Origin of the sequence: Pantoea sp. BR_17 (assembly GCF_041955125.1) — a bacterium.
Taxonomy (GTDB): Bacteria; Pseudomonadota; Gammaproteobacteria; order Enterobacterales; family Enterobacteriaceae; genus Pantoea; species Pantoea stewartii.
Genome location: NZ_JAVAXT010000012.1, coordinates 1 through 56,638, shown reverse-complemented (window position 1 = coordinate 56,638; position 56,638 = coordinate 1). Strand labels below are relative to the sequence as shown.

59 protein-coding genes (1 of these 59 cut by a window edge) are annotated in these 56,638 nt (G+C 54.1%); 22 read left to right on the top strand and 37 right to left on the bottom strand.

The features are described 5' to 3' along the window. From fabF to yceD, 8 genes are all read right to left on the bottom strand, one after another. Window positions 1-632 carry the 5' portion of a beta-ketoacyl-ACP synthase II gene (fabF, locus tag RAC60_RS17520; protein WP_033737555.1) on the bottom strand. The gene continues 610 nt to the left of window position 1, outside the view, so the window shows 632 of its 1,242 coding nt (coding positions 1-632); it begins with the start codon at window positions 630-632; its stop codon lies off the left edge, out of view. Between the two features lie 85 nt (window positions 633-717). Further along, entirely contained in the window at window positions 718-954 is a 237-nt protein-coding gene (gene acpP, locus RAC60_RS17515) for an acyl carrier protein (RefSeq protein WP_003849865.1), read from the bottom strand. Window positions 955-1,106: 152 nt separating this feature from the next. Beyond that, window positions 1,107-1,841, bottom strand: coding sequence for a 3-oxoacyl-ACP reductase FabG (gene fabG / locus RAC60_RS17510; protein ID WP_006118833.1), 735 nt, complete (start codon window positions 1,839-1,841; stop codon window positions 1,107-1,109). A gap of 10 nt (window positions 1,842-1,851) precedes the next feature. Beyond that, complete coding sequence (gene fabD / locus RAC60_RS17505) at window positions 1,852-2,784, bottom strand: ACP S-malonyltransferase (RefSeq protein WP_006118832.1); 933 nt, start codon at window positions 2,782-2,784, stop codon at window positions 1,852-1,854. Window positions 2,785-2,800: 16 nt separating this feature from the next. Beyond that, window positions 2,801-3,754, bottom strand: coding sequence for a beta-ketoacyl-ACP synthase III (locus tag RAC60_RS17500; RefSeq protein ID WP_006118831.1), 954 nt, complete (start codon window positions 3,752-3,754; stop codon window positions 2,801-2,803). Further along, window positions 3,755-4,795, bottom strand: a complete 1,041-nt coding sequence (plsX, locus tag RAC60_RS17495) for a phosphate acyltransferase PlsX (protein ID WP_033737556.1) — start codon at window positions 4,793-4,795, stop codon at window positions 3,755-3,757. Between the two features lie 25 nt (window positions 4,796-4,820). Next, the gene (gene rpmF, locus RAC60_RS17490; protein ID WP_003849870.1) at window positions 4,821-4,991 is read right to left on the bottom strand and encodes a 50S ribosomal protein L32; all 171 of its coding nucleotides are present in this window, start codon (window positions 4,989-4,991) and stop codon (window positions 4,821-4,823) included. Between the two features lie 14 nt (window positions 4,992-5,005). Beyond that, window positions 5,006-5,527 (bottom strand): 23S rRNA accumulation protein YceD, encoded by a 522-nt coding sequence (gene yceD, locus RAC60_RS17485; protein WP_058701389.1) that lies wholly within the window; start codon window positions 5,525-5,527, stop codon window positions 5,006-5,008. A 140-nt stretch (window positions 5,528-5,667) separates the two neighbouring features. Between yceD and RAC60_RS17480 the strand changes: the two genes are divergently transcribed. Next, entirely contained in the window at window positions 5,668-6,255 is a 588-nt protein-coding gene (locus RAC60_RS17480; RefSeq protein ID WP_058701390.1) for a nucleoside triphosphate pyrophosphatase, read from the top strand. 12 nt (window positions 6,256-6,267) lie between these two features. Here the strand turns inward: RAC60_RS17480 and rluC are convergent, their stop codons facing one another. Next, window positions 6,268-7,224, bottom strand: a complete 957-nt coding sequence (gene rluC, locus RAC60_RS17475; protein WP_039341117.1) for a 23S rRNA pseudouridine(955/2504/2580) synthase RluC — start codon at window positions 7,222-7,224, stop codon at window positions 6,268-6,270. 571 nt (window positions 7,225-7,795) lie between these two features. Here rluC and rne point away from each other — a divergent pair. After that, the gene (rne, locus tag RAC60_RS17470) at window positions 7,796-11,071 is read left to right on the top strand and encodes a ribonuclease E (RefSeq protein ID WP_375094084.1); all 3,276 of its coding nucleotides are present in this window, start codon (window positions 7,796-7,798) and stop codon (window positions 11,069-11,071) included. 300 nt (window positions 11,072-11,371) lie between these two features. On the opposite strand, the gene flgL is transcribed toward rne, so the two are convergent. From flgL to flgB, 11 genes are all read right to left on the bottom strand, one after another. Beyond that, on the bottom strand, window positions 11,372-12,334 hold the full coding sequence (gene flgL / locus RAC60_RS17465) for a flagellar hook-associated protein FlgL (RefSeq protein WP_054634181.1): 963 nt from the start codon (window positions 12,332-12,334) through the stop codon (window positions 11,372-11,374). 14 nt (window positions 12,335-12,348) lie between these two features. Further along, complete coding sequence (gene flgK, locus RAC60_RS17460; protein WP_054634182.1) at window positions 12,349-13,989, bottom strand: flagellar hook-associated protein FlgK; 1,641 nt, start codon at window positions 13,987-13,989, stop codon at window positions 12,349-12,351. 123 nt (window positions 13,990-14,112) lie between these two features. Then, window positions 14,113-15,057, bottom strand: coding sequence for a flagellar assembly peptidoglycan hydrolase FlgJ (gene flgJ, locus RAC60_RS17455; RefSeq protein WP_054634183.1), 945 nt, complete (start codon window positions 15,055-15,057; stop codon window positions 14,113-14,115). Then, window positions 15,057-16,166 (bottom strand): flagellar basal body P-ring protein FlgI, encoded by a 1,110-nt coding sequence (locus tag RAC60_RS17450; RefSeq protein WP_006118822.1) that lies wholly within the window; start codon window positions 16,164-16,166, stop codon window positions 15,057-15,059. Before RAC60_RS17450 ends, flgJ begins: the two co-directional genes overlap by 1 nt. A gap of 9 nt (window positions 16,167-16,175) precedes the next feature. Beyond that, a complete protein-coding gene (locus RAC60_RS17445; RefSeq protein WP_170317968.1) occupies window positions 16,176-16,880 on the bottom strand; it encodes a flagellar basal body L-ring protein FlgH in 705 nt (234 codons plus the stop codon). Between the two features lie 65 nt (window positions 16,881-16,945). After that, the gene (gene flgG, locus RAC60_RS17440) at window positions 16,946-17,728 is read right to left on the bottom strand and encodes a flagellar basal-body rod protein FlgG (RefSeq protein ID WP_006118820.1); all 783 of its coding nucleotides are present in this window, start codon (window positions 17,726-17,728) and stop codon (window positions 16,946-16,948) included. Window positions 17,729-17,745: 17 nt separating this feature from the next. After that, window positions 17,746-18,504, bottom strand: a complete 759-nt coding sequence (locus RAC60_RS17435; protein WP_033737560.1) for a flagellar basal body rod protein FlgF — start codon at window positions 18,502-18,504, stop codon at window positions 17,746-17,748. Window positions 18,505-18,524: 20 nt separating this feature from the next. Then, on the bottom strand, window positions 18,525-19,772 hold the full coding sequence (gene flgE / locus RAC60_RS17430; RefSeq protein WP_039341129.1) for a flagellar hook protein FlgE: 1,248 nt from the start codon (window positions 19,770-19,772) through the stop codon (window positions 18,525-18,527). A 26-nt stretch (window positions 19,773-19,798) separates the two neighbouring features. Continuing rightward, complete coding sequence (gene flgD / locus RAC60_RS17425) at window positions 19,799-20,470, bottom strand: flagellar hook assembly protein FlgD (RefSeq protein WP_006118817.1); 672 nt, start codon at window positions 20,468-20,470, stop codon at window positions 19,799-19,801. A 12-nt stretch (window positions 20,471-20,482) separates the two neighbouring features. Further along, complete coding sequence (gene flgC, locus RAC60_RS17420) at window positions 20,483-20,887, bottom strand: flagellar basal body rod protein FlgC (RefSeq protein ID WP_006118816.1); 405 nt, start codon at window positions 20,885-20,887, stop codon at window positions 20,483-20,485. A 2-nt stretch (window positions 20,888-20,889) separates the two neighbouring features. After that, window positions 20,890-21,303, bottom strand: coding sequence for a flagellar basal body rod protein FlgB (gene flgB, locus RAC60_RS17415; RefSeq protein WP_006118815.1), 414 nt, complete (start codon window positions 21,301-21,303; stop codon window positions 20,890-20,892). Window positions 21,304-21,456: 153 nt separating this feature from the next. On the opposite strand from flgB, the gene flgA reads away from it, so the two are divergent. The 3 genes from flgA (at window position 21,457) to RAC60_RS17400 (ending at window position 22,958) form a co-directional block, all read left to right on the top strand. Further along, on the top strand, window positions 21,457-22,116 hold the full coding sequence (gene flgA, locus RAC60_RS17410; protein ID WP_033737561.1) for a flagellar basal body P-ring formation chaperone FlgA: 660 nt from the start codon (window positions 21,457-21,459) through the stop codon (window positions 22,114-22,116). Window positions 22,117-22,218: 102 nt separating this feature from the next. Then, a complete protein-coding gene (gene flgM / locus RAC60_RS17405; RefSeq protein ID WP_006118814.1) occupies window positions 22,219-22,521 on the top strand; it encodes a flagellar biosynthesis anti-sigma factor FlgM in 303 nt (100 codons plus the stop codon). Between the two features lie 5 nt (window positions 22,522-22,526). Further along, the gene (locus tag RAC60_RS17400) at window positions 22,527-22,958 is read left to right on the top strand and encodes a flagella synthesis protein FlgN (RefSeq protein WP_006118813.1); all 432 of its coding nucleotides are present in this window, start codon (window positions 22,527-22,529) and stop codon (window positions 22,956-22,958) included. Between the two features lie 275 nt (window positions 22,959-23,233). Here the strand turns inward: RAC60_RS17400 and RAC60_RS17395 are convergent, their stop codons facing one another. The 5 genes from RAC60_RS17395 to rimJ all read right to left on the bottom strand — a co-directional run bounded on the left by RAC60_RS17395 (window position 23,234) and on the right by rimJ (window position 29,265). After that, entirely contained in the window at window positions 23,234-24,928 is a 1,695-nt protein-coding gene (locus RAC60_RS17395) for a methyl-accepting chemotaxis protein (RefSeq protein WP_058701392.1), read from the bottom strand. A gap of 505 nt (window positions 24,929-25,433) precedes the next feature. After that, the gene (gene murJ, locus RAC60_RS17390; RefSeq protein ID WP_058701393.1) at window positions 25,434-26,972 is read right to left on the bottom strand and encodes a murein biosynthesis integral membrane protein MurJ; all 1,539 of its coding nucleotides are present in this window, start codon (window positions 26,970-26,972) and stop codon (window positions 25,434-25,436) included. A 121-nt stretch (window positions 26,973-27,093) separates the two neighbouring features. Beyond that, window positions 27,094-28,014 (bottom strand): Gfo/Idh/MocA family protein, encoded by a 921-nt coding sequence (locus RAC60_RS17385; protein WP_058701394.1) that lies wholly within the window; start codon window positions 28,012-28,014, stop codon window positions 27,094-27,096. Beyond that, entirely contained in the window at window positions 28,015-28,659 is a 645-nt protein-coding gene (locus RAC60_RS17380) for a YceH family protein (protein ID WP_375094083.1), read from the bottom strand. It abuts the gene before it with no gap. 15 nt (window positions 28,660-28,674) lie between these two features. Next, window positions 28,675-29,265, bottom strand: coding sequence for a ribosomal protein S5-alanine N-acetyltransferase (gene rimJ / locus RAC60_RS17375; RefSeq protein ID WP_033737566.1), 591 nt, complete (start codon window positions 29,263-29,265; stop codon window positions 28,675-28,677). A 408-nt stretch (window positions 29,266-29,673) separates the two neighbouring features. Here rimJ and RAC60_RS17370 point away from each other — a divergent pair, with 408 nt between their 5' ends. The 8 genes from RAC60_RS17370 (at window position 29,674) to RAC60_RS17335 (ending at window position 35,320) form a co-directional block, all read left to right on the top strand. Continuing rightward, window positions 29,674-30,237, top strand: coding sequence for a lipoprotein (locus RAC60_RS17370; RefSeq protein ID WP_375094082.1), 564 nt, complete (start codon window positions 29,674-29,676; stop codon window positions 30,235-30,237). 157 nt (window positions 30,238-30,394) lie between these two features. Continuing rightward, the gene (pyrC, locus tag RAC60_RS17365) at window positions 30,395-31,438 is read left to right on the top strand and encodes a dihydroorotase (protein ID WP_006118806.1); all 1,044 of its coding nucleotides are present in this window, start codon (window positions 30,395-30,397) and stop codon (window positions 31,436-31,438) included. A 62-nt stretch (window positions 31,439-31,500) separates the two neighbouring features. After that, complete coding sequence (gene dinI / locus RAC60_RS17360) at window positions 31,501-31,746, top strand: DNA damage-inducible protein I (RefSeq protein WP_006118805.1); 246 nt, start codon at window positions 31,501-31,503, stop codon at window positions 31,744-31,746. Between the two features lie 142 nt (window positions 31,747-31,888). Continuing rightward, the gene (locus tag RAC60_RS17355; protein ID WP_006118803.1) at window positions 31,889-32,161 is read left to right on the top strand and encodes a hypothetical protein; all 273 of its coding nucleotides are present in this window, start codon (window positions 31,889-31,891) and stop codon (window positions 32,159-32,161) included. A gap of 245 nt (window positions 32,162-32,406) precedes the next feature. Beyond that, window positions 32,407-32,661, top strand: a complete 255-nt coding sequence (bssS, locus tag RAC60_RS17350; RefSeq protein WP_006118802.1) for a biofilm formation regulator BssS — start codon at window positions 32,407-32,409, stop codon at window positions 32,659-32,661. A gap of 96 nt (window positions 32,662-32,757) precedes the next feature. Continuing rightward, window positions 32,758-33,876 (top strand): N-methyl-L-tryptophan oxidase, encoded by a 1,119-nt coding sequence (gene solA / locus RAC60_RS17345; protein WP_375094081.1) that lies wholly within the window; start codon window positions 32,758-32,760, stop codon window positions 33,874-33,876. Window positions 33,877-34,167: 291 nt separating this feature from the next. Next, window positions 34,168-34,743: a cytochrome b gene (locus RAC60_RS17340; protein WP_058701397.1), complete on the top strand. Its 576-nt coding sequence runs from the start codon at window positions 34,168-34,170 to the stop codon at window positions 34,741-34,743. Between the two features lies 1 nt (window position 34,744). Continuing rightward, window positions 34,745-35,320, top strand: a complete 576-nt coding sequence (locus RAC60_RS17335) for a YceI family protein (RefSeq protein ID WP_006118799.1) — start codon at window positions 34,745-34,747, stop codon at window positions 35,318-35,320. A gap of 39 nt (window positions 35,321-35,359) precedes the next feature. Here the strand turns inward: RAC60_RS17335 and RAC60_RS17330 are convergent, their stop codons facing one another. After that, entirely contained in the window at window positions 35,360-36,409 is a 1,050-nt protein-coding gene (locus RAC60_RS17330; protein WP_375094080.1) for a rhodanese-related sulfurtransferase, read from the bottom strand. 260 nt (window positions 36,410-36,669) lie between these two features. On the opposite strand from RAC60_RS17330, the gene RAC60_RS17325 reads away from it, so the two are divergent. The 3 genes from RAC60_RS17325 to RAC60_RS17315 all read left to right on the top strand — a co-directional run bounded on the left by RAC60_RS17325 (window position 36,670) and on the right by RAC60_RS17315 (window position 38,682). Further along, entirely contained in the window at window positions 36,670-37,593 is a 924-nt protein-coding gene (locus RAC60_RS17325; protein WP_006118797.1) for a Kdo(2)-lipid IV(A) acyltransferase, read from the top strand. Window positions 37,594-37,763: 170 nt separating this feature from the next. Beyond that, window positions 37,764-38,114, top strand: a complete 351-nt coding sequence (locus RAC60_RS17320; protein ID WP_033737573.1) for a DUF3147 family protein — start codon at window positions 37,764-37,766, stop codon at window positions 38,112-38,114. A 166-nt stretch (window positions 38,115-38,280) separates the two neighbouring features. Further along, the gene (locus RAC60_RS17315) at window positions 38,281-38,682 is read left to right on the top strand and encodes a MysB family protein (RefSeq protein WP_033737574.1); all 402 of its coding nucleotides are present in this window, start codon (window positions 38,281-38,283) and stop codon (window positions 38,680-38,682) included. Here the strand turns inward: RAC60_RS17315 and RAC60_RS17310 are convergent. The 3 genes from RAC60_RS17310 to RAC60_RS17300 form a co-directional block, all read right to left on the bottom strand. Next, a complete protein-coding gene (locus RAC60_RS17310) occupies window positions 38,673-38,897 on the bottom strand; it encodes a YceK/YidQ family lipoprotein (protein ID WP_044241856.1) in 225 nt (74 codons plus the stop codon). The genes RAC60_RS17315 and RAC60_RS17310 overlap by 10 nt on opposite strands. 158 nt (window positions 38,898-39,055) lie before the next feature. Beyond that, window positions 39,056-41,608 carry a glucans biosynthesis glucosyltransferase MdoH gene (gene mdoH, locus RAC60_RS17305; RefSeq protein ID WP_033737576.1) on the bottom strand — a complete coding sequence of 851 codons (2,553 nt, stop codon included), beginning with the start codon at window positions 41,606-41,608 and terminating at the stop codon, window positions 39,056-39,058. Next, on the bottom strand, window positions 41,601-43,139 hold the full coding sequence (locus RAC60_RS17300; RefSeq protein WP_172677658.1) for a glucan biosynthesis protein G: 1,539 nt from the start codon (window positions 43,137-43,139) through the stop codon (window positions 41,601-41,603). The genes mdoH and RAC60_RS17300 overlap by 8 nt, the downstream gene beginning before the upstream one ends. Before the next feature lie 280 nt (window positions 43,140-43,419). Here RAC60_RS17300 and mdoC point away from each other — a divergent pair, with 280 nt between their 5' ends. Then, complete coding sequence (gene mdoC, locus RAC60_RS17295; RefSeq protein WP_058701400.1) at window positions 43,420-44,544, top strand: glucans biosynthesis protein MdoC; 1,125 nt, start codon at window positions 43,420-43,422, stop codon at window positions 44,542-44,544. Between the two features lie 32 nt (window positions 44,545-44,576). Here the strand turns inward: mdoC and RAC60_RS17290 are convergent, their stop codons facing one another. Further along, on the bottom strand, window positions 44,577-46,037 hold the full coding sequence (locus RAC60_RS17290) for a phospholipase D family protein (RefSeq protein WP_058701401.1): 1,461 nt from the start codon (window positions 46,035-46,037) through the stop codon (window positions 44,577-44,579). A gap of 156 nt (window positions 46,038-46,193) precedes the next feature. Here RAC60_RS17290 and RAC60_RS17285 point away from each other — a divergent pair, with 156 nt between their 5' ends. Beyond that, on the top strand, window positions 46,194-47,354 hold the full coding sequence (locus RAC60_RS17285; protein ID WP_033737580.1) for a beta-glucosidase: 1,161 nt from the start codon (window positions 46,194-46,196) through the stop codon (window positions 47,352-47,354). Here the strand turns inward: RAC60_RS17285 and RAC60_RS17280 are convergent. From RAC60_RS17280 to RAC60_RS17255, 6 genes are all read right to left on the bottom strand, one after another. Further along, entirely contained in the window at window positions 47,345-47,518 is a 174-nt protein-coding gene (locus tag RAC60_RS17280; RefSeq protein WP_006118789.1) for a hypothetical protein, read from the bottom strand. The two genes, RAC60_RS17285 and RAC60_RS17280, sit on opposite strands and share 10 nt — an antisense overlap. Window positions 47,519-47,550: 32 nt before the next feature. Next, entirely contained in the window at window positions 47,551-47,694 is a 144-nt protein-coding gene (locus tag RAC60_RS17275) for a hypothetical protein (protein WP_006118788.1), read from the bottom strand. 115 nt (window positions 47,695-47,809) lie between these two features. Beyond that, window positions 47,810-49,228: an efflux transporter outer membrane subunit gene (locus tag RAC60_RS17270; RefSeq protein ID WP_375094079.1), complete on the bottom strand. Its 1,419-nt coding sequence runs from the start codon at window positions 49,226-49,228 to the stop codon at window positions 47,810-47,812. Continuing rightward, window positions 49,225-50,319: an HlyD family secretion protein gene (locus RAC60_RS17265; RefSeq protein ID WP_039341174.1), complete on the bottom strand. Its 1,095-nt coding sequence runs from the start codon at window positions 50,317-50,319 to the stop codon at window positions 49,225-49,227. The genes RAC60_RS17270 and RAC60_RS17265 overlap by 4 nt, the downstream gene beginning before the upstream one ends. Window positions 50,320-50,321: 2 nt before the next feature. Continuing rightward, the gene (locus RAC60_RS17260; RefSeq protein WP_375094078.1) at window positions 50,322-52,001 is read right to left on the bottom strand and encodes an MFS transporter; all 1,680 of its coding nucleotides are present in this window, start codon (window positions 51,999-52,001) and stop codon (window positions 50,322-50,324) included. Window positions 52,002-52,003: 2 nt separating this feature from the next. Further along, on the bottom strand, window positions 52,004-52,432 hold the full coding sequence (locus tag RAC60_RS17255) for a MarR family winged helix-turn-helix transcriptional regulator (RefSeq protein ID WP_033737583.1): 429 nt from the start codon (window positions 52,430-52,432) through the stop codon (window positions 52,004-52,006). A gap of 162 nt (window positions 52,433-52,594) precedes the next feature. Between RAC60_RS17255 and RAC60_RS17250 the strand changes: the two genes are divergently transcribed. The 4 genes from RAC60_RS17250 (at window position 52,595) to RAC60_RS17235 (ending at window position 56,156) form a co-directional block, all read left to right on the top strand. Further along, window positions 52,595-53,440, top strand: coding sequence for an AraC family transcriptional regulator (locus RAC60_RS17250; protein ID WP_033737584.1), 846 nt, complete (start codon window positions 52,595-52,597; stop codon window positions 53,438-53,440). 36 nt (window positions 53,441-53,476) lie between these two features. Then, entirely contained in the window at window positions 53,477-53,884 is a 408-nt protein-coding gene (locus tag RAC60_RS17245; RefSeq protein ID WP_058701404.1) for a DUF2000 domain-containing protein, read from the top strand. A 372-nt stretch (window positions 53,885-54,256) separates the two neighbouring features. Next, window positions 54,257-54,517, top strand: coding sequence for a biofilm/acid-resistance regulator YmgB/AriR (locus tag RAC60_RS17240; protein WP_033737586.1), 261 nt, complete (start codon window positions 54,257-54,259; stop codon window positions 54,515-54,517). A gap of 133 nt (window positions 54,518-54,650) precedes the next feature. Continuing rightward, the gene (locus RAC60_RS17235) at window positions 54,651-56,156 is read left to right on the top strand and encodes a SulP family inorganic anion transporter (protein WP_058701405.1); all 1,506 of its coding nucleotides are present in this window, start codon (window positions 54,651-54,653) and stop codon (window positions 56,154-56,156) included. A gap of 35 nt (window positions 56,157-56,191) precedes the next feature. Here RAC60_RS17235 and RAC60_RS17230 read toward each other — a convergent pair whose 3' ends face one another. Further along, window positions 56,192-56,389: a DUF6404 family protein gene (locus RAC60_RS17230; RefSeq protein WP_006118780.1), complete on the bottom strand. Its 198-nt coding sequence runs from the start codon at window positions 56,387-56,389 to the stop codon at window positions 56,192-56,194. Window positions 56,390-56,638 lie beyond the last annotated feature (249 nt).

Sequence of the window (56,638 nt, the reverse complement as noted above, 5' to 3'; positions counted from 1 at the left end):
GTAGACAGTGCACGCGCCGCGCCAAACCCACCTACACCCAATGGTGTACTGGCTTTTTCCGCGCCACCTGCCAGCATCACGTCAGCATCGTTATAGGCGATGATACGTGCCGCATGACCAATGTTGTGAACGCCAGAAGTACAGGCGGTCGCAATGGAAATGCTGGGGCCTTTCAGGCCATACATGATGGTGAGATGTCCCGCCACCATATTGACGATTGTGGAAGGCACGAAGAAAGGGCTGATTTTACGCGGACCGCCGTTCACCAGCGAGGTATGGTTTTCTTCAATCAGACCCAAACCACCAATGCCCGAACCAATTGCCGCGCCAATCCGGCCTGCATTTTCCTCGGTCACTTCAAGACCGCTGTCCTGCATGGCCTGAATGCCTGCCACGATGCCGTACTGAATGAAGTCATCCATCTTGCGTTGATCTTTACGGGAAATAAAGTCATCGCAATTGAAATCTCTTACCAGACCTGCAAAGCGTGTTGCATAGGCGCTGGTATCAAAATGGTCGATCAGGTTAATGCCGCTCTGACCGGCAAGGAGAGCACTCCAGGTAGACTCTACGGTATTGCCGACAGGAGACAACATGCCAAGACCAGTCACAACTACACGACGCTTAGACACGTTCGTCCTCCAGGGAGGGAAAAAAATGACTATTGTGGGGCAAACATAAAACTCAGGCGGTCAATTGACCGCCTGAAGATATTCATTAGCCTTTGTGGCTATTGATATAGTCGATCGCTGCCTGAACGGTAGTGATTTTCTCAGCTTCTTCGTCTGGAATTTCAGTATCAAACTCTTCTTCCAGAGCCATTACCAGCTCAACGGTATCAAGAGAATCGGCACCCAGGTCTTCTACGAAAGATGCAGAGTTGGTCACTTCTTCCTCTTTCACACCCAGCTGCTCACTGATGATTTTCTTAACGCGTTGTTCGATATCGCTCATACTATTTAATTTCCTATCAAAACTCGCTTTCGCGATGGTTTTCGTAGTGTATAAAATGTTGAAAAAGATGCAACAAAATCCCGGCTGGTCTAACCACGATTTACGCTATTGTGCGGTTTTATACGCAAATAATGCAAATGATTTCGTGATTATCAGACCATATACATGCCGCCATTGACGTGCAGCGTCTCACCCGTGATGTAGGCTGCTTCGTCAGAGGCTAAGAATGCAACAGCATTAGCAATTTCCTGCGCTTCGCCTAAGCGACCCGCAGGCACTTCTGCCAGAATACCGGAACGTTGATCTTCGTTCAGTGCCCGCGTCATGTCGGTCTCTATGAAGCCCGGAGCCACGACGTTGACGGTAATGCCACGTGACGCGATTTCCCGCGCCAGTGATTTGCTAAAGCCAATCAAACCCGCTTTTGCTGCAGCATAGTTTGCCTGACCCGCATTACCCATGGTTCCGACAACGGAACCAATGGTGATGATACGTCCCATGCGCTTTTTCATCATGGCACGCATCACCGCCTTAGAAAGACGGAAAACTGATGTGAGGTTGGTATCAAGGATATCCTGCCACTCATCGTCTTTCATACGCATCAGTAAATTATCACGCGTAATGCCTGCATTATTGACCAAAATGTCCACTTCGCCAAATTCAGCGCGAATTTTCTCTAAAACGCTGTCGATGGAAGCGGCATCTGTCACATTTAACAGCAGGCCCAGTCCCTTATCGCCAAGGTAAGCACTGATCGCATCGGCACCACTTTGGCTGGTTGCAGTTCCCACCACTTTTGCACCACGTGCCGCCAGGGTTTCTGCAATCGCACGGCCAATGCCGCGGCTCGCGCCCGTTACCAGCGCTACTTTACCTTCAAAGCTCATGATTTTCCTCTTATTCCTGTGCAAGTGCCGCAGTCAATGACGCAGTATCGTTCACCGCTGCCGCAGACAGGCCATCTACGATACGTTTGGTCAGGCCAGTGAGCACTTTACCCGGACCCATTTCAATCAGTTGCGTCACGCCCTGCGCAGCCATCGCCTCTACGCTTTCTGTCCAGCGTACCGGGCTGTAAAGCTGGCGAATCAGCGCCTGACGAATCGCGTCGGCATCCGTTTCGGCTTTCACGTCGACGTTGTTAATCACCGGCACCTGGGGTGCTTTAAAGGTGAGCGTTTCCAGCGTCAGTGCCAGTTTTTCCGCCGCAGGCTTCATCAGTGCACAATGCGAAGGTACGCTGACCGGCAGCGGCAACGCGCGCTTGGCACCCGCCGCTTTGCAGGCCGCGCCTGCACGTTCTACCGCATCTTTGTTACCCGCGATAACGACCTGGCCTGGCGAATTGAAGTTCACCGGCGAAACGACTTCACCCTGCGCACTTTCTTCACAGGCTTTCGCAATGGCCGCATCATCAAGACCGATGATCGCCTGCATGGCACCGGTGCCTTCTGGCACGGCTTCCTGCATCAGTTTACCACGCAGTTCAACCAGTTTGATTGCGTCCGCGAAATCCAGTACGCCCGCACAGACCAGCGCAGAATATTCGCCCAGGCTGTGGCCCGCCATCAGCACAGGCTGTTTGCCCCCCTGCTGCTGCCAGACACGGTAAATCGCCACAGAAGCGGCCAGCAGCGCAGGCTGCGTCTGCCAGGTTTTGTTCAACTCTTCCGCGGGCCCCTGGCTCACTAACTGCCACAGATCATAACCGAGGGCCTCAGAGGCTTCACGGAACGTCTCTTCAACCACCGGATAAGCGGCAGCGAGTTCTGTCAACATGCCCACAGACTGTGAGCCCTGACCTGGGAAAACAAAAGCAAGTTGCGTCATTTTCAGTTCCTGTCAATCAAAAGCGAACCAGCGCAGAACCCCAGGTGAATCCACCACCAAAGGCTTCCAGCAAAATAAGTTGTCCGGGTTTGATGCGGCCATCGCGCACGGCTTCATCCAGTGCGCTGGGCACCGATGCGGCTGAGGTATTTCCATGACGATCCAGCGTGACTACCACTTTTTCCATGGTCATGCCCAGTTTTTTCGCCGTGGCGCTGATAATGCGAAGGTTTGCCTGATGCGGCACCAGCCAGTCCAGCTCTTCACGCGCAATGTTGTTCGCCTGCAAGGTCTCATCAACGATGTGCGCCAGTTCTGTCACGGCCACTTTGAAGACTTCATTACCTGCCATTGTCAGGTAAGCGGGTTGATCCTGATGCGCGCGATCCTGATAAGGCAGCGTCAGCAATTTGGCGTAACGGCCATCAGCATGCAGATGGGTAGAAATGATGCCCTGCTCTTCACTTTGACCCAGTACCACTGCGCCCGCACCGTCACCGAACAGAATGATCGTGCCACGATCTTCAGGATCGAGCGTACGCGCCAGGACATCAGAACCGATGACCAACGCATGTTTCACTGCACCATTTTTGATGTATTGATCGGCAACGCTTAACGCATAAGTAAAGCCTGCACAGGCCGCAGCCAGGTCAAACGCGGCGCAATCCTTGATTTCAAGCATCTGCTGAATCAGGCAGGCAGAGCTGGGGAAGGCATGACTGGAAGACGTGGTCGCCACAATGATCAGGCCCACGTCATTGGCATCGACGCCCGCCATCTCCAGGGCACGTTGTGCTGCCTGGTGGCCCATACTTGCAACAGTCTCATCCGGCGCAGCAATACGGCGCTCACGGATGCCGGTACGGGTAACAATCCACTCGTCCGAGGTCTCCACCATTTTTTCCAGGTCGGCATTGGTGCGGACCTGGCTGGGCAAATAACTGCCCGTACCGATAATTTTGGTAAACATCTAGGCTTTGTCACTCCTGGCTAATACAGCGTCCAGACGGGCGGCAATGTGTTCAGGAACCTGCCGCCTCACCGCCTGCTCGGCCTGATTGATCGCCATGGCAAAGGCATGTTGATTTGCTGCGCCATGACTCTTGATCACTGTCCCGCGCAATCCTAACAGACAAGCGCCATTATACTGGTCGGGGTTGAGATGGCCGAAACGCCTGACCAAACGCTTTTTAACCCAGCGCCCCAGCAACGTCAGCCACCACGACCGCTTTTCACCTTCTCCCGATGATTTCAGCAGAGAAAGGAACATTCTTACCACGCCTTCCATTGTCTTCAGTGTGATGTTTCCAGCGAAACCATCACAAACCAGCACGTCCGTTTTGCCGGTCAGCAAATCATTACCTTCAAGGTAACCAATGTAATTAATTTGCGGTAATGCCTTCAGACTTAACGCCGCATCGCGAATGCTTTCAAGCCCTTTATGCTCTTCATGGCCAATATTGAGAAGTGCCACGCGGGGATGCGCTATGCCCAACACTTCTTCGGCCATGACCGCGCCCATTACCGCAAACTGCACCAGCATCGCACTGTCAGAATCGACGTTGGCACCTAAATCCAGAATGACCGTCTTTCCCTGATGTTGGTGGGGTAAAACGGTCATCAACGCCGGACGCTTAATGCCGTCCAGCGGCTTCAGTAATAATGTCGCCAGCCCCATCAGCGCGCCGGTATTGCCGCTGCTGACGCAGGCCTCTGCCCGCCCTTCTTTCACCAACTCTAACGCCACTCGCATTGAACTGCCGCGGCTGTTACGTATGGCTTGTGCGGGTCGCGCATCACTTGCAATAACGGATTCGGCAGGGACAACCTGCAAACGCGCCAGCAGGGCGGAATCGGCTTTGGCAAGCAATGGCGTGAGAATGTCGGGGTCTCCGACCAGAAGAAGGATAAGTTCCGAATGAGAGGCCAGTGCCTGCAATGCTGCAGGCACCGTCACGCAGGGACCGAAATCCCCGCCCATGGCATCGATAGCCAGGGTCAAACGTGTCAAGGTATCGCCTTGCTAAGCAAAGATCTTACTTAACGATAACCTTGCGACCGCGGTAGTAACCATCCGCAGTGATGTGGTGACGCAGATGAGTTTCACCAGAAACTTTATCTACTGACAGAGCAGCAGTGGTCAGCGCATCGTGCGAACGACGCATACCACGCTTAGAACGGGTGGGTTTATTCTGTTGTACGGCCATGGACCTTACTCCTATTACTTACGCTTTAAACTGGCTAATACGGCAAATGGGTTTGGTTTTTCTGCCTCTGCAGGCAATTGGCCAAAGACCATGTCCGCCTCGGACACTTCACAGTGTTCAGAATCGTGCACCGGAACCACAGGCAGCGCGAGAATAACTTCATCCTCGATAACCGCCAGCAAGTCGATCTCACCGAATTCGTTGACATCAACCGGCTCGTACGCTTCCGGCAACGCCTCGGCCTGCTCATCAGATGAAACAGGACTGAAGCAATAGCTTACGTGAACATGATGTGGAAAAACCTGGTTGCAGCGCTGACAACGAAGCGTAACCTGAACATCAGCAGTACCCGTCAGTACTGCCAGACGCTGGTTATCAACCGCGAACGACATGGCACATTCAACATCACTGTCCACACTGACGACCGACTCAGCCACGCGCTCTACCTGTTGCGAGGTATAAACACCCTGGTAATCAAGGCGTTTTTGAGCGGTGCGGACGGGGTCCAGCGTCAGGGGTAATTTTACCTTTTGCATAGGGCGCGCATATTAACTTTGTAATCACATAGAGTCAAAGAAAAAGGCCGTTGGACAGCATCTTTCAACCACTATTCGCATCCAGTGCGGCGCACAGTTTAAAATGACTGCCACCAATTCGCTATCAATATTGAAAAAAAATGACAGCATCGATTCTTTTAGCATCAACCTCACCGTTTCGTCAGGCGCTGCTGAACAAGCTTGGCCTGCCTTTTACAGTGGATTCACCCCAGACAGATGAAACGCCGTTAGAAAATGAACGCGCAGAGGATCTGGTTACGCGCCTCGCCATAGCCAAAGCTCAGGCGCTGGCTGAGCGTTATCCACATCACTGGATCATTGGTTCCGATCAGGTCTGCGTCCTTAACGGCAGGATTACCGGAAAACCCCATACGGCGCAGAACGCAGAAGCACAGCTGCGCGCTGCCAGTGGCAACCGCGTAACCTTTTACACCGGCCTCGCCCTCTACCACCCTGCCAGCCAGCGGCTGATGCAGTGCTGCGAACCTTTTACCGTGCATTTCCGCGCGCTGAGTCAGGCCGACATCACCAACTATATAAAGAAAGAGCAACCGCTCCAGTGCGCCGGCAGTTTCAAAAGTGAAGGACTGGGCATCTGCTTATTTGACCGGCTTGAAGGGCGCGATCCGAATGCGTTGGTGGGACTACCGCTTATCGCGCTCAGCGCGATGCTGCGTGAAGCGGGCATCAATCCCCTGGGAGCGTGATGCCGCCCTGCGTCAGTTTTTTTGCTGGCGCAGCTTCGTCAGGCACTGCTGTAACGTGTCATCCAGCGGCGCTTCCATACGCAGGGTTTCCCCTGTATTCGGGTGCGTAAATGTCAACGCAGCGGCGTGCAGGAAGAGCCGATCCAGCCCCGTAGAGGCCAGTTTGCTGTCAAAGTCGCGCTCGCCGTAACGATCGTCAAAGGCGATGGGATGACCGGCGTGCAAGGTGTGTACACGAATCTGGTGCGTACGCCCGGTTACCGGACTGGCTTTGACCAGCGTGGCAAACGCAAAACGTTCTTCCACTTTAAAGCGGGTTTCCGACGGTTTGCCGTCACTGCTGACACGCACCATACGTTCACCGCTTTGCAGGATATTTTTCAGCAGCGGCGCCTGAACCACTTTGATATGCGAGGGCCAGTTGCCCTGCACCAGCGCAAGATAATCTTTCTGCATGCCCTTCTCACGCAGCTGTTCATGCAGCGAACGCAATGCTGAGCGCTTTTTGGCCACCAGTAAAATGCCGGACGTATCGCGGTCAAGGCGATGTACCAGCTCCAGAAAGCGCGCTTCCGGACGCAGGGCGCGCAGTCCTTCAATCACACCAAAGCTTAAGCCGCTGCCGCCGTGTACGGCTGTACCGGACGGTTTGTTCATGACCAGCAAATGATCGTCTTCAAAGAGGATGGCGTTAGCCAGTGAGGCAACTTTGGCCAGTTTGGGCGAGACAGCGTCCTCATCACGCTCCGCCACTCGTACTGGCGGAATGCGCACCTCATCGCCCTCTTCGAGTTTATATTCAGGCTTGATGCGTTTTTTATTCACGCGCACTTCACCTTTTCGCACGATGCGATAAATCATGCTCTTCGGCACGCCCTTTAACTGGGTGCGCAAAAAGTTATCAATACGTTGTCCGGCGTTTTCAGCCGTGATGGCGACAAACTGTACGCCGGGATTCTCTGTTTTCATGGCGGCGATTCTAAATAGTGTCCCCTGATAGCGCCACCCCTTTTTATGTGCTTAACTCTCTGCGTAGCGTCGGGATGAGCAATCAGATTGCTGGCATTTTCAACAGCCTGAATGCGCTTTCTGTCGCAGGGTTCTTAAAATGTAAAGAAAATTGATCAGTCAGTTAAAGTCACCTTGCTATATGAAGGTTAGCAGTGGAATAATGCTTAGGTTTCTTAGCTGAGGATTCAGATAAGAAAAAAAGCGAAATTAGTTATTTTGTCGGATTGAGCAGACACGCAGCAATGGCGTAAGACGTAATGCGAAATCAGGCACTTAGCGGGCTGCGGGTTGCGGCCTGGACATGAGATGGAGTGCACGGGTTTACAGAATTATCTCTCGCATTTCCACTATCTGGTGCTGTTGTTCCTTATGAAAAACAGGCCACCGACGTTATTTGCGCCCCTCGCGCGGTCGATAACCGTGAGGTTGACGACATTGCACTAAGTCACGGGGCCATCGGTTGATACTCGTCCAGGGTAACTATGCCCGCAGCTTTAATCACTCATGAAAGAATAACGAGTACGTTACGATGAAAAGAATGTTAATTAACGCAACTCAGCAGGAGGAGTTGCGCGTTGCCCTGGTTGATGGTCAACGTCTGTACGATCTGGATATCGAAAGTCCCGGACACGAACAGAAAAAAGCCAATATCTACAAAGGTAAAATCACCCGTATCGAACCCAGCCTTGAAGCGGCTTTCGTCGACTACGGTGCAGAACGTCACGGTTTCCTCCCTCTCAAAGAAATTTCTCGCGAATACTTCCCTGCTTCCTACAACGCTCACGGTCGTCCAAACATTAAGGATGTGCTGCGTGAAGGCCAGGAAGTTATTGTTCAGATCGATAAAGAAGAACGGGGTAATAAAGGCGCCGCGCTGACCACCTTTATCTCGCTGGCAGGAAGTTATCTGGTATTGATGCCGAACAATCCGCGCGCGGGCGGCATTTCTCGTCGGATTGAAGGTGACGACCGTACCGAACTGAAAGAAGCGCTTTCGGCACTGGAACTGCCTGATGGTATGGGGCTGATTGTCCGTACCGCAGGTGTAGGCAAATCAGCCGAATCGCTGCAGTGGGATCTCAGCTTCCGTCTGAAACACTGGGAAGCGATTAAGAAAGCCGCTGACAGCCGTCCTGCGCCCTTCCTGATTCATCAGGAAAGTAACGTAATCGTGCGCGCATTCCGCGATTACCTGCGCCAGGACATCGGCGAAATTCTTATCGACAACCCGAAGGTCCTGGAACTGGCGCGTCAGCATATTGCGGCTCTGGGCCGTCCGGACTTTACCAGCAAGATCAAGCTCTACACCGGCGAAATCCCGTTGTTCAGCCACTATCAAATCGAGTCGCAAATCGAGTCCGCTTTCCAGCGTGAAGTGCGCCTGCCTTCCGGTGGCTCGATTGTTATCGACAGCACCGAAGCACTGACCGCCATCGATATCAACTCGGCACGCGCTACGCGTGGTGGCGATATCGAAGAAACCGCGTTTAACACGAACCTTGAAGCAGCAGATGAAATCGCCCGCCAGTTACGCCTGCGCGACCTCGGCGGTTTGATCGTTATCGACTTTATCGATATGACGCCGGTTCGCCATCAGCGCGCGGTAGAAAACCGTCTGCGTGAGGCGGTCCGTCAGGATCGCGCCCGTATCCAGATCAGCCATATTTCACGTTTTGGCCTGCTGGAAATGTCCCGCCAGCGTCTCAGCCCGTCACTGGGTGAGTCGAGCCATCATGTCTGCCCGCGCTGTAGCGGTACCGGCACCATTCGTGATAACGAGTCACTGTCACTGTCTATTCTGCGCCTGATCGAAGAAGAAGCGCTGAAGGACAACACCAAAGAAGTGCATGCTATTGTCCCGGTGCCTGTGGCCTCTTACCTGCTGAATGAAAAACGTGAAGCGGTCAATGCTATCGAAAAACGCCAGGGCGGCGTGCGTGCGGTTATCGTACCGGACGACCGGATGGAAACGCCGCACTACTCCGTGTTGCGCGTGCGTAAAGGTGAAGAAACGCAGACGCTGAGCTATCACCTGCCTAAGCTGCACGAAGCCGAAATGGCGATGCCTTCGGAAGAAGAACATGCCGAACGTCGTCGTCCAGAACAACCGGCCCTGGCGGCATTTGTGATGCCTGATGCGCCACCGGCACCGACGGAAGCAGCGCCGGAAACGACCAAAGCGCGAACTGCGCCGGTTGCTGAAACCGCCTCTGCAACGCCATCCAACGGAACAGGCTTTGTTGGTCGCCTGCTGGCGGGCCTGAAAAAAATGTTCGCCGGTGAGCCTGCACCTGCCACGGCAGAGCCCGTTGCTGAAGTGACCGAACCGCAGAAAACCAGCGGTGAGGAGAACGGCAATCAGCGTGGCGATCGCCGTAACAACCGCCGTAACAATAACCGCCGTGAGCGCACGCCACGTAATGGTGACACCACCCAGCAGCGTGAATCTCGGGACAACCGCGAAACCCGTGACAATCGTGAACCGCGTGAAGACAACCGTCGTAATAAGCGTCAGGGGCAGTCTAACGAGGCGCGTGATGAACGTCCGGCGCTGAGCGATGAAGCTCGCCAGCAACGCGATGAGCAACAGCAGCAGCGTCGTGAACAGCGTGCTGAACGTCAGCGTCGTCGTCAGGAAGAGAAACGTGCCCAGCAGGAAGCGAACAGCGCGGTTGAACAGGCCGTTGAAACCGCTGAGCCCGTTGCGGCTGAAGCACAGGACGATGAGCGCGTTCAGGCTATGCCACGCCGCAAACCGCGTCAGCTGACGCAAAAAGTGCGCGTTGGTGACAACAATGATCAGCCTCAGCATCAGCATGCTGCCGTCGAGTCAGCAGAATCTGTTGAAGCCCGCAAGATTCAGCCGGTTGCAGAAGCCTCACAGGTCGAGGACGCGGACGAAACCGAAGCGCGTGATAACGCCAACATGCCGCGTCGCTCTCGTCGTTCACCGCGTCATCTGCGCGTCAGTGGCCAGCGTCGCCGTCGTTACCGCGATGAACGCTACCCAACACAGTCTGCTATGCCATTAGAAGCCGCATCGGCCTCACCTGAAATGGCGTCAGGCAAAGTCTGGGTGCGCTATCCGGTCGCACAGACGAACGAAGAGCAGACCACACAGGATGCAGTGAAAACCGCACAGGACGACAGCCATGCAGACACAGCACCTGCTATCGCCCTGCCTGTGGCAGCGGCCGTAGACGAGGCGCCGGTTTCACAGGCCGATCCAGTACAGGTTGCTGAACCCCAGGCAGACACACCGGTTACTGTGGTGAATACGGATGACACGCAGGCGATTGATGCCCCTGTGCATCAGGAACCCTCTGTGATTCCTGCGGCTGCAGAAGCCCGCGCCGACGCCGTTGCGCAGCAGGCACAACCTGCCGATGTTACGGCTGAAGACGCGCATAAGTCCGACGTGACCGCCGCGCCTGAGGTTGCCCAACACGAGCACGTTGAGCCCGCAGAGCAGGCCGGTACGGCGGTGAGCCCGACAACCGAAGCTCAGGTTGACGCGGTGTTAAATGCACCGGTTGCTGCAGAGGAAACCGTTGCACCCATCACCGAACCGCATGCGCCTGTGGCTGCGCGCGACGTTGCTGTAGAAGCCCTCCAGGCCAATGCGGAAACGCGTTGGAAGCACTTTGCGTCAGCCCCAATGACCAAAGCGCCTGCGCCAGCATGGCAACCAGAGCCTGCGCGTCACAGCGACTGGCAGCGTCCTTCCTTCAATTTTGAAGGCAAGGGTTCTGCGGGCGGCCATAGTGCTACCCACCAGGCAACGGCCCCTGCGACCAAGCCATAAGCACGGTTCGCAGACGTGATAAACCCGGCTCCGGCCGGGTTTTTTATTGTCTGTAACGGACATTTCGGGTGAGGTATGCAGGCAGAAACACCACGGAAGGATCATCCTGAGGTATGTAATCAGGGCGTCATTAGCCCGATCCGTGCAGCGCGGCGTCAATCATGCAGCAAAGGTTCTCCGCACAGGTCGCCATGTTAATTGAGCTGCGAAAGAGGCATTACGCAAACAAAAAAAATCCCACCGTCCCTGTAGGACGATGGGAAAAACTAAGCGCACCCGGTTAAAGTACGCCTAAAATTTTTATGAATTTAACTGGAACAATGACATCTGAGACATATCAGTGAAGGTCTTATAAGAAGCCTGCAGCGCCTGTTGTTGCATGGTGTAGCTGGAAATCGCCTGGGTGTAATCCACATCCACCAGGCTACTCATCTGCGAGTCATAAATCACTTTGCGATCGTCACCCTGCGCATTCAACGTATCCAGCTCTTTCAGCTGTGTTCCGATTTCGGAACGTACGCTGAGCACGTTGTTAAGCGAGTTGCTCAGACCACGGTTGGTTTTATCCATTGCCGCTGAAAAAGTCGCTTTGGTGGCATCATCCGCGCCATTTTGGGGCACTTTTAGCGCACTGATAGCACCGTCCAGCATATTGAATAAATTCGTTTCACTGGTGCCACCGTTAGGTTCTTTCACCGCGTTGCTGGTGATCGACATTACGATGCTGTTGCCGGTATGACCGATCGTCATCGTACGGTCCGTATCGACTTTTTGCGTAATCGCGTCGGTTCCGCCCTGATAGGTCACGCCGCCGGCACCATCCACAAACGGTGGTGTATCGGTCTTATAGCCGGCAAAGATATAACGCCCGTTGGCGTCTTTGCTGTTGACCTGGTTCAGTAACTGCGCACGCAACCCTTCCAGCTGCGTCGCATACGAGGCGCGGTCATCATCGCTCAATGAGCCGTTTGAGGCGGCCACAATCATCGACTGCGCGCTCATAATGCTGTTTGTCACACCGTCCAGCGTGTTTTCTTCCAGGGATAAGCCCTGGTCGGCGAAGGTACGGGCAACCGCATACTGGCTTGCCTGCGCCTGGGTTTGCGACAGCACCACGGCACGGGAAGCGGCGATAGGATCGTCAGAAGGGTTTGACACTCTGAGTCCGGTGGACAGCTGTTTGCCTGCATTTAACCAGGAGGATTGCGCATCACTTACGCCACGAACCTGCTGGTCAAAAATCATATTTGTACTGAGTCGCATGATGTCCTCGGCTCTTAGTTGATGCTAAGCAGGGCGTCAAAAACGGTGCTGGCCGCTTTTAAAACCTGCGCATTCGCCATGTAATATTGTTGGTATTTCGTCAGGTTCGCGTACTCTTCGTCCAGGTTAACGCCAGACACAGACTGCTGACGGTTTGTTAACTGCGTCACCACGTTCTGCTGCGTTGTACTGGTCGTTTTCAGGGCCTGCGTTTTGTTACCGACCGTACTCACCATCGTGCCGTAGGCCTGAGACAGGGTCGCGTTACCGTTGACAATTTTGGCATCCTGTAGCGCCAGCAAATTTTGGGCATTACGGTTATCGCTTTCCCCATCCGCCGCCGCCGCCGCCGCAATCTGCGAGCCGCTGGTAATGGCCACTGACATCCCGTTAACCACGTTTTGAACGGGTTTTACCAGGAAACTGTCTTTGGCGTTTGGTGTACCATTGACCGTCAGGCTCATCCCGTCCAGGCTGAGCGTGGTGACGCCGCCAGAAGTAGTGGGGGTGAGCGTCGTTTTGGTGTTGTCTGACAGACGCGTGGCTGACCAGTTTGTTCCGTCATAAGTCACGGTATAATTGGATGCCTGCAGCGCATTGGTATTGCTCCACGCCGCGGTTAAGGTGGCGGAAGAGGTATTTTTGCTGTTGCCCTGCGCTGTTGGACTGCCGATAGTAAAGAAGTCGACGCCCTGGTTACCGTTGCTGTCATAGCCTTGCTTGTGCACGGTATTGAAATTGGTGGTGAAGGCGGCGGCAAGCTGTCCCAGCTGGTTTTGTGCCAGGTCCAGATCCTGCGAGCGGAAGCTTAACATCCCGCCCAGTGAGCCGGTGGTTATGGAAGATTCCGGAATCTGCACGTTGCCAGCCTGCGGATCAACATAGCCCACCGTGGTGCGCGTCAGATCGCTGCTGGATGGCATTGCCACCAGCTTGGTGGACTGGAAGCCACTGACCAGAGAAAGGCCGTTGGCCATGGAAACCGTGTAGCTTCCATCCTGCTGTGACACTGTCACACCGACGATATTATTCAGACCATTAACCAACTGATCACGTTGATCCAGTAAGTCATTGGGAGCGGCACCATTACCGGTTGTCAGTTTGGCAATCTGCTGGTTGAGACTGGAGATCTGGCTGGTAAAGGTATTGATCTGATCTACGTCAGAGGCCACGTTGGTATTCACGCTGTCTTGCATGTTGGTCAGGTATTGCGCCTGGGTCTGAAACTGGTTGACCAGGCCCTGTGAGTTGCTAAGCAAAGACTGACGCGCTGCAGGATCGTTGGCATTACTGACCACGTTCTGCATGTTGCTAAAGAAGCCCTGAATCGCGCTCGACAGGTTTGTCGTCGAGGTTGACATCAGATCGTCGATATTGGAGACCTGCGAATACTGCGTATTTGCCGCATTATAGGTGGCTGAAGACCCACGCAGCTGCGCTGCGATAAAACTGTCGTATTCACGCTGAACACCGGTTACGTTAACCCCGTTACCGTAATAACTTTTTCCCTGCAGGGTACTGTTGGCTTCTGCCAGAATCGTCGTCTGACGTGAATAGCCGGCAACGGTGTAATTGCTGATGTTATTACTGGTGGTGCTTAAGGCGGCCTGTGCGGCACTGAGCCCGCTCATTGCGGAGTTAATTATGCTGGACATCTCGGTTCCTTACATTCCCCGCTACACGGGTCGCTGTCATCAGTGTGGTCGCCAGCGTGCGCTGGCGCGCCTGGCTCTTGCTGTTATTATCGGCATGCTTAAGTGAAACTTGAGGCACAATTCTCAGAACAATGTGCTTAAATCCTGGCTATAAGCTTTCACCACTTTTTCACCCATACTCTTGAATTGCTGAATCATTCCCATCAGTTTTTGCGCATATTTCGGATCGGTGGCATAGCCCGCAGCCTGCAATGCCTGGGCGCCCTGCTCCGCGCTCTGTGCATTGGTGACAGCCGCATAACGTGGGTTATTTGAAAGCAGTTTGACGTAGTCGTTTAACGCTTCGAAATAAGAACTGTAAACCCGGAATGTCGCACGCACCTTTTTAGCTTCACCGTGCTCATATTCTGTGGTCATGATATCGGTCGTTTCGCCTTTCCAGTTCCCGCTAGCTTTGATGCCAAAGACGTTATAGCTCGGCTTTCCATCGCGGGTCAGGATTTGACGTTGCCCCCAGCCTGACTCCAGTGCAGCCTGCGCCAGAATCAGGTGATGAGGGATACCACTCTGCTGACTGGCGGCCTGAGCGGGCTGAGTCAGTTGGGCAATAAAGTCACGACTGTCGCTCGGCAGGCCGGTGGGCGAAGGCGCGGGCAGGCGCGGCATGGCTTTGCGCACCATTTGCTCCAGCGGCGTGGCGCCGCTGGTGCTCATTATGAAGCTGTTATCCAGCTTCATCGGCACCGTACCGGCGCGCTCGTCCGGGGCTTTGGCGGGTTCCATCTGTTTAACGATGATATCCGCCAGGCCCAGGCCACGTTTACCGATGTCCTGCGCAATCTGCTGATCGTACATTGACGTGAAAAGCTTGGTCTGTTCATTGCTGAGAATGCCGTCCTGCGGTAACGCTTCACGCATACTCTTCAGCATCATCTGAACAAACATCCCTTCAACCTGCTGCGCGACCTGCAGTGCTTTCCCTTTGGGATCGGCAGTGACATCGCGTTTCAGGTCGTTCAACGAGCGGCTGTCAAAAGCCGCATTCATCAGCGATTGCGTATCGTTCATCAGATAATTTCCAGTTTTGCGCGCAGGCAACCCGCGCTCTGCATTGACTGCAAAATAGACATCAGTTCGATAGGCGACGCACCCAGCGCATTCAGCGCACGCACCACGCTGTTCAGGTTGGCGCTGGAGTTAACCCGTTGCAACGCACCGCCGCTCTGACGCAGATCGATCTGCGTATTGGTGGTAGCGACAGTCTGTCCACCCGCCAGCGGCGTGTTCGGCTGACTCACGTTTTGCTGCTGATTGACCGTGACAGACAGGTTGCCCTGAGCGACCGCACAGGTGTTCAGTTTCACTTCACGATTCATCACAACAGAGCCGGTGCGTGAGTTAATGATGACTTTGGCATCCTCAACCGGCACGGAGACATCAATGTTCTGAATCTCTGCCAGTAAACGAACCTGCGCACCATTATTCGGGGACACGCGGACCTGGACCGTACGGGCGTCCAGCGGCTGGGCCGAACCGTATCCGCCACGGGCGTTGATCGCATCAGCAATTCGTTGCGCCATGGAGAAATCTTCGGTGTTCAGCTGCAGGTTAATCGTATTCTGCGAACCAAAGTTGCTCTGCAGTTCACGTTCAACCGTCGCCCCATCGGTAATCCGTCCACCGTTAAGCTGGTTGACCTGAACGCTGCTGCCGCCTGCTGCGGCGCCCGCGCCGCCGACCAGAATGTTACCCTGGGCCAGCGCATAAACCTGGTTATCCACGCCTTTCAGTGGCGTCATTAACAGCGTGCCACCGCGCAGGCTTTTCGCGTTACCCATCGACGATACCACGACATCCAGCGTCTGGCCCTGGCGGGCAAACGAAGGCAGCCTGGCGGTAACCATCACGGCGGCGACGTTTTTGAGCTGCATGTTGGTGCCCGGCGGCACGGTAATGCCCAGTTGCGACAGCATGTTGCTGACGGTTTGGGTCGTAAACGGCGTCTGCGTTGTCTGGTCGCCTGTTCCGTCCAGACCCACGACAAGGCCATAACCCAGCAGTTGGTTATCACGCACACCCTGTACGGTGGTTAAGTCGCGGATCAGATCGGCACGCGCCATCAGGCTTACGCCTAACAGTAATCCCAGACCGACACGCCATAATGTTAGCTTTTTCATTGCAACCTCTTAGAACGGCGAGATATTCAGGAAGAAGCGCTGCAACCAGCCCATATTTTGCGCTTCATTGATATAACCATTTCCGACGTACTCAATACGTGCATCGGCCACGGCTGTAGACAACACGGCGTTACTCGCACTGATGGTGCGTGGGTTAACCACGCCCGAGAAACGAATAAACTCGGTGCCCTGGTTGATCTCAATTTGTTTTTCTCCGACCACGTGCAGGTTGCCGTTCGACAGAACCTGATCCACCGTGACGGTGATGGTGCCGGTAAAGGTGTTGTTGGCAGATGCCCCACCTTTGCCTGCGAAATCATTTTTGCCACCCGCCGCAAAGTTGGCTTTTTCGCCCGTTGCGCCGGCTAAACCTTCTAAACCGGTAGGCACTGCAGTGATACCCAGACTGCCGCTGCCGTTACGGCTGGCATTCGAGGTCGAACTTTTGCTGGCACTGACGTTTTCCTGCAAGGTGATAGTCAGCGTATCGCCGATATTACGTGGGCGGCGATCTTCAAACAGCGGCTGATAGCCGTAGTTGAGCGGCGCAACACCCTGAAAAATGGACCCATTTACCACAGGTGGCGCAGAGGGCAACGGCTGAGCCGTGGTCGCTCCTTGCACCAGTGGCGTGCGTGGCACCAACGCACAACCGTTAAGCGTCAGCAGTGCGGTGACTACTAACCAATGTCCAGGCTTAAGAATATGTTGCATCGCCACGGAGTTACGACCTTATTCATGACTAGTCTTCAGGCCAGCCTTAGCTGGCCCTGTTCGGTTTACAGCTGTGTCAACTTCGCCAGCATTTGATCGGAGGTGCTGATCGCTTTGCTGTTAATTTCGTAAGCACGCTGCGTCTGGATCATCGTAACCAGTTCTTCCGCGACGTTTACGTTAGAGGTTTCGGTATAACCCTGATACAGCAAACCGGCACCGTTCTGGCCAGGCGTACTGTCCGTCGGCGCACCCGATGCCTGCGTCTCCTTGTAGAGGTTTTCACCCACGCTATCGAGACCCGCATTGTTCATGAAGGTGCTCAGCGTTAACTGTCCGACCTGGGCGGCCTGCGTCTGCCCCTGCTGGGTTACGCTCACCACACCATCACGCGACACGGTGATACTTGTGGCGTTGGCTGGAATAGTAATACCAGGCTGCACAGGGAAACCCGCGTTGGTCACCAGTTGGCCGTTCTGGTCAACCTGAAATGAACCATCACGTGTATACGCAGAAGTTCCATCTGGCATCTGGATTTGGAAAAAACCCTGGCCGTTAATGGCGATATCTTTTGAGTTGTTGGTTTGCGACAGGTTGCCCTGCGTATGCAAACGCTCGGTCGTCACCGGACGTACACCAGTACCGATTTGCAAACCTGACGGCAGCGTTGTCTGCTCAGATGACTGCGTACCCGGCTGACGCATGGTCTGGTACATCAGATCTTCAAACACGGCACGTGAGCGCTTAAACCCGTTAGTACTGACGTTGGCCAGGTTATTGGCGATCACGTCCATGTTCATCTGCTGTGCATCAAGACCGGTTTTGGCGATCCATAAAGAACGAATCATGTATTTATCCTCGCGCCTTAGCTGCCGATGCTGAGCAACTGGTTGGCTTTCTGTTCGTTTTGGTCAACGTTGTTAATGACCTTCATCTGCATCTCGAAACGGCGGGCATTGGCGATCATATCGACCATCGTTTCCACCGGCTTCACGTTACTGCCCTCAAGCACACCCGGCATGACCTGCATAGTCGGATCGGCCTGCAGGGCTGCGCCACGTGTCGCCTGCGTCGCGGCGGTAGGACGGAACATGCCATCGTCCCCACGCTCTAACTCTTTACCGGTTGCCTGAACGAGCTTCAGACGGCCCAGTTGTACAGTCGCATTGGGTGAGTCGCCAGCGTTCAGCCCGGTAATAGAGCCATCAGCCGCGATGGTGATCTCAGAACCTTGAGGGATCACAATCGGACCACCTTCGCCCATTACGGGATTGCCCTGCACCGTCAGCGTACCGTCCGAACGAATTTGCATGTTGCCGTTGCGGGTATAGGCTTCGCTGCCGTCGGCGGTGCGTACAGCCAGCCAGCCATCCTGCTGCATTGCCACGTCCAGTGGGCGCTGGGTGTAATCCATGGCCCCCTGACTCATGTCGGCACCCGGCGTGGACGCCGTGACCAACGTGCGCGTGGGCAGTGACCAACCAGTGACCGGTACAGCACGCAACGCGTTCAGCTGCGCCCGGAAACCGGGCGTTGAGGCGTTGGCGAGGTTGCTGGCGGTAACCGCCTGCTGATCCAGTGTCTGACTGGCCGCGCCCATCGCGGTATATATCGCGTGATCCATAGAGCAATCCCGTTAGCGAATTAACGTAAGTTGACCAGAGTGTTAAGGATCTGATCCTGCGTTTTGATGGTCTGCGCGTTCGCCTGGTAGTTGCGTTGCGCGACGATCATATTGACCAGCTCTTTACTCATATCGACGTTCGAGGACTCCAGCGCGCCCGCGGTCAGTGAACCAAAGGTGCCGGTGTTTGCCAGGCCAACCGCTGCCTGACCAGACGCATTGGTTTCCGCCCAGACGTTATCGCCCTGCGATTTCAGGCCTTCGGGGTTAGAGAAACTGGCCAGGACGATCTGTCCCAGTAACTGCGTGCGTTGGTTTGAGTAACTGCCGGTGATGGTGCCGTCGTTGTTGATGGCATAGCTGGTCAAATCGCCAGGCGCATAACCGTTTTGCGTGGCATTACCAAAGGTGGTCGCTCCGGTATTTTGCTGCAGACTGCCCACAAAGTTTAACGCGACAGTCGTGCCGTTCGCGCCATTTACGCCAGGAATTGTGACGGTCGCGGTGCTGGCTGTTGTTGAGCCTGCCACCACGTTGCCGTTTGCATCCAGTGAAGATACGCCAGTCAGCTGACCGTTGGCGTTATAGCTCATCTGGTAATTCCCTACGTTTGAACCCGCAGTGGAGTCAATGCCGTGAATTTTCCAGGTGTTGTCTGCGGTCTTAACGAAATACAGGTCAAGCGAGTGCGCATTACCCTGCGTATCGTACATAGTGATAGTGTTCTTCGCGCTGTACGTCGTCGGATCGGTGGCAGAAAACTTGGTGTCGTCTAATACCGCTGAAGTCGAGTTCAGTTTCGCCACCTGGTTTGCCGTGGTAGTGGCATTAGCAGGCATCTGCGTGGTAGGAATTTTCAGCGCAACCGGGTTCGCACCCGTCTGGATAGTCGGAGGCACGCCTGAAGCCGGGTAACCGGTTACGTTCAGACCCTGGGTATTCACCAGGTTACGGTTCTGGTCCAGAGTGAACTGGCCATTACGTGAATAGGACACCGCACCCGCCGAGTTGGTCAAACGGAAAAAACCGTTACCGCTCAGTGCCACATCCAGCCCACGGCTGGTGGTGGTGGTAGAACCATCGTTGAAGTTCTGGATCACGGCAGCGACTTTAGTTCCCAGACCCACGTTTGAACCGGCAAACATGTCGGCAAACGCGATGGTGCTGGACTTAAAGCCCGCTGTGGCGGAGTTAGCGATGTTGTTACCGATAACGTCCAGGTTACTTGAGGCAGCGCCGAGACCGCTGACCGCTTGTGAAAATGACATTTAAATCTCTCCTGTCTACAGGTGAATCAGAGAATCTGACGTACGTCGTCAAGGGTGGCGGAGCCCATGGTGCCGAGATCCAGTTTTGCGGTATTACCCGCTGTGCTTACGCCATTGACGTAGGCATAGTTAAGTGGCTGAGCCACCTGTTGACCGCTGCTGTTACTGGCAGCAATCGCAACTTTGTATTTTCCATCTGGCGCGACGCTGCCATCCGGTAATTTGCCGTCCCACGAGAAGGTGTGAACGCCGGCGGTCAGTGCGCCCAGGTCCTGGGTGCTGACCACATTGCCCTGTGCATCGGTAATCGTCGCCGTGGCGGTGGTGGCTGCGTTAGTCAGCTCCACGCCAAACGGCGTTGTCGTGCCTTTACCGACCAGAATCTGTGAACCATTCACCATCACGCCATGACCAATCAGCGTCGAACTTTGCAGTGACTGGCTGGTGCTGATCTGACCCGAAATCGATCCCAGTGTGGTGTTTAGTTTTTCAATACCGCTCAGGGTGTTGATCTGTGCCAGCTGTGTTGTCAGCTGACTGTTATCCATCGGATTGGTGGGATCCTGGTTTTGCAGCTGCGTCACCAGCATGGTCAAAAACTGGTTTTGCAGATCCTGGGCGCTGTTACTTGTGCCGGTGCTGGATGAGCTAAGGACCGTGGGGTCCAGCTTTTCATTAACGCCTACCGCGATAGTCATTATTTTTCTCCGTTACTGACCCAGGGTCAGCGTTTTCATCATCATCGACTTCACGGTATTCAGCACCTCGACGTTCGCCTGGTAGCTGCGTGATGCCGACATGGTGTTGACCGTTTCCGCTACCACATCCACGTTAGGCATCTTCACGTAGCCTTTGGCATCCGCCATCGGGTTACCCGGGTCATACACCAGTTTCGCGGGCGTAGGATCATCAACGACCTGCGCCACTTTTACGCCACCGGTGGCCGCACCCGGCGCAGCATCGGTCTGAAAAACGACCTGCTTTGCCACATAAGGCTGCCCGTCCGGGCCGGTCACGCTGTCGGCGTTTGCCAGGTTACTGGCACTGACGTTTAATCGCTGTGATTGCGCGGTCATCGCTGAGCCGGCAATGTCAAAAATATTCAGCAATGCCATGATTATTGCCCTTGTAACACGCTCATCATGCCTTTGATTTGGCTACTGATAAGTGTGAGATCGGTTTGATATTTCAGGCTGTTATCCGCGAACTGAGTACGTTCGCGGTCCATATCGACGGTGTTACCGTCCGCAGATGGCTGATCCGGAATGCGATACAGCAAATCCATCGACGGTGCCGTGTTCGTCTGCGCTTCGATGTGACGCGACGAGGTAACTTTGAGCGCCAGGCTACTGCCTTCAGCACGTCCATTCGCCATTGCCCGATTCAGCTCGCTGGCAAAGTCGATATCCCTGGCCTGATAGCCTGGGGTGTCGGCGTTGGCAATGTTGGATGCCAGAATCTCCTGACGTTGAGCTCGCAGGTTGAGGGCTTCGGTACCGAAATGTAGCGCCGCATCGAGTTTGTCGAGCATGCTTCCTCCGCAAATGAGAATTTCGAGCTGGCAGCATAATTGGGAAAAAGCAAGAGCCATCGTCTGAATAACGCCTCAAATCGTCGCTATTTTAACTCTTGAGTTTTTTTTCAAACGCGTACACTCATTGCCATCATCAGTGAGGAAAAGCACATGCGTGGATATCCAGCCCTGTTAGCCAGCCTGCTGGCCCTGTTTGCCTTACCCGTTATGGCAGGCGATTTCAGCGCCCAACTGAACCAGTTTTTTAAAGCCCGTGATCCTGAGCATGCCACGGGCATGAACGTCGTCATTCGCACGCCACAGGCACAGTGGCCCTTATGTGATACGCCGCAATTTACGCTGCCCGGCAACAGCCGCCCGTGGGGCAATATGAGCGTGGCAGCCAACTGCGGAGAAAATCGACGTTATATTCAGGTCCAGGTTCAGGTCACTGGCCGTTATCTGGTGGCGAAAAATTTAATCGCCCGCGGCGCAACCGTGAGCAAAGACGACTTCCGTATCGAAGAGGGACGTCTGGACACGCTGCCGCCGCGCACCCTGCTTAACGATGAGACCGTCGCCGATTCTGTGGTGCTGCGTGACATTCAGCCGGGACAGCCGGTGAGTCAGTCGATGCTGCGCCAGCCGTGGCGTGTAAAAGCAGGTCAGGATGTCATGGTGGTTGCCAGTGGCGACGGATTTGATGCCAGCGGCGAGGGGAAAGCCTTAAGCAATGGCACTATCGCGCAATGGGTTCGTGTACGTATGGGGAACGGTCAGGTTGTGAGCGGTCGGGTCAGTGATGATGGGAAAATTCTTATAACACTATAAAACATTAAAGAAGCCTGTTTATTTGCCGATAGAAGAATCAGCAAAGCGATTACGCTATTATGATTCAGGTGGCAGACCCCCTGACCTTACAGGAGCCCGAATATGAGCATCGAAAGAACACAACCGTTAAAGCCCGCCAGCACCGTGCAGACACGTGACAGCAGCGAGCCGCAAACTGCGCGTGTGCGCCAGAGTGACAGCGCAACAGCGACCACGCCAGCCGCCGCTCAGGTGAGCCTGAGCAGCGCCCAGGCGCAGCTGATGAAGCCAGGCAGCCAGGACATTAACGTCCAACGCGTTGAACAATTGAAAACCGCTATTCGTAATGGCGAGTTGAAGATGGATACCGGCAAGATCGCCGATGCGCTGATTGCCGACACTAAGGCGTATTTAGAGGGTAAATAATCCCCATGAGTAATTTGCTGACCACATTAGATAAGATGCAGGAAGTGCTGGTGTCTCTGGCGACCGTTCTGGATGAAGAAGAACAACAGTTGTCGTCCGGAATGATTGACAGCAACAATTTGCAGCGCATTACCGAAGATAAAAGCGCGCTGCTGACGACGCTGAACTATCTGGATGAGATGCGCCGTAGCAACGAGAAAAGTCTGGGGACATCTGCACCTTATCGTGGTCAGAGTGACATGGCGCGCCGCTGGGAAGGTATTCAGCAGCATACACGTCGGTTACACCGTGCCAACACGCACAACGGCATCCTGTTACAGCACCAGATTACCTTCACGCATGATGCGTTAGACGTGCTTAAGCCGCATCAGACGCAAGCGTTCTACGGACCGGATGGAAAAGGTCAGGGCCAGGCGACACTGAGCCGTAAAATCTGATAACGTCAGTCTGGTGATCACGCTGTCCATTTTTGAAGAATCCGTCATCACGCGTGGATGACGGATTTTTTCATGCTGTCGTCACAGGGCGGCGGGTCTGTTATGCAGAATATCTGTCCCTTTCGCCCAACAGATGCAGCGTCCAACGCGCTATACATCCTGCACCTCCGGCATCCCGGATAACGTCTCTGCTCCAGCGCATCCCTGCGCATACTGCCTGTTCTGATAAGAAGCGGACGCCGATTTAGCCTGCCACGATCTGGCAGGCATTCGTCTTAAAACGCTTCCCAGTTGTCATGACCTTTCTTCGGTGCCGCTGCTGCAAAAGCAGGAACGGCGGGAGCAACGACTACAATGGGGGCGTCAGACGGTGTTAACGGGGCTCGTTCAAGTTTAAAGACGGCCACGGCTTTCGTCAGTTTATCTGCCTGATCCTCAAGGGAGGCCGCAGCGGCTGAAGCCTCTTCAACCAGTGACGCATTTTGCTGGGTTACTGCATCCATTTCTGTGATCGCGTGGCTGACCTGCTGAATGCCTCGGTTCTGCTCGTCTGAAGAGACGGCAATTTCAGAAATGATGTCATTCACACGCTGGAATGCGTCTACCGTTTTCATCATGGTGGTACCGGCATCGCTGACCAGTTCCGTGCCGTTGTTAACCAGTCCGACAGAAGTGGCGATAAGCCCTTCGATTTCTTTTGCAGCCTGCGCGCTGCGCTGAGCAAGGCTGCGCACTTCGCTGGCGACCACCGCAAATCCGCGCCCCTGCTCCCCTGCCCGCGCGGCTTCGACCGCGGCATTCAATGCCAGAATATTCGTCTGAAAGGCGATGCTGTTAATGACGCTGGTAATTTCAGCGATCTTTTTCGAACTGCCGGAGATATCGTCCATGGTTTTGACGACGCGATTAACAATCTCTCCACCCGACTGGGCTTTTTCGGACGCATCGGACGCCAGCTGGCAGGCGTGATGCGCATTGTCGGCATTCTGTTTCACCGTCGCGGTCAGTTGTTCCATACTGGCAGCCGTCTGCTCCAGCGACGCGGCCTGCTGTTCCGTTCGGGAGGAGAGATCGGTGTTGCCGGAGGCAATTTCCCCCGCGCTCTGAAAGATAGCAATGGCCCCATCGCGGACAGCGCCGACAGTTTGGGCAAGCGATGACTGCATACGTTGCAGGTTCGACAGTAACATACCCGGCTCGTTACGACCGCAGGCCGAGGGTGGTACGGTCAAATCGCCGTGGGCAATCAGATCGATACGGTGAAGTGACTGTCTTAAAGGCTTAATTACCACTTTTCTCAGCAGAGCAAAAGCCAGTAGCACAATCACTACGGATGCGATAAAGGCCACTAACATCGTGGTATAGCCTGTTTTAACCTGTTCAACCGCCTGCTGTTTAATGTCCATCGAGCGCTGATTGCGCATCTGAATGGCTTTCATCAACACGTCTTTATACGCTTTGTCGAGTTTGTCAGCCGCCGTTTCATCCGCAATGATCTCTTCAAAACTGTTCTGTTTGGCTGCCTCAATCATCGGCATCAACCCTTTTTGCAGGTAATCCTTAAATCGCGCCTGTAGTTGTTTATCGAGTTCGATGCCGACTGGCGTCCTGACCGGACGGTTAAGGTAAATATTCAGCCCATTTTCTGCCTTTTTAATGCTGCCCTCTGTGGCGCTGAGGAAAGCGGCGTAGTTATCCGTGTCGGCAATACGTGCCGCTGCGCCGGCCTGAATAATATTGAGCCTGGCAGAGCGCATATGCGTTGAGCTGTCGAGTAATCCCTGCCTTACCGAAATTTCATCCGTTGATACGTCAAGGGAATGTTGCCCCTGCGTCAGAAACCAGGCGGATATCGTGCTACTGCACACGAACAGAAATAAGATGCCGCCAAAAATCAGGCTGAATAAGGGAATAAGATTGAGGTTGTACCAGAAACCTGGCATCGCGTTTTCATGAGCGCGGGTATGCATTTTGATCTTCCTCTCAATGATGGACTAAAGGTACTCATCGGCAGGAAGAAGACAGGATTTACGCCAAAACGGACTTTTGAATCAGTTTCTTACAACATTATGGGCTTACCGCCCGAAGGGATGTCAGACGCTAAATAGCAATGAAAAAAACATGAATTTTTTATGACAATACGCTGTAAACAGGCTTTTCGACGCGCCGTATTAACGTCTTGCGCCTGATGAGTCAGTAACGGAGTGCCCCCATCCATTATCGGGTATCGTCTCTTTGGCAACCCGCTGAGCGGATTATTCACCTGAAGATGCCTACAGGTCTGCTGCGATAGCTGTTCCAGGCCAGCAAAAGGGATGACAGAGGTTCGTGGCATCGCCGGGCGTGATGAAATGACTGGTCTGGCACAGAATCCCTTGTTAGTCCGGCCTGCACTGCGCAGGTTTGTGACAAAAAGGCCGTAATGTTATCCATTACGGCCTGGATTACGGCATTAACCGTTGGAGGGTTTCATGGTCAGACGGCGGTACGGCGGGCATAATCCCGCAGTCGGAAGCCCATCATGCCCAGGGCCAGGAAATAAGCGCCGCCGCCTACCGCACAGACGAGAGCCAGCCGCAACAGGCGCCATAGCATGTTGCCCTGCTCCCAGTCAGGCATCCAGTACAGCATGCCTGACAGCGCGGCCGCCATGACGATTACCGCCACCAGTAAGCGAATCAGAAAACCGGCCCAGCCAGGCTGAGGTTGAAAGATTTTCTTTTTACGCAGTTGCCAGTAGAGCAACCCAGCGTTGAGGCAGGCACCCAGACCAATGGAGAGTGACAGTCCGGCGTGCTTCAGCGGGCCAATAAAGGCCAGATTCATTAGCTGGGTCACGATCAGCGTAATAATCGCAATTTTTACCGGCGTTTTAATGTCCTGACGGGAATAGAAGCCCGGCGCAAGGACTTTCACGACGATCAGGCCCATCAATCCCACCGAGTAGGCAATCAGCGCACGCTGCGTCATAGCGGCATCAAAGGCAGTGAATTTTCCGTACTGGAACAGCGCGACAGTCAGTGGACCGGACAACATACCCAGCGCCACCGCACTGGGCAACGCCAGTAAAAAGCACAAACGCAGGCCCCAGTCCATTAAGCGCGAATACTCTTCATGGTGACCACTGGCGAAACTTTTTGCCAGAGAAGGCAATAAAATCGTGCCCAGCGCCACGCCTAACACGCCGGACGGAAATTCCATCAGGCGGTCAGCGTAATACATCCATGAGACAGAGCCCGAGACCAGGAACGAGGCAAAAATCGTATTGATGATCAGTGAAATCTGACTCACTGAAACCCCAAGAATCGCCGGCCCCATCTGGCGCATCACGCGCCAGACGCCAGCATCACGCAGGTTGATCCGCGGCAGGACCAGCATGCCCAGCTTTTTCAGATGCGGTAACTGATAGCCCAGTTGCAGCAGTCCGCCGACCACCACCGCCCACGCCAGCGCCATGATGGGCGGATGGAAGTGCGGTGCGGCGAACAGCGCAAAGCCGATCATGCTGATATTCAGCAGCGTGGGGGCAAACGCCGGCACCGAAAAACGGTTCCAGGTGTTTAATATGGCCCCAGCCAGCGAAGCCAGCGAAATCAGGAGAATGTAGGGGAAAGTGACGCGCAGCAGCGCGCTGGTCAGGGCAAATTTATCGGCTGTATCGGCGAAACCCGGTGCCGTCACCAGGATGACCCAAGGTGCGGCGACCATGCCTGCGACGGTCACGAGCGCCAGCGCCAGGGTCAGCAGACCGGAAACGTAGGACACGAAGAGCCGCGTAGCCTCTTCGCCTTGCTTACTTTTATACTCGGCCAGAATAGGAACAAATGCCTGCGAGAAGGCCCCTTCAGCAAAAATACGCCGCAGAAGATTGGGTAGTTTAAACGCAACAAAGAACGCATCGGTCGCCATGCCGGCACCAAACACCCGTGCCACGATGGCATCCCGGGCAAAACCCAGCACGCGGGAAAACAGGGTCATTGAACTGACCGCTGCCAGCGATTTCAACAAATTCATAATTGACGGGGCATCCTGAAAAGAATCGGCAAAATGAGTGACTTAGCACGGGTCCTGTCACACGTCGGGCGATAGTCTACTGCGATCGCGTGAAATGACCAGCACTGAGTGTTACAAGGCGTTATTCCCGTTCCGCGTCACGCCACATGGATTCGACGATACGTTGCGCCAGAAGCGCCTGCTCACCACTCGTTTCCGGCTTTGTCTGATTTTCGATGCAGTGAACAAAATGTTCTGCCACGCCCACAAATCCGCGCTGAGCCAGGTGGCTCTGCCAGGCGGCAGGTGGCGTGAGCACTACGCCTGCACCGCACTCTTCCTGCCAGTCGCGCATGTCATGAATATCAATGCACTTGCCATCACAGATGGCGCTGATACGTTCGCGCTGGCTGCCTGCCCGACGGTGCATACTCGTGGTTACCTGCAATCCACCCGCATCAAAATGGTGCTCGGCGTAAAGCATCTGTCCCTGTTCATTGGTCGCAATATGGCCCTGACGGGGCAGCGCACGGCCTCCTGCCAGCCACAGAGCCGTATCAACGACATGCAGGTAATCATCTAACAGTGTAAAGCGCAGATCCTGTGGACCCACGCTGTCGCTGCGGTGTTTTTCGATACGCAGCGCAGCGGCGGAGTGCATTTGTGTTTTCAGTTGCTGATAGCAGGGCGCGAAACGCCGGTTAAACGCCACCATTAGCTTTCGTTGTTTCTTTTCGGCCAGCGCAACCAGCGCCTCTGCCTGATTCAGGGTTTCTGCCAGCGGTTTGTCGACACAGACATCCTTGCCAGCCTGGAGCAGTGCTTTGACCACGTCGTAATGGCTGGCCGTGCTGCTGTGCACAAATACGGCGTCACAGGCGGCAGCCAGATCGGTCAGTGAAGGGAAGCAGGTGATACGGTAGCGGTCACAAACGATGCGGGCGTTGGCCTGATTCGGCGAAAATGCGCCGACTAACTGCCAGTTATTTGCCTGCGATAACACAGGCAACCAGGCCTTTTGCGCAATACCGCCTAACCCAACAACACCAATGCGAATCGTCATTTATTGTTCTCTTTCCAGTAATTGCGCCAGTTGTGCCTGAAGATCGGCAACGTGCTGCTCAAGCGCCTCAACCCGATCCCGCAGCGCGGCATCGTCCGCTGTGGCTGGGTGTTGCTCCAGCGCCCCGAGTTCGCCCTCATCAGCAAACATGTGCATAAAACGGCTTTCACGTTTACCCGGCTCCCGCGCCAGGCGCATGACCATGGGTCCCTCAGCGCGCGACATCAACGTGTCCAGCGTCTGTTCAACGTCGCTGACGTCGGCAAACTCATGCAAACGCCCACTCCGGGTCCGCAGTTCACCAGGGGTTTGCGCGCCACGCAGGAACAGCAATGTGAAAACGGCAACTTCTGCGCTACTGAGCTGTAAATTACCGAAGGCGGAGTTGCAGAAGCGTTGCTCGTATTTCACCACGCGCTGGCCGAACCCGCTGTTGGCGGTCACCAGATGCTTTTTAATCAGGTGATCGAGCTGATCCTGCACGTCGCTTTCGCTCAGCGTCATCACGGGCTCGCGATTAGATTTTTGATTACAGGCGGTAAGCACGCCATTTAATGAAAGAGGATACTGTTCCGGTGTGGTGATTTGCTTTTCCAGCAGGCAACCCAGCACGCGCAACGCCTGCGCCGACAAGATCATCTTCATTGCAAACTCCTCATTTTACCCACGACGATTGGGTGTCCATTCCTTGCTGGTCAGCGCAGTCAGGACATGATCCTGCCACTGACCGTTAATCATCAGGTAGTTTTTAGCATAGCCCTCTTTTTCGAATCCCAGGCGGGCCAGCAGGTCCCCACTGCGCTGGTTATGCGGCATGTAGTTCGCCATGATGCGGTGGATATATTGCTGGCGCTGCATATAGCGAATCGCCGACTGCAGCGCTTCAAACATCAGGCCCTGCCCTTGCCACTTCTCGCCAAGCGAATAGCCAAGATAGCAGGCATGAAAGGCACCGCGCAGGACATTGCTAAAATTTGCCACGCCACGCACTTCCGTTTCATTGCTGTCCATTAAAATAAAATAGAACGCCGAGCCCTGTTTATGCATATCAGCGATCAGGCCCAGCCGGGCTTGCCAGCCAGAGGGATAACAGTGGCTGTCATCACGCACCGGTTCCCAGGGTTTAAGGAAGTCACGGTTTTCCGCGTAATAGTCAGCTAAACGCCATGCATCGCGTTCATGAACCAGTCTTACCACCAGCCGCTCGGTCGTGAGTCGCACCCTTGGTGCGGCAGAACGATAGCCAAACATCATCTCTCCTGAAGTCCATGGCGGGAAGGAAATGCCAGTCATTGATAACTTTCACTATAACCGCCGCCAGGTCTGCGGTAAAACGTTACGCATACTACAACAGCCAGGTCGCTGAATTATCGTCCGGCCCACCGTGCAGCGCAGGCGCGTCAAAAGACCTGCTCATATCTCCGCTCCAGAAAACTGGTTCGGTAACCACATCGGTTTCTTAACCCTGTGCGCTGTCACTGCCCCGCCGCGTAAGAAGCCGTAGGTGCCGCAAGCCGCCCATTTTAACAGCGGAAGATCGGGACACTTTCTTCCGGAAGGCATTTTCGGCAAATCCTTATCATCCCATTCCTGATGACAGACGGTTTGCATTCAGGCAGGCTATGCCACGAGCGAGTTTTTCAGTTAAACGAGGGAAGTATGAAGACGGTTTTTCACGGGCTGGTTGCCCTGTTTTTAGCGGTTTTACTGAGTGGCTGTAATCAGTTAACGCAATACACAATTAGCGAACAGGAAGTCAATCAGGCCCTGCAAAAACATAATAACTTCGAAAAAGACATTGGCGTATCAGGTCTGGTCAATGCCCATATTGTGTTAACTAACCTGAATAGCCAGATTGGTCGGGACGTGCCAGGCAAAGTCACCTTATCGGGCGATGCCAAAATTAATGTCTCCTCACTCTTTGGTCCGCAACAGGCCGATATGCAGCTCAAAATGCGTGCGCAGCCAGTGTTTGATCAGCAGCAAGGAGCCATATATTTGCGCGATATGGAAATCGTCGATGCGCAGGTTCAGCCCGAGAAAATGGCCTCTATTATGAAAACCCTGACGCCTTATCTGAATCAGTCGTTAAAAAGCTACTTTGATCAGCACCCCGCCTACGTGCTGAGCGCCGGTCGCAGTAAAGCAGAATCGCTGGCGAAAAAATTCGCGAAAGGGCTGGAAGTGAAGCCTGGTGAGCTGGTCATCCCCTTCACCGACTAACCGCCTGACAGGCAGCTTTACCGTCATCTTATCCGCGCCTTCAGGCGCGGATTTTTTTTAAAAAAGAAAAACAGGTGCAAACGGTTGCCTGAGTCCTTATGCTTATAACCCGGCCTAAACACGCCTTTCGTTTATTCTACTTGCCGGAGCCGCATTCATGACCGCACACCCTCAGCAACTTACTATCCGCCGTCCAGATGACTGGCATATCCATCTTCGTGATGATGATATGCTCAACACTGTGCTGCCCTATACCAGCGCAGTCAATGGTCGTGCTATCGTCATGCCCAATCTGGTTCCGCCGGTAGTCAGCGTCGCGGCGGGCGAAGCTTATCGCAATCGCATTCTGGCTGCCTTACCTGACGGGCACGCTTTTACCCCCCTGATGACCTGCTACCTGACCGACTCGTTAGAGGCCGATGAGCTGGCCCGCGGTTTTCAGTCGGGATTGTTCACGGCCGCCAAACTGTATCCCGCTCATGCCACGACCAATTCAAGCCATGGTGTCACCAATATTGCTTCGATTGCTTCAGTGCTGGAGCGGATGCAAACGCTGGGAATGCCGCTGCTGGTGCATGGTGAAGTGACGGACTCGCACATCGATATTTTTGACCGCGAAGCCCGCTTTATTGAAACGGTGATGGAACCGCTACGCAAACAGTTCCCCGCGCTGAAAGTGGTGATGGAACACATCACGACCAAAGATGCAGCTGACTATGTGGAAAGCGCCAATGAAAACCTGGCGGCAACGATTACGCCGCAGCATCTGATGTTCAACCGCAACCATATGCTGGTCGGGGGTATCCGCCCTCACCTGTACTGTCTGCCGATCCTGAAACGCAATACGCATCAGCAGGCGCTGCGCAGGATTGTCGCCTCCGGTCATCCCCGTTTCTTTCTGGGTACCGACACCGCGCCTCATTTGCGCCATCTGAAAGAGAGCAGCTGCGGCTGTGCGGGTGTGTTCAACGCCCCTACCTCCCTGCCCGCGTACGCCACCGTATTTGAAGAGCTCAATGCCCTGCAGCATTTTGAGGCATTTTGTTCTGAAAATGGTCCGCGTTTCTATGGCCTGCCGCTGAACGAAGGCACCCTTACGCTGGTGCGTGAGCCATGGACGGTAGAAGAAAGTATCGCAATGGGCTCTCATACGCTGGTGCCTTTCCTGGCCGGGGAAACCCTCAACTGGCGTATAAAATAATTTCGCTTGCCTCCGCCATATTTATACTGTAATTATATACAGTATCTTATACGGAGGCTTTTATGCGTGTTGAAATTACCGTTGCCAAAACCCAACCTCTTCCCGCTGGTGCGATGGAAGCCCTGAGCCAGGAGCTGTCGCGCCGGATCGATGAACAATTTCCGCAATTCACCAATCAGGTCAAAGTGCGTTACGCCACGGCGAATCAGCTGAGCGTAATGGGCGGTGACAAAGACACGCGTGAACAAATCAGTGAAATCCTGCAGCAAACGTGGGAAAGCGCTGACGACTGGTTCATTACCGATTAACCGCCACTGTGCTGTTTTTACCGGGTTTCGCCACCCGGTTTTTTTATCTTCATTTATGCCTGACTAACCGCTCGCCCATCTGGACTCCGAATGACCAATGCCCTATGCTGGCGCTGATCATGCATAAAAGGAGTTTCATCCCATGACTACAGATAAACCCGAAGAAGCCATGACCTTTGGCGAGCTGCTGACGCTCATCGGTGAACAGCAACGCCGCTTGACGGTGCTGGAAAACGCCTTTTCCAGCCTGATTTTCTGTCTTGATGACCGGGCCAGTCAGTTACTGGTGCATAATCTTTCGCTTGAAGCGCAAAATCAAAACCATGATGAGCAATTGCAGCAGCAGTTTGCGCGCCTTGCAGAGACATTACAAAAACGTAGCGGTTCAGCAGGCGTTGAAACTTCCCCTCTTTAACCCTGTTTAACGACCTTAATAAGCCTTTTTTATTGTTCAATTAGGACAATTGCACGCCCGGTATTCAGGTATTATATCTTCTCAGCCTGACTGTTTTAGAGATAATCATTCTGCATTCAGGCTTTCCATGATACGTTTTAATCAGTGAATCGCCATTTTGCTGTTATAATTGTTTCGCAGTGGAAATTAAAAGCCGCATTGAACCTCATCATGCACTTCGTTTAACGAGTAATAAGGAGGTTATAATGGACAGTCGGAAAGATGTAATTCAGACCCATCCTCTGGTGGGCTGGGATATCAGTACTGTTGACAGCTATGATGCGATGATGATCCGTCTGCACTCCCTTTCGTCGCAGGATCAAACTGAAGAAGACGCGGACGTCGGCCCGACCTACTGGCTGACGACAGATGTAGCCAGGCAATTTATCTCTATTCTCGAAGCGGGTATCGCTAAGATTGAATCTGCCGAGCAAGTAGAACGACTACGAAAGAAGCATTAATACTGCTGCATCAGCGAGGCACCCACCCGGGTGCCTTTTTTCATGGACTTTCTGGTATGCTATTGATTATGTAACCCTTTCAGGAGTTCCATTTTCATGATTTACGATCTCATTGTGGTCGGTAGCGGTTCAGTGGGTGCAGCGGCTGGCTATTATGCGACCCAGGCTGGCCTTTCCGTGCTGATGATTGACAGCGCACATCCTCCCCATCATCAGGGTGCTCATCACGGAGAAAGCCGTTTGATTCGTCATGCCTATGGCGAGGGCGAACGCTATGTACCGCTGGTATTGCGTGCGCAAACGTTGTGGGATGAACTGGAACAGCAGGCGGGCGAGCGCATTATGCATCGTTGCGGTGTCCTGAATCTTGCGCCTGTCCAGTCTGAATTTATTCAAAACGTCGTAAGCAGCGCCCAAACCTGGCAGCTCCCTGTCGAGGTGCTGCAGGCGGCTGACGTGCGCAAGCGCTGGCCACAGCTGGCGGTTCCTGACGGATATCTGGGCGTTTTCGAACCAAACTCTGGCTTTTTAAAAAGTGAACAGGCGGTTCGAAGCTGGATACAGCTGGCAGAAAAACAGGGCTGCGCGCAGTTGTTTAACTGCCCGGTTACTCAGATCCGGCGTGACGGCGAATTGCAACAGGTTACCACGCTCGATGGCCTTTACCGCGGGCGCAAACTGTTGGTCAGTACGGGCACCTGGGTGAGTAAACTGGTCCCCGATTTGCCCATCGCCCCTACGCGTAAAGTGTTTGCCTGGTATCAGGCTGATGGCCGCTACAGTGAAAACAATGCGTTTCCTGGCTTCACCTGCGAAATGCCGGATGGCAGTCAGTATTATGGTTTCCCGGCGGACAACAATGCTTTAAAAGTTGGTCGTCATGATGGTGGTCAGCTAATGACAACACCTGAAGACCGCAAGCCGTTCGGCAGCCTTTCCGCCGATGGCAGTGAAGCCTTCCGGTTTCTCCGTCAGTTTTTACCGGGCGTTGGGGTTTGCCTGCACGGTGAAGCCTGTAGCTATGACGTGAGTCATGATGAGGATTTCATCATTGATACACTGCCGGGCGAACCGAATCGTCTGATCATCACCGGTTTAAGCGGGCATGGCTTTAAATTTGCCAGCGTGTTGGGTGAACTCGCCAGTCAGTTTGCACAGAATAAACCGTTCAGTTTCGATCTTACCCCTTTCCGTTTATCGCGTTTTCACGCCTGACCGTACGGCGCGCGTGCAGTGCACCGCGCCGCATTGACACAGATTTACACGCCAGCCCGTTTTACCGCTTTTTCTTCTGCCATCCAGGTGTTTCAGAGATGTTTTCTCCATCAGTCACATCATGCCGCCGCCAGACAAGGGCGTTTATTCAATAATCCTGCGCTTAGTCAAATCGGTTCACCAAACCCATTGCACCAGCAACAATAAATTTATAGAAAAGTAAGCATCATTGATTTTGTGTTTCATTCTGTAGATTCTTGTTTCCACGTATTCCTTTGGTGCTTTAGCACAATGTCGCTGACAAATTCCTCCACCCGTTACGGTTTACTCACGATTTTTCTGCACTGGTCAATGGCCGTGGTTATTTACGCCATGTTCGCGCTGGGCCTGTGGATGGTTGGCCTGAGCTATTACGACAGCTGGTACCATAACGCGCCTGACATTCATAAAAGCATCGGCGTGTTATTAATGCTGGCGCTGGTCATCCGACTGGTATGGCGTGTGCTTTCGCCGCCCCCTGAACCGCTGCGTAGCTATTCTCCTGCGGTGCGCTTCGCGGCAGTGTTCGTGCACTGGCTGCTTTACAGCCTGCTTATTGCCCTTCTGCTGAGTGGCTATCTGATCTCGACTGCGGATGGCAAACCCGTGTCTGTTTTCGGTTGGTTCTCGTTACCGGCGTTATTCAGTGGAGCGGGTGAACAGGCGGATTTAGCAGGAAATATTCATCTGTGGCTGGCCTGGAGCATCGTGGTGCTGTCGGTGTTGCATGGTCTTGCCGCGTTAAAACATCACTTTATTGACCGCGATATCACCCTGAAAAGGATGCTGGGACGGCGCATCCACTCTCCCTCTGAAAAGGAAAAATGATATGTTCAAAAAAACGCTTCTGGCTGTTACCGCTACTGGCCTGCTGCTGGGATCACTGACCGCTAATGCCGCCGATTACAAAATCGATAAAGAAGGCCAGCACGCCTTTGTTCAGTTCCGTATTCAGCATCTGGGCTACAGCTGGCTGTATGGGACGTTTAAAGATTTTGATGGCTCATTTACCTTCGATGCAGACAATCCCACCGCCGATAAAGTCGATGTCACGATTAAAACCAACAGCGTGGATACCAACCACGCCGAGCGTGACAAACATATTCGTGGCCCTGAATTTCTGAACGTGGCGAAACATCCCACCGCGACGTTCAAATCGACTTCCGTGAAAAAAGACGGTGACAAACTGGCGGTCACCGGGGATTTAACGCTGAATGGCGTGACAAAACCGGTGACGCTGGAAGCCAAAATGATGGGCGAAGGAAAAGATCCGTGGGGCGGTTATCGTGCCGGTTTTGAAGCTGAAGGCGAGATTGCGCTGAAAGACTTTAATATCACCCATGACCTGGGCCCTGCCTCGCAGAACGTCGAGTTAATTATCTCTGTTGAAGGCGTCCGTCAGTAACAAAACACCCGCCTGAAGTCGGCCTTCAGGCGGGGTCGGTTATTTCCGCGTCGGTGCCGGAATGGTCATATTCAGCAAGCCACGCGACTTGTTAAAGATTTTATTGCCATTCTCACGTCCCGCCCGACGGGCACGCTGTTCTTCAGGCGACAGACGGGCTTCTTCCTGGCACAACGGGCTACAGCAGTGCTCATACTTCTCGGCACAACTTTCGCACTGTATAAACAGTAAGTGACAACCATCATTGACGCAGTTGACGTGCGTATCGCAGGGCTCACCACACTGATGACAATGCGCCAGAACATCATCCGATATACGCTCGCCCATGCGTTCATCAAAAACAAAGTTTTTACCTTTAAAACGCACCGGTAAATTTTGTTCCCGCGCCCGACGAGCATATTCAATAATCCCACCCTCGACATGATAAACATCCTGAAAACCGTTGTGTCGCATCCAGGCGCTGGCTTTTTCACAGCGAATCCCTCCGGTGCAGTACATCACGATTTTTTTGTCTTTCTTGTCTTTGAGCATATCCACGGCCATGGGCAGCTGATCGCGGAACGTGTCGGCAGGCACCTCTAATGCGTTATCGAAATGCCCGACTTCATACTCATAATGATTGCGCATATCGACAAAGACCGCATCAGGATCGTCGAGCATGGCGTTAACTTCGGCCGCTTTCAGGTAGTTGCCGACGTTACTGGCATCAAAGGTGTCGTCCTCAATCCCGTCAGCCACGATGCGATCGCGCACTTTCAGGCGCAGCACCCAAAACGACTTGCCATCATCATCCAGCGCAATATTCATGCGCAGATTGTCCAGCGCGGGATCAAAGCCGTACAAAAAGGCTTTCATAGCCTCGTACTGGCTGGCTGGCACGCTGATCTGCGCATTGATGCCCTCATGGGCAACGTAGATGCGACCAAACACCTTTAATGCGGTTAACCCGACATAGAGCGCATCGCGAAAGGCTTTGGGATCGGCAATGGTGAAGTACTTGTAAAAAGAGACTGTGGTGCGCGGTTCGGTTTCGGCCAACATACGCGCCTTCAGCTCTTTATTGGAAACAAGGTTGTGTAACACTGGCATGGTGTTCGTTCCTGTTATCAATAGAAGAAATTTAGCGCGCACATGATACCTGAAATGAAAAAAATGCGAAGCGTATAAGAAAAATTGATAGGTAAAACGGTAAATTTCGTTGCGCGATGGTGTTGTGCCCTCATTTTCATCTTCTGCAACACCCGGAGAAATGCTCTAACATTTCAGCCGCGGGGAAAAAAATGGCACAATAACCGCAACTGACGAATAACAGCACCGCAGGTGCACGACGCAGGATAACAGTATTCAAGATGACCCAATTGCCTCAATTTTCACGTGCACTTTTTCATCCCCGCTATTGGTTGACCTGGTTGGGTATCATTTTTCTCTATATTTTGGTCCTGTTACCTTATCCCCTGCTCTACGCGCTGGGTAGCGGTATTGGCCGTATCGCTATGCGGTTTATGAAGCGACGTGTGGCCATTGCTCGCCGCAACCTGGAGCTGAGCTTTCCGGATATGCCGACCAACGATCGTGAAGCCATGATTAAGCATAATTTTGAATCTGTGGGCATGGGTCTGATTGAAACCGGCATGGCGTGGTTCTGGCCCGACTGGCGGATTCATAAATGGCACACACCTTCCGGTCTGGAACATATTCAGCAGGCCCATGATACCCAGCGCGGCGTGTTACTTATCGGTATGCATTTCCTGACGCTGGAAATTGGCGCGCGTATGTTTGGCATTCATAATCCCGGTATTGGCGTTTACCGGCCGAATGACAATAAATTAATCGACTGGTTACAAACCCGCGGTCGTATGCGCTCCAATAAAGGCATGCTGGATCGTAAGGACCTGAAAGGCATGATCCGGGCCTTAAAACGTGGGGATATCATCTGGTATGCGCCCGATCATGATTATGGTCCCCGCAGCAGCGTGTTCGTCCCCTTCTTTGGCGTCGACAAAGCCGCCACCACCGTAGGGACACATATGTTAATGCGTACCGGAAAACCGGCGGTTATCCCGTTTGTGCCGCGCCGTCTGCCGGAAGGACGCGGTTACGAGTTGATCATTTTGCCTGATGTCAGCGCTGATTTTCCGCTGACCAGCGAAGAAGACACCGCCGCGCGCATGAATAAAGTGGTGGAAGAAGGCGTACTGCTGGCACCTGAGCAGTACATGTGGCTGCATCGCCGCTTTAAAACCCGCCCTGAAGGCGAACCCTCGCGCTATTAACCTCACCGCTGCCCGACACCGATGCGGGCAGCGCTTTTCCCTTACGGGGTGGTAAACCGTTTGTTCTGCACCCGACCTGGCGGTACGACCTCGCCCTGCCCCCATTCCACCGTCGGGCATGCCCTTCATGTTAAGCTGGATAATGCGTTGCGGTTGAACAGGAGAAAACGATGCTTTGGCTGCTTTCAAAATATGCAATAACGGCCCTGATGGTGGTGGTGATCTCGGAAGCGGCAAAACGCAGCGATCGTCTTGGCGGCCTGCTTGCGGCGCTGCCACTGGTCACGATTCTGGTGCTTGTCTGGATGAAACTGGAAGGACAAACGCAGGCCAAAATTGCCGCCCACGCCTGGTACACCTTCTGGTATGTGGTGCCGACCTTGCCCATGTTTATCCTGTTTCCTTTTCTGTATCAGCGTACAGGCTTCTGGCTTACCCTGGGACTGAGCTGCGTCCTGACGCTTATCGTATTTGTTCTCTGGGCCGTTCTGCTGAAACGCTGGGGCATCGAACTGCTGTGATGGCCTTCTCTGCGAGACAAGCCAGCACGATGCACCGCCTGATTTCATCACATCATTTTGCCTGCCGAACCGCCAGACATATTCGCCCTCTGACGCACTGACTTTCTCTCCTGCGATTTTGGTCTATCCTTCACTGAAATCACGTTAATCAGGCAAGGAGAGAAGCATGAGTATGTTCACTACACTGGAAGAAGCGATTGACGCTGCGCGTGAAGAGTTTCTCGCCAACCATCCAGACCTTGAGCAAGATGATGCAGCTATCAATCAGTTCGGTCTGCAAAAATATGTTATGCAGGATGGCGATATCATGTGGCAGGCAGAGTTCTTCGAAGACGAAGGGGATTCAGGCGAATGTTTACCGATTCGCAGTGGTGAAGCCGCTCAGGCAATTTTTGACGGTGACTTCGATGAGATTGAGTTGCGTCAGGAGTGGTTAGCGGAAAACACGCTGCATGAATGGGACGATGGCGAATTTCAGCTTGAGCCTCCACTGGACAGTGAAGAAGGTAAGGCTGCCGCCGAAGAGTGGGAAGACGATAACAGCGATTCCGATCGCGGTTACGTGTAAGGTCCATGGCTCGCGTCGACCGGAATAAGCAACGTATCGACGATCAGTGATAACGGCAGGTCGAGAATGGTGATAATCCGCCATGCCCCCTCTCTGACGTCCCACTTTACGCCGGGATAAAACTGGTTACCGTGTCCCTGTCCGGGCACGGTACGGCTGATAATACTGCCACAGCCGCTCAGCGTAACGATAGCGAGGGACAGCAGCGTTAACATAACGAGTTTATTCACAATAGCGACTCAGGTTAGACAGCCGTCATTTTAATCACGACTCAGGTGGCGTTACCATCCTGTTTACGTAAAACTGCAAAATAATGTTGCTGTCTGTGTCGGGCCAGGGGCAAAAAAAAGCGGCATCTCTGCCGCTTTTTTCATTATGCCTGATGCGGAAGCGCGTCAGGATTGAGCGAAAGTTTTTGATAACTCTCTACCCACTGATGGTATTTCTCGCCACTTTCCCACAAACGGGTGTGAACGCGCGCCAGTACCACCGGATCGCTGATCAACTGCAAACGTTGTTCACGACCCAGCTTCTCGGGCGCATCGCTCAGTGCCTGATCAACCCGCCGATCGCGCGCATGATCTAACAACTGGCTGTGCTTGTGCCGTGAGGTCGCCAGCGCTGTCGCCAGTGCGTTAAACGCCGGGTTAAACAACGCGTGCATAAAGCCGTTTTTCAGGACGCGCTGGCGGTTCAGCTCGACGTAACGGTCAGTATCGATCAGCTCTTTTGGCGGATCATACTCTTCCGGAATCAGGAACAGCTTCGCCTTCTTGGTCTTCAGGCCCAGCCCCGAACGGCTCGACATCACTGAGACAAACGGTGACAGAATCAGTGAGAAGACAATAGGCGCCAGCCACCACAGGAAGTTGAGATCCAGCCAGCCCATTCCGGCTGCCCATACGATACCCAATGCCATCTGCGAGCCATGACGTTTAAAGGCCTCGCTCCAGGGCGTTGCATCATCATCACGCTGCGGTGAGTTCCAGACGACTTCCCAGCCCAGGAACGCGCTGACCACAAATACGGTGTGGAACAGCATGCGCACCGGTGCCAGCAGAACCGAGAACAGCATTTCCAGCAGCAGCGACACAAACAGACGCAGTGCGCCACCGTAAGGTTTCGCGCCTTTACACCAGATCAGCACCACACTCAGCAGCTTCGGCAGGAACAGCAGCACCAGCGTGGTGGAGAACAGCGCAATCGCCAGTTCAGGACGCCATTGCGGCCAGACCGGGAACAGCTGTCGAGGCTGCAGGAAGTAGGTCGGTTCCATCAGCGTGTGGACCACCTGTAGGGCGGTGGACAGCGCCAGGAACATAAACCACAGCGGGGCTGAAAGGTATGACATCACGCCCGTCAGGAAGACCGCACGGTGGACCGGATGCATCCCTTTAACGAGGAACAGCCGGAAGTTCATCAGGTTACCATGACACCAGCGGCGATCGCGTTTAAGCTCATCCAGCAGATTCGGCGGCAATTCCTCGTACGAGCCAGGCAGATCATAGGCAATCCATACGCCCCAACCCGCACGGCGCATCAGTGCCGCTTCCACAAAGTCGTGAGACAAAATGGATCCCGCAAAAGACCCTTCACCAGGCAGCGGTGCCAGCGCACAGTGCTCAATAAACGGTTTCACACGGATGATGGCGTTATGGCCCCAGTAATGCGATTCCCCTAACTGCCAGAAATGCAGACCCGCGGTAAACAACGGCCCATAAACACGCGTCGCAAACTGCTGGCAGCGCGCATACAGCGTGTCCATTCCGGACGCTTTTGGTGACGACTGAATGATCCCGGCATTCGGGTTCGCTTCCATCATGCGCACCAGACCGGTCAGACATTCCCCGCTCATGACGCTGTCCGCATCCAGTACGACCATGTAGCTGTAGTTGCTGCCCCAGCGACGGCAGAAGTCGTCAATGTTGCCGCTCTTACGCTTCACACGACGACGGCGACGGCGGTAGAAGATCTTTCCTGCCCCACCGACATCACGCACCAGCTCCATCCAGGCCTTTTGCTCAGCAATAGCAATATCGGCATCGTAGCTGTCACTCAGGATATAGACATCGAAGTGCTCAGCGTTGCCTGTACGCACAACGGATTCCCAGGTGGCGCGCAAGCCTGCGAACACACGGCCCACATCTTCATTACAGATGGGCATGATCAGCGCGGTACGGTGCTCTGGATTCAGCGCCTCATCCCCGACTGTCGAGTAAGAAATGCTGTATTTATCCCGGCCGATCAGCAGTTGTAAAAAGCCCATCAGTGCTGTCCAGAAGCCCGCCGACACCCAGCAGAACAGAATCGCAAACAGGAACAAAATCCCCGTCTGCAACACATAAGGCAGAATCTGCATGACAGACTGCTGCCAGTTCTGGTTGATCATGTCCATCGGATCCAGCAGCGTCCAGCCCTGGTAAGGCAGAATGGTCTTCATGTACCACGTTGCCACCACGGTTTGAAAAACCGTAAGAATCAGGAGGATATAGCGGCGAACAGAACCGACATGGCGCCATTTTTCTTCTGCGCGCTGCTCTTCCGCCGTTGCATAACGCGGAACCGCCTTATGACCCCGTAATGAGTCCCAGGCACGTGCCAGCGGGTTAGTGCGCCAGGCTTCCGGAAACATCAGTGAACGCTTCACCTTTGGCATCGCTTTCAGGGTGGTACGTTCCAGATAGTCTTTGCCTAGCTGTGCACCACCCGCGAGGGAGTCAGGCCAGGCCATTTCAACACGTGATGAAACGGACTTCAGCGGTGCATCGTCAGGACGATCACTGGCGGCCACATCCTGACCCAGCGATTCGTGCAGTTGATGAAACGTCTGGGCATTCTGTAAAGACGCCGCCAGACGCGCTTTTCCTGCCGCATCCAGCGGCAGGGCTTCTACATAGCGTTGAGGTGTAAAAGTCAGATTATTCATTGGCAGGTAACTGATAGCTCCAGGTTTCCGTCAATGTTTTGTCACCGCTTACCAGCGCGGCACGCATTTCAGTCGCCTGCTTGTTATCTTTAACCCGGATACGCAGAACCAGGCGCCAGCCTTTGGTAACCGGATTGTAGCGAACGCTCTGTTCCACCACTTCCCCGTTTTTACCTACGCTGACCTGAGGCGCAACCTGGCTGTCGGCCGGCATTTCACTCATGTCTTTCCCTACGAAATCGATGGTGAAGGCCACGGTGCCATCCGGTTGACGAACCAGGTTTGACTGCTTCACGTCGCCCGCCGAGCGCAGCGTATCTTTGACCCAGGCAACATCATCTGAATGCAGCTTGTTTTCATTACGGCCAAAGTGCAGACGGTAGTCAAAGTCCATGGCTTTGCCGGGTTCCGGCAGATTTTCCGGTGTCCAGAACGCCACGATGTTATCGTTGGTTTCGTCAGCGGTGGGGATTTCCACCAGCTCAACATGGCCTTTGCCCCACTCGCCTAATGGCTCAACCCAGCCGCTTGGGCGCAGATCGTAACGATCGTCCAGATCCTGATAATTATTGAAATCACGTCCGCGCTGCAGCAGCCCGAAGCCTTTCGGATTTTCAATCGTGTAGGTACTGACCGCCAGATGGCGCGGGTTGTTGAGTGGACGCCAGATCCATTCACCATTGCCGCTGTGGATCGACAAACCGTCCGAATCATGCAGTTCAGGGCGGAAATTCGAGACCGTCGATGGCTGATTGCGGCCAAACAGGAACATGCTGGTTAACGGCGCGATGCCCAGTTTACCAACCTTGTCACGCAAATAGACCTGCGTCTTAACATCGACGGTAGTCTCCTGGCCTGGGTGAATCGTGAAACGGTAGGCACCGGTGGCACGTGGAGAATCCAGCAGCGCATAAATCACTAACTGCTTGTCCTGGGGTTTTGGACGTTCAATCCAGAACTCTTTGAAACGCGGGAACTCTTCACCTGACGGAAGCGCGGTATCGATCGCCAGACCACGGGCAGACAGACCATAAACCTGGCCTGCACCAATCACACGAAAATAACTGGCCCCCAGGAAGCTGGCGATTTCGTCATCTTTCTTATTCTTGCTGTTCAACGGATACAGGACTTTAAAACCGGCAAAGCCAAGGTTTTTAACCGCATCAGCATCGTGCTTCACGTTGCCAAAGTTGAAATAGTCAGGATTGTATTTGATCTCACGTACCGTATTGGCGGTGATTTCATTGATCTTCACCGGCAAATCAAAGTACATGCCCTGATGGTAAAACTCGAGCTTAAACGGCGTACGCAGTTTGCCCCAATACGCTTTATCGTGGTTGAACTGAATCTGCTGATAATCAGCAAATTTCATGTCACGAAACTGAGAGGGTAAATTACTTTTTGGCGCTTCAAAGCTTTTTCCAGACAACTCTTTCGCTTGTTTCGCGACATCATCAAAGTTAAACGCCCAACTGTTGTTGGCATACAAAGCCAGCAGGACCGCTGCGCCAATCCAGCGCATTTTCGTCAGCCCCACATTATTTTTTACATTAGTCAGCACATCCCCCCCTTTCGTGTGCTTAATACAAACCCGCTTATCTTAATGGATAATTCGGCTTTCCGACAGCATATGCACAACAATGTTCCCGATAATCATCTACTCGCGAGGTGATTTTAGGACAATTAAACGTTACGGGCTCAACTGAGATTCAACTGATAGTATACTCTGTTATCTCCAGCTAGAATTTCCCTCCAACATAAAACGGTTTCAGGGCTAAACCGCCTAAAACGTACTAACGAACTGGAACTTTATGAGTACAAAAAAACCTGAGCGTGAATATTTTCTCGACTCCATTCGGGCCTGTTTGATGTTGTTAGGCGTGCCGTTTCACGTCTCCCTGATCTATTCGTCTCAGTCATGGGCCGTCAATAGCCACGATGCCTCACTGTGGCTCACTACCCTCAATGATTTTATTCATTCGTTTCGTATGCAGGTGTTCTTTGTTATCTCGGGCTACTTCTCTTATATGCTCTATCTGCGCTATCAGCCTCAGCGCTTTCTGAAAGTCCGCTTAGAGCGCGTCGGGATTCCGATGCTCACCGCGGTTCCGCTGATCACGCTGCCGCAGTTCTTTATGCTGAAAGCCTGGACACCAAAGCTGTCGAACTGGAACAATTTATCGCTGTATGACAAGTACAATACGCTGATGTGGGAGTTGATCTCGCACCTGTGGTTTTTGCTGGTGCTGGTGCTGCTTACCACACTGGGCATGCTCACCTTCCGCTGGCTACGCGATCAGCAGCGCAATATTGACTACCAACGTGTCGGCTGGACAAAGCTGGCTCTGGGGCTGTTATTGTGGGCCGTGCTCTGGGGAGCAGTACGGCGGGCGATTTTTTATGCCCACCCTTCCCTGTTGGGCGATGCGCTGTTTAACTTTGCCGTTATGCAGTGTCTGTTCTTCCTGCCGTTTTTTATGCTGGGTGCCCTCAGCTGGAAACATCAGGCGCTGAAAACGCTGTTTGTCCGGGCAAACCCGCTGCTGTACGTCGGGGCCATCGTGATGCTGGTCGCCTACATTGCAAACCAACGGCTGAACAGTGGCGAAGGCTGGCTGTATGAAACCGACGCGCTGATCAGCAGCATGATGGGGCTTTGCATGCTGAACGTTTGTTACAGTCTGGGTCATAAATGGCTGAATTCTCACTCTCCTCAGATCATGTACCTGGTCAATGCCTCCCTGTTCATTTACCTGGTGCATCACCCTTTGACCCTGCTGTACGGAATTTTTATGACGCCGCATTTGCACAACAACACGTTTGGCTTTTTTCTGGGCCTCTTAATGGTGTTTGGTGCCTCCTTCATTTTGTATGAGTTGCACCTGCGCATTCCTCTGCTGCGCTTTCTGTTCTCCGGTAAACCGCAAAAGCGTTAAGGTAAAGGCGACCGTCCGGGTCGCCTTTTTTATTACAGTAGCCACTCAATAGGCAGCCGCCAGACCAGCCGGACCTGCAGACGTTGCCACCAGCTACAGCCGGGCTCATGCTTATGCACAACCTGCTGCGCTTCGCCTGGATATTCCAGCCAGTTTACCCGGCCCCACTTATCCAGTTGCAATGTCCAGGCTCTGTCACGCATGGATTCACTAAAGCGCCGGTGGGTTTCCGTGGCCAGGGTTTCACTTTCGATCACCAGTCCCATCTCCGTGTTTAACACGGCGGAACGCGGATCAAAGTTAAACGAGCCAATAAACAGAATGGCTTCGTCTACCGAGAAGGTTTTCGCATGCAGGCTTGAGCCAGAATTCCCGGTTAACCCGCGATCGTGCGGCGCATCGTTTACGCCCGCCTGCGGCTTTAACTCATACAGCGCGATGCCATGACGCAGGAGCTTTTTGCGCCACTTGGCATAACCGGCATGCACAACAGAAACGTCGTTCGCTGCCAGAGAGTTCGTCAGAATCGCAATTTTCACGCCTTTACGCTTTAGCGACAATAACTGCGCCACGCCCGCGCGGGTGGGAACAAAGTAGGCGGAAATGATATCAAACTGACGCTGGGGTGAACCGATAACCTCCAGCATGCGCTGGGGCAGAAGCGATTTGTGACGGGCTTTACCCAGCCCCTTGCGCGGATCGTCACTCAACAGCCGGGCTTTTGCCCAGACAAACGGTAAGCTGTCCTGCGTCAGTTGCTGAATCAGTGGCGAATGGCTCAGTCGCTTCAGATAGTGCTGAACGCCCTCGTTCTCACGCCATTCGGGAGGCAGAACGACCTCAGGATGTGCCGTCACGTCCTGTTCCAGCACATCGTCCAAAGGGGAAACCGGTTTACTGTGCCAGTAGCGTTCAAAATCCTCCGCCACTTCCTTGACCACGGTCCCAATTGCCAGCACGTCGAGATCGGCAAACAGCGGTTCGTTACCTGTCCCAAAGTATTCATCGCCAATGTTGCGCCCACCCACCACCGTGGTGATGCCATCGGCGGTAAAGCTTTTATTGTGCATACGACGATTGAGGCGTGCAAAATCAGTGAGGTAACCCAAGGCGCGCAACGTGCGAAAGGAAAAGGGGTTGAACAGTCTGACGGTAATATTTGGATGATGATTAAGCTGCGCCAGCGTATCGTCCAGCCCTGGCGTATTGTTATCATCGAGCAGGAGCCGGACTTTCACGCCGCGATTGGCTGCATCCAGCATGGCGCTGAACAGGAGCCGACCAGACATGTCGTTTTGCCAGATATAGTATTGAATATCCAGCGTCTTTGTCGCTTTTTCCATCAGCAGGTAACGGGCAGCAAAGGCATCCAGCCCGTCACTCAGCGGATGAATACCGCTTAGCCCCGGATGACGCAGCCCGGGCGGAACAAGCCGTTGCTCAAGCCAACTCTGGCTCGGTGCAGGCTGGGGAAGATTAAACGCTTCGGTCATGGAGAGTCCCTGAATCTTACGGTCATTTATTATTATTCCTTCGCGCGGCACGGGATGCCAGTCGCGGTTGCTCAGCTGCAAGACTGAAGGCAATGTTTTTTAGTCTAGACTTACTCCAACGATCTGTGACCGACATTTGTCCGGCAGGAGAGGAATATGCGCAACCAGCCTATCACTGACGATCACGTACACCATCAACCCCGTCTGTTTCAAAGCTTTTTTCAGGGCAGTTTTCCCTGCTCTACCGCCTGCCGCACGCCAGGTAAGCGCCTGGATATGGTGATCAGCAGTGGCCACGATATGTTGTTCAGAAAAGACTATGCCGCGCTGGTCGATTTGCATCTGTTGACCGCACGTGACGGTGCGCGCTGGCATCTGATTGAGAAAACGCCAGGCCAGTACGATTGGCGTAGCTTTTTACCCATGGTCGATGCGGCGCGGGATCAACAGTTGCAGGTCATCTGGGAGCTGGCCCATTTTGGCTATCCGGACCATCTCACTATCTGGAAAGCCAGCTTTGTCGATCATTTTGAACGTTATGCCCGTGCGATGGCGACATTGCTGCGCGATCGGGGAATCGAACAGCCCTTTTTTACCCCGATTAACCAAATATCGTTCTGGTCCTGGGCGGGTGCGGAGGTGGCCTGGTTTAATCCTCACGTCAGTCAGCGCGGAAAAGAGTTAAAACGGCAACTGGTCCGTGCCTCTCTGGCGGCGATACAGGCGATTCGCGACGTGATTCCCGCGGCGCGATTTGTCCTTACCGATCCGCTGGTACAGATTGCCCATCATCCTGATAACCCTGACAGTAAACCCGGGGCCGATGCCCAACATCAGGCTCAGTTTGAGGCCTGGGATATGCTGGCCGGTCGCCTTGATAAGGAACTGGGCGGGCGCGAAGAGTATCTGGATATTCTGGGTCTGAATTATTACCCCGATAACCACTGGTATTTTCCCGATCAGCCCATGGACAGAGACGATCCCGTACGGGCCCCACTCCACCTGTTACTGGCCCAGTACTGGCAACGCTATCAGCGCCCCATGTTAATCGCTGAGACGGGCGCAGAAGGCGAGGCACGGGCCCCCTGGCTGCAGGAAGTCAGTGAAAATGTTATGGTCGCGCTGGATCAGGGTATCGCGATGGAAGGGATTTCTCTGTACCCGGTGGTTGAGTATCCGGCCTGGGCCGATGACAGACGGTCGCCAGGCTCACTGTTAGGGCTGGCCGATCCGAACGGCAACCGAACGGTACACGAGAATCTGGCACTGGTACTACGAAGCCAGCAGATTAAATTCAGTCAGCGCGTTCAGCGTTGACCGGTGGGCGGTTTAGGATAGCAGGTTTGTGCATCGACATGGTCGACGGGCGTGGTAAGACGGCTGTCGTTAAACCATGTCATCAGAAACAGAAAGGTGACACCAATCAGGCAAGCCGTCAGCAGCCCAATAATCGCAATCAGTTTATCATCGCGCGATTCCATCCCTCACTCCTTTCAGGTCCGGTTGATAAACACTAGCTCATCCAAAGCGTGACGATCAGAACGAAAATTATAAGCGTTACCGACGTCACTGCAAGCACCACAATCGCGAAGTGCGCATCGGCAAGCGGCTGAGCCACGGGTTCCTCATGCTCTTCTGGTGGGTGGGGTAAGAACATGCTCTTCCTGGTCAAAACGGCATAATGGGGCGATAGTGCGCGACAGTGTAAAACAGCCCCGTCGCGTTAGCCGTGATTTTACAAAACAGACCGCTGGCAAACTGATGGGCGACGATTACGGCCCCCTGGCGTCAGCCTGATGCCGTGCCCCACTCTGGTTTTCGCCCGACCAGCCCCCGCCGAGTGCACTGTATAACGCGATTTGGGCCTGCAACAGATTATTCTTTACCGTTACCAGATTTAGCTGCGTGGCAAACAGGGTGCGTTGCGCATCCAGTTCGTCCAGATAAGAAGCATAGCCATTTTGATAGCGATTCGTTGCAATACGCAGTGCCTCGGCGACAAACTGCTCTTGCTTCTGGAGCGCTTCACGCTGTGCTTCGCCCTGGCGAATGGCATCCAGCGCGTTATTGACTTCGGAGAACGCGTTTCTTACCACTTTCTCATAGGTGTAAAGTGCCTGATTGCGAGAAGCCATAGCGACATCGACCTGGGCAGTCAATGCTTCACGGTTCAGCAACGGTGCCAGAATACTGCCTCCTACGCTCCAGAGGCGGAACGGATCGTCCACCAGCTGATGCAAAACGGAACGCTGTAATGTACCCGACGCTGTCAGATTAATTCCCGGCAGTAACTTCGCCTTTGACGCAGCCAGGCTGGCATCGGCGGCCAGCAGCTGGCGCTGCGCCTGGACGATATCCGGGCGACGATTCAGTAAGGCTGACGGCAAAATGCCCGGTATCGTCTGTGGCATCAGGACAGTAAAGTCGCGGTGACGGGCTACCTCCCGAGGGTTCATGCCGACTAAAATACTGAGCGCGTTTTCCTGCTGAGCAATCTGATGCTGTAACTGCGGCACCTGGGCTTGCGCGGACTGATACTCCGATGAGGCCTGCATCCACTCCAGCCGGGACGTATAACCTGTTTCAAACTGACGCTGCGCCAGTCGGAGCGAGTTACGCCGTATGGCCAGCGTCGCTTCGGTCACGCGCAGTTGTTCATCCAGCGCGCAGAGCGTCATATAACCCGATGCAACGGAACTGGCGATGGTCAGTTCTGCGGCCGACGCGGCCGCCTGCTGCGCCTCCAGCGTGGCGCGGGTGGCATCAATCGTATCGGCCCGTGCGCCCCACAAATCGACATTGTAACTGGCCTGAAGCTGCCCCTGAAAAACGGAGGTTTCATAAGGCTGCCCGGTCACAGCCGACAGGGCACGTTGACGCGTTGCCGCAACCCCGCCACTGAGCGTGGGAAAGTTATCGCCCTCAGCGCCACGCAGTTGCGCACGATATTGATTCACCCGCGAACGGGCTATCAAAATATCGGGATTATGCTGTAATGCCTGCTCCACCAGTCGGTTCAGATCCCGATCGCCAAACGCCTGCCACCAGGCCGCCTCTGGCGGCGCGGAAGGCCCAACCTGTTCGCGCCATTGTGACGGAATGGGTAACGAGGCCGGGGCTTTCTCAACCTGGGTGCTGCACCCTGCTAACAGGGCGGCCAGCATGCCTGCCACTAACCGAGCGCCCTTCATGGTGCGGTCTCACTGACTGGTGAGGCCGCCGTATCAATACTGACCTCGACTGACATGCCGGGCCGTAACTGTTGCTGCACCTCCGGCGCGACGTCAATGCGTACGGGAATACGCTGGGCGATTTTCACAAAGTTACCGGTCGCGTTATCCGGTGAGATAGCGCTGAATTCTGAGCCTGCCGCTGGCGAGATATCGGCAACGCGACCGTCGAAACGTTTACCATCCAGCGCATCGACACGAATCGTCACCGGCAACCCCGCGCGAATATGCGCAAGCTGGGTTTCTTTATAGTTTGCGATGATCCACTTATGTGCAGGCACCACGGAGGTCAGGCGCGTCCCGGCCGTCACATAGGCGCCTTTACGCACCGATAACTGCCCTAACTGACCCGCATCGGGTGATATGATACGGGTGTTTGCCAGGTCGATTTCAGCCAGCTCCAGCGCCGCCTGCGCACTGGCAACGTCCGCCTCCAGCGACGCCCGGTTTACGATCACCGTTTGCAGATTTTGCTGAGCGACTGCAACCTGGGCTTCCGCCTGATGAAGCTGAGCCAGCCCCTGCGCGTTCGCTGCGCGTGCGGCATCCCGCTCACGCACGGAGAGCGAACCATCCGCGGCCAGATTCTCTACCCGCTTCAGATCCAGGCCACTTTTCACCGCCTGCGCTCTGGCGTTTTCCAGAGCGGCTTTGTTGCTCTGGATCGTGGCCTGCGCGCTAAGACGCTGCTGTTGGTTGTTGCTCAGAGCGGCCTGCTTCATGGCCAGTTGTGCCTGCGCCTGATGCACTCGCTGGCGATAAATACGATCGTCAATCGTCATCAGCACCTGACCTTTTTTGACCGGCTGCAGATCGGCCACGTTCACAGCAGTCAGATATCCGCTCACCTGCGGGCTGATAAAGGTGACCTGGCCGCGTACATAGGCGTTTTCCGTGCTCTGGACCGGACTGGTAAAAGGCCATAGCTGCCAGGCATACAGAATAACCAGCACACCAATGACCGCAATGCCGCTCCCCAGGGCGATGGAGAGAATACGACGGCGATTGGCCCGATCGCGTTCTGCTGCCTGAAGTTCATCCTGCTGACTCATACTTACTCCGTTCGTTCTTGTGCGGCGGCGAGCTGACGCTGCTCTGCCAGATGAAATTTGGCCTGTCGCCAGTCAAGGTAGCGTCGACGTGTTAAACGCCATAACACCCACATCAGCGTAACCAGCGCCAGAGTTGCGGTCAGCAGATAGGTGTCGTTGTAGGCCAGGACGTTCGCCTGCAGGGTGGCGACGGACTGAAGCTGGCTGGTGCTTTGGGCACTCAATAATACGCTATCGCCAATCTGGCTGCTAAAGAGCCCACCATATTGCGTAAGCCGATCGCTGACGTTGGGATCCAGTAACGATAATTGATCGCCGAGCAGGCTGGAGTGATATTTTTCACGCCAGACCTGAAAGGTTCCCAGAATCGCTGATCCGATTAAACCGCCCAGGTTTTGGCTCATGCCGAACAGGACCACGAAACTGACCAGATTTTTAGGCTGCGTGACGACGCTGCCAATCCCCATCAGCATGGCCGGCGCCATGAAAAAGGCACTGCCGAACCCCAGCAGAAACTGACTCAGGTACATATTGTTCGCGCGCGTGACCGGGCTGGATTGCGCATCCATCAGTGAGGCGATAATCATGACGACCAGCGATGCGACGATCGGCCAGTTAAGATGGGTAGGCTTGATAGTCAGCGTGCTGGCGGCAATGCCCGCCACCACACCGGCCATGATGGCAAGCGCCAGGCCGTGCATTTGATCATTCTGTAATCCAATCTGCTGCAGGAAGCCGACTGCCCCCGTATTCTGCTCTGCCAGTACGATGCGAATCATGATCATCACAATGCCTAAACGCACGATCATTCCACTGCTGAGCCAGCGCGTGTTAATGAGTGGATTGCGGCGATTGTGCTCAATCACAAAGGCACTGACGATCAGCACCAGCGCCAGGGCTGAACAGATCCCCAGCCAGGGCGTACTGAACCACCACTCAATACGGCCCAGCGACAGCACGCCACACAGCAACGCCATGCCCGGAGCCAGCAGGATAAACGTCAGGAAATCCCTCTTTTCAAAAGCTTTAATACGATCGCCCGGCGGCAGCTTAACCACCAGCACCGCCCCTAATGCAATCAGCGCTAACCCCAGCTCAAACAGATACAGCCCTCGCCACTCGTCCAGTTGTAGCAACTCACTGGAGAACAGGCGCGCCAGCGGAATAGCGAGCTGTGAGGCGGTGAGACCAATGACCAGCGCTTTTAAGCGATGCCTGGCAGGCCAGGCCTGAACCTGGTAATAAATGCCCAGCGAGCTTAGCGCCGCACCGACCATGCCATGGGCCGTGCGCACGATAATCGCTGAACTCAGATCGTTGGCAAACAGATGGAAAAAGGCGACCAGGACGTACAGCACCAAAAACGCTTCGGTAAATACGCGTAAACCAAACTGCTGGCGAAATTTTACCAACAGCAGGTTGATGGAGATGTTCCCCATCACATACACCGCGGGCAGCCAGGCAATTTCGTTGGAATAAGCCGCGAAGGTGCCTTGCAGATTGGTCAGATTAGCCGTAACCAGCGCATTACTTAACGCGCCGGTCAGCGAGATCAGCAACCCTATCAGCCCAAAGGCAACACGCTTGGGTGGGGAATGGATTGGCGTCGAAGGCGAGCCCGGCAGCATGGGTTTTTCATGAGGCAACCATTCACGCGCAGCGTAGGGATTGCGCCGGGCCATACTTACATACTTCCCATTCGGGTCAGCAGCGTTTGTAAAACGCGCTCTACCAGGGCGATTTCCTGAGGATCAATATCCGCCAGCAGTTGCGTGCGCAGCGCATCGGCCTGCGTCTTTACTTTTGCGAACGCTTCATTGCCCTTCTCGGTCAGCACCAGATGACGCTTGCGGCGATCTTCGGCGGGCTGGACCCGGGATAACAGGTCCTGTTTCACCAGGCGATCCACCAACGGCACCATACTCGCATCTTCCAGGCCCATTAACTGCGCCAGTTCGGTTTGCGTGAGGCGTTGAGGTTCACTGGCGATAAGCCCTATCGCCATCCAGCTACTGGTGCTCAGACCGCTGTCTTTAAGATGGCGGTCAACGGCCAGGCGCCAGGCATGGGCGGTCAGGTGCAGCAGGTGGGTAAAGGTACGGTTAGATGACATTTATAAGTAGCTGCCTAATGATTAGAGTTCTAATTAATTGATTAAGTTATTATACGCAAAGCAAAATGCGAAAGAAAAGCATCTGTACTGTTAAATACTGGATAACAACGTCAAAATGTCCAGTCATGATCCCGCTGTCAACACCTCGGGGAGGACAAAAGCGTGAACACCTCCACCCATAACTGGGTCGATCTGCGCCGCGACGCGCGTAGCGGCATCGAAGCGATACGGGCGCATTTTACCGGACATGCTTACGATCCTCACTGGCATGACAGTTACTTAATTGGCGTGACGGAGCAAGGCGTGCAGCAGTTCCACTCCCGTCAGAAACGTCATCGGAGCCGACCGGGCACGGTCTTTATGTTGGAACCTGAAGAGCTTCACGATGGCGATGCCATTGATGCACAGGGCTTTACCTACCGCATGCTCTATCTGTCACCTCATCATCTGCACCAGCAGTTTGCACCTGGCTGTCTGGACAGTGCGCCCGGCAGTGAACTGCGTTTTGCCACCACGCTTCAGGATGAGAAATGGCTCTCCTGGGCGGTCTGGCACGCCTTCGACGCGCTCTGGCACAATCACCCGCAGTTAATCAAAGATGCGGCGCTGGAGCGGCTATTCCGCCATCTTCGTCACTTGCCTGTCTGGCGCAATACGCGGCCGGATGTGGCACCGACACTGGCCCATCAGGCACGAGACTGGCTTATTGCTTACCACGTCGATAACCCCGGCATTGCCCAGATGGCACAGGCGCTGAACGTGGATCGTTTTCGGCTTTCCCGCCTGTTCCAGCAGCAGTGGGGCCTGCCGCCCCACGCCTGGTTGGTACAGTGGCGGCTCAGTCAGGCACGCCGACGGCTGGCTATGGGCCATTTACCCGCTGAGGTGGCTGCCGATCTTGGCTTTGCAGACCAGAGTCATCTGGGGCGCTGGTTTAAACGCGCCTGCCAGCTGACGCCTGCACGTTACCAGCAACTGTGCACAAATCTTCCAGACGCTGATCACTAGCCTTGCCACAATGGCATTTTGTGTCAGGAGAAGATAATGAGCGACTTACGATGTGTCATGATTTTGAACAGTGCGTTACCGGCCGGCAAAGCCACCAATGCTGCCGCCGTTATCGCTCTGACGCTGGGACAACGTCATCCCAGTCTGGTCGGTGAAGACCTGGAAGATGCGACAACGCAGCGCTATCCGGGGCTCATCCCCGTTGGCATTCCTGTCCTGGGGGCCGATAGTGCTCAACTCAGCACCGTGTGGCACCAGAGTGAACAGACAGACTGTGACATTGTGGTCTTTCCCGAGCAGGGTCAGTCAACCACCGACTACCAGGCCTTCAGTGACACGATGAAGACGCTGCCCGCCCCGAAATGGCGCCTGCTTGGGATGGCGATAGTGGGCGACAAAAAAGCGGTTCGCAAACTCACTGCAAAACTCAACCTGTTTAGTTAACCCTCCCGGGAAAGCACGCTGCTTTCCCGTCGGCCTGGCCCGCTTGTACACATTTCCTGTACAGGAAAGCGACAAACAAAATTCTTAACATCCTAATTGTTAAGGATTAGCATTTTATGCTTAATAATCTACTTGTACAAATAAACTTTAATTGTATAACTTTACATACAACGAGTTGTGATCACGACTCTGTAACGAATGATGCATCTGCGTCGCCTCTGAAGGTGTAATGGATTTCCACCCTCAGAGGTTTCTTTTTTGATTTTGATGACCTGCTTGTTGAGTTTGGCGCCATTGTATTTTTATGCGATGGCTTTTAGGTCTGTTTGTCGCGCACTCTACCGGGTAGCCGACTTTTTCAAAGGCTGACACATGCAAAACACACTGCCCCAAACGGATAAAGAGATCGCGGATTACTTCACCGCTGCGGCGACTAAACCCGACAGCGATATGGAGATTCTTGGTCTCGTTGTCGCGGAAATCTTACAGTCAGGTATGGCCGTCAATAATAAAGCCATTATTTCGAAACTGATTCATCGCCTCGAGCTGGAGCGCGACGAAGTCTCACTGGACGTTTATCGTCATCTGCTTGAGATGGTGGTGTATAAAACGCCAGACGACCTGACGGTATAATCCTTTCTCCATGGATGGAGTCATTTCGCTTTTTCTGGCTTCTTCTCTGAGCTGTCGGTAACATTCGCCCTTCACCAAATCCTGTCTTCCTTGCCTTTCGCGCAAGCTTAAAATAAAAGAGCCTGTTTACACTATGAATCAACAACATGATGTCGCCACAACAGCCGTTGTGGAAAACGATGTCAGTGTCGGCCGCGTCTTACGCTCGCCTGCACTGCTGACGCGAGAATGCCTGGCCGGCGTGATCACGGCGCTGGCGCTTATTCCGGAAGTGATCTCGTTTTCGGTTATCGCCGGGGTCGATCCGAAGGTCAGCCTGGTGGCCTCTGTCGTACTCTGCCTGACGCTGTCTTTGCTTGGCGGCCGTCCTGCCATGGTAACCGCCGCAGCGGGTTCGGTTGCGCTGGTGATTGGGCCTATGGTCCATGCGCATGGCGTGGCCTATATTCTTCCTGCCGTTGTGATGGCCGGGATCATTCAGATTCTGTTTGGCGTTACAGGTATGTCACGTGCGATGCGTTATATTCCCCGTTCGGTCATGATCGGCTTTGTGAATGCGCTTGGCGTTTTAATTTTCTTTGCTCAGGTCCCGCATGTCTGGGGTCAATCGCCGCTGGTGTGGGCACTCTTCACCGTGACGCTGGCCATCGTGCTGCTCCTGCCCCGCGTGCTGAAAAGTGTGCCCTCTCCCTTAGTGGCCATCGTGGTCGTGACCGCCGTGGCGCTGGCGATGGGCTATCGCGTCCCGACGGTGGGTGATGAAGGCCCCATGAGCGCAGGTCTGCCAGACTTTACGGCACTGACCGTTCCGCTCAACTGGCAGACCTTATCCATCGTCTGGCCCACCGCGCTGAGCGTGGCGTTTGTAGGACTAATGGAATCGCTGCTGACCGCCAAGCTGGTGGATGACCTTACAGATACGCCGTCCAGCAAACGTCGCGAATCCTGGGGGCTGGGTATAGGTAATATTTTGGCCGGTTTTTACGGTGGTATCGCCGGATGCGCCATGATCGGACAGACCATTGTCAACGTGGAACTGGGTAAAGCACGTAGCCGGGTTTCAACGGTTGCCGCCGCCCTCGTGCTGTTACTGCTGGTGACGGGCCTGAGCCACATCATGGCGCAGATCCCGATGGTGGTGCTGGCCGGCATCATGATGATTGTCGCCGTCAAGACGGTCAACTGGCACAGTTTGCAGCCCGCGACGCTGAAACGGATGCCCTGGTCAGAAACGCTGGTCATGCTGTTAACGGTAGGTATTACCGTGTTAACCAGTAACCTGGCGCTGGGGGTGCTGGCGGGGGTAGTGGTGGCAATGATGTTGTTTGCCCGGCGCGTCGCGCATGTGATTCATGCGGAAAGAACGTTGAGTGAGGACGGACAGTCTGTGCGCTACGATGTTCGCGGACCGCTGTTTTTTGCCAGCAGCAACGATTTGTTTGAGCACTTCGATTACGCACATGACCCTAAATCTGTCACCATTGATTTAACGCACGCACAGATATGGGATGCCTCCACCGTCGCTGCACTGGATGGTATCGAATACCGTTATCAGCGTCATGGTGCCAGCGTCACCATTGAAGGTCTGGATATGCGCAGCAGCGATTTTCATCGCCGCCTGAGCGGTAACCTGAGCTGAGACACTGGCCTGCTGCGGCACGCAGCAGGCCCCTCTTACGCCTGCTGTCGCCGTGCCCGATAGCGCGCGACCATCGTAATTAATGCCTGGTATAACAGGCCAGCATAAAGACTCATCAAAACAGCCAGGCCAATTTCTTTGCCCTGCGCCTGCCATGACATAAACCACATGAAGACGCCCCATAACACTGAAAAAATCAGCCAGCCGCGGACGAATTTCAAAATGCCATTCATAAACGCCACTCCTCTTTTGTGATGCGCTACTTTAGCTGGCGTTGAAACAAAAAACCGGATTAAACGCGCGAGATGAGAAGTATCTCAAAAAACGGATAGAGGGCGGAATCGCTTCGCTTTTCTGCTTTACCCCCGTTATGTTTAGTAACAGCTAACTACAATTAGCTTACTGTTAATTTCACAAGGGAAATAGCATGAATCGTCGTCTGACTTTTTTCGCTGCTGTTGTCGCTGCCTCAACATTGACCG

Bases quoted from the DNA above. Each gene is read 5' to 3' on its own strand.
- acpP (WP_003849865.1), bottom strand. From the start codon at position 954: ATGAGCGATATCGAACAACGCGTTAAGAAAATCATCAGTGAGCAGCTG.
- fabG (WP_006118833.1), bottom strand. From the start codon at position 1,841: ATGAGCTTTGAAGGTAAAGTAGCGCTGGTAACGGGCGCGAGCCGCGGC.
- fabD (WP_006118832.1), bottom strand. From the start codon at position 2,784: ATGACGCAACTTGCTTTTGTTTTCCCAGGTCAGGGCTCACAGTCTGTG.
- RAC60_RS17500 (WP_006118831.1), bottom strand. From the start codon at position 3,754: ATGTTTACCAAAATTATCGGTACGGGCAGTTATTTGCCCAGCCAGGTC.
- rpmF (WP_003849870.1), bottom strand. From the start codon at position 4,991: ATGGCCGTACAACAGAATAAACCCACCCGTTCTAAGCGTGGTATGCGT.
- yceD (WP_058701389.1), bottom strand. From the start codon at position 5,527: ATGCAAAAGGTAAAATTACCCCTGACGCTGGACCCCGTCCGCACCGCT.
- RAC60_RS17480 (WP_058701390.1), top strand. From the start codon at position 5,668: ATGACAGCATCGATTCTTTTAGCATCAACCTCACCGTTTCGTCAGGCG.
- rluC (WP_039341117.1), bottom strand. From the start codon at position 7,224: ATGAAAACAGAGAATCCCGGCGTACAGTTTGTCGCCATCACGGCTGAA.
- rne (WP_375094084.1), top strand. From the start codon at position 7,796: ATGAAAAGAATGTTAATTAACGCAACTCAGCAGGAGGAGTTGCGCGTT.
- flgL (WP_054634181.1), bottom strand. From the start codon at position 12,334: ATGCGACTCAGTACAAATATGATTTTTGACCAGCAGGTTCGTGGCGTA.
- flgK (WP_054634182.1), bottom strand. From the start codon at position 13,989: ATGTCCAGCATAATTAACTCCGCAATGAGCGGGCTCAGTGCCGCACAG.
- flgJ (WP_054634183.1), bottom strand. From the start codon at position 15,057: ATGAACGATACGCAATCGCTGATGAATGCGGCTTTTGACAGCCGCTCG.
- RAC60_RS17450 (WP_006118822.1), bottom strand. From the start codon at position 16,166: ATGAAAAAGCTAACATTATGGCGTGTCGGTCTGGGATTACTGTTAGGC.
- RAC60_RS17445 (WP_170317968.1), bottom strand. From the start codon at position 16,880: ATGCAACATATTCTTAAGCCTGGACATTGGTTAGTAGTCACCGCACTG.
- flgG (WP_006118820.1), bottom strand. From the start codon at position 17,728: ATGATTCGTTCTTTATGGATCGCCAAAACCGGTCTTGATGCACAGCAG.
- RAC60_RS17435 (WP_033737560.1), bottom strand. From the start codon at position 18,504: ATGGATCACGCGATATATACCGCGATGGGCGCGGCCAGTCAGACACTG.
- flgE (WP_039341129.1), bottom strand. From the start codon at position 19,772: ATGTCATTTTCACAAGCGGTCAGCGGTCTCGGCGCTGCCTCAAGTAAC.
- flgD (WP_006118817.1), bottom strand. From the start codon at position 20,470: ATGACTATCGCGGTAGGCGTTAATGAAAAGCTGGACCCCACGGTCCTT.
- flgC (WP_006118816.1), bottom strand. From the start codon at position 20,887: ATGGCATTGCTGAATATTTTTGACATTGCCGGCTCAGCGATGACCGCG.
- flgB (WP_006118815.1), bottom strand. From the start codon at position 21,303: ATGCTCGACAAACTCGATGCGGCGCTACATTTCGGTACCGAAGCCCTC.
- flgA (WP_033737561.1), top strand. From the start codon at position 21,457: ATGCGTGGATATCCAGCCCTGTTAGCCAGCCTGCTGGCCCTGTTTGCC.
- flgM (WP_006118814.1), top strand. From the start codon at position 22,219: ATGAGCATCGAAAGAACACAACCGTTAAAGCCCGCCAGCACCGTGCAG.
- RAC60_RS17400 (WP_006118813.1), top strand. From the start codon at position 22,527: ATGAGTAATTTGCTGACCACATTAGATAAGATGCAGGAAGTGCTGGTG.
- RAC60_RS17395 (WP_058701392.1), bottom strand. From the start codon at position 24,928: ATGCATACCCGCGCTCATGAAAACGCGATGCCAGGTTTCTGGTACAAC.
- murJ (WP_058701393.1), bottom strand. From the start codon at position 26,972: ATGAATTTGTTGAAATCGCTGGCAGCGGTCAGTTCAATGACCCTGTTT.
- RAC60_RS17385 (WP_058701394.1), bottom strand. From the start codon at position 28,014: ATGACGATTCGCATTGGTGTTGTTGGGTTAGGCGGTATTGCGCAAAAG.
- RAC60_RS17380 (WP_375094083.1), bottom strand. From the start codon at position 28,659: ATGAAGATGATCTTGTCGGCGCAGGCGTTGCGCGTGCTGGGTTGCCTG.
- rimJ (WP_033737566.1), bottom strand. From the start codon at position 29,265: ATGTTTGGCTATCGTTCTGCCGCACCAAGGGTGCGACTCACGACCGAG.
- RAC60_RS17370 (WP_375094082.1), top strand. From the start codon at position 29,674: ATGAAGACGGTTTTTCACGGGCTGGTTGCCCTGTTTTTAGCGGTTTTA.
- pyrC (WP_006118806.1), top strand. From the start codon at position 30,395: ATGACCGCACACCCTCAGCAACTTACTATCCGCCGTCCAGATGACTGG.
- dinI (WP_006118805.1), top strand. From the start codon at position 31,501: ATGCGTGTTGAAATTACCGTTGCCAAAACCCAACCTCTTCCCGCTGGT.
- RAC60_RS17355 (WP_006118803.1), top strand. From the start codon at position 31,889: ATGACTACAGATAAACCCGAAGAAGCCATGACCTTTGGCGAGCTGCTG.
- bssS (WP_006118802.1), top strand. From the start codon at position 32,407: ATGGACAGTCGGAAAGATGTAATTCAGACCCATCCTCTGGTGGGCTGG.
- solA (WP_375094081.1), top strand. From the start codon at position 32,758: ATGATTTACGATCTCATTGTGGTCGGTAGCGGTTCAGTGGGTGCAGCG.
- RAC60_RS17340 (WP_058701397.1), top strand. From the start codon at position 34,168: ATGTCGCTGACAAATTCCTCCACCCGTTACGGTTTACTCACGATTTTT.
- RAC60_RS17335 (WP_006118799.1), top strand. From the start codon at position 34,745: ATGTTCAAAAAAACGCTTCTGGCTGTTACCGCTACTGGCCTGCTGCTG.
- RAC60_RS17330 (WP_375094080.1), bottom strand. From the start codon at position 36,409: ATGCCAGTGTTACACAACCTTGTTTCCAATAAAGAGCTGAAGGCGCGT.
- RAC60_RS17325 (WP_006118797.1), top strand. From the start codon at position 36,670: ATGACCCAATTGCCTCAATTTTCACGTGCACTTTTTCATCCCCGCTAT.
- RAC60_RS17320 (WP_033737573.1), top strand. From the start codon at position 37,764: ATGCTTTGGCTGCTTTCAAAATATGCAATAACGGCCCTGATGGTGGTG.
- RAC60_RS17315 (WP_033737574.1), top strand. From the start codon at position 38,281: ATGAGTATGTTCACTACACTGGAAGAAGCGATTGACGCTGCGCGTGAA.
- RAC60_RS17310 (WP_044241856.1), bottom strand. From the start codon at position 38,897: ATGTTAACGCTGCTGTCCCTCGCTATCGTTACGCTGAGCGGCTGTGGC.
- mdoH (WP_033737576.1), bottom strand. From the start codon at position 41,608: ATGAATAATCTGACTTTTACACCTCAACGCTATGTAGAAGCCCTGCCG.
- mdoC (WP_058701400.1), top strand. From the start codon at position 43,420: ATGAGTACAAAAAAACCTGAGCGTGAATATTTTCTCGACTCCATTCGG.
- RAC60_RS17290 (WP_058701401.1), bottom strand. From the start codon at position 46,037: ATGACCGAAGCGTTTAATCTTCCCCAGCCTGCACCGAGCCAGAGTTGG.
- RAC60_RS17285 (WP_033737580.1), top strand. From the start codon at position 46,194: ATGCGCAACCAGCCTATCACTGACGATCACGTACACCATCAACCCCGT.
- RAC60_RS17280 (WP_006118789.1), bottom strand. From the start codon at position 47,518: ATGGAATCGCGCGATGATAAACTGATTGCGATTATTGGGCTGCTGACG.
- RAC60_RS17275 (WP_006118788.1), bottom strand. From the start codon at position 47,694: ATGTTCTTACCCCACCCACCAGAAGAGCATGAGGAACCCGTGGCTCAG.
- RAC60_RS17270 (WP_375094079.1), bottom strand. From the start codon at position 49,228: ATGAAGGGCGCTCGGTTAGTGGCAGGCATGCTGGCCGCCCTGTTAGCA.
- RAC60_RS17265 (WP_039341174.1), bottom strand. From the start codon at position 50,319: ATGAGTCAGCAGGATGAACTTCAGGCAGCAGAACGCGATCGGGCCAAT.
- RAC60_RS17260 (WP_375094078.1), bottom strand. From the start codon at position 52,001: ATGGCCCGGCGCAATCCCTACGCTGCGCGTGAATGGTTGCCTCATGAA.
- RAC60_RS17255 (WP_033737583.1), bottom strand. From the start codon at position 52,432: ATGTCATCTAACCGTACCTTTACCCACCTGCTGCACCTGACCGCCCAT.
- RAC60_RS17245 (WP_058701404.1), top strand. From the start codon at position 53,477: ATGAGCGACTTACGATGTGTCATGATTTTGAACAGTGCGTTACCGGCC.
- RAC60_RS17240 (WP_033737586.1), top strand. From the start codon at position 54,257: ATGCAAAACACACTGCCCCAAACGGATAAAGAGATCGCGGATTACTTC.
- RAC60_RS17235 (WP_058701405.1), top strand. From the start codon at position 54,651: ATGAATCAACAACATGATGTCGCCACAACAGCCGTTGTGGAAAACGAT.
- RAC60_RS17230 (WP_006118780.1), bottom strand. From the start codon at position 56,389: ATGAATGGCATTTTGAAATTCGTCCGCGGCTGGCTGATTTTTTCAGTG.